Annotated in this window: 54 protein-coding genes; 31 read left to right on the plus strand and 23 right to left on the minus strand. The window is 66.0% G+C overall.

What is annotated here, in order from left to right; translation table 11 throughout:
• The first annotated feature begins 121 nt into the window (after positions 1-121).
• Together hemN and M2320_RS18715 are read left to right on the plus strand one after the other, a co-directional pair.
• Positions 122-1,468, plus strand: coding sequence for an oxygen-independent coproporphyrinogen III oxidase (hemN, locus tag M2320_RS18710; protein WP_264598577.1), 1,347 nt, complete (start codon positions 122-124; stop codon positions 1,466-1,468).
• Between the two features lie 80 nt (positions 1,469-1,548).
• Positions 1,549-1,785: a GDCCVxC domain-containing (seleno)protein gene (locus tag M2320_RS18715; protein ID WP_264598578.1), complete on the plus strand. Its 237-nt coding sequence runs from the start codon at positions 1,549-1,551 to the stop codon at positions 1,783-1,785.
• A gap of 9 nt (positions 1,786-1,794) precedes the next feature.
• Here M2320_RS18715 and M2320_RS23390 read toward each other — a convergent pair whose 3' ends face one another.
• Complete coding sequence (locus M2320_RS23390) at positions 1,795-2,100, minus strand: helix-turn-helix domain-containing protein (RefSeq protein WP_425540693.1); 306 nt, start codon at positions 2,098-2,100, stop codon at positions 1,795-1,797.
• A 65-nt stretch (positions 2,101-2,165) separates the two neighbouring features.
• Between M2320_RS23390 and M2320_RS18725 the strand changes: the two genes are divergently transcribed.
• Positions 2,166-2,540, plus strand: a complete 375-nt coding sequence (locus tag M2320_RS18725) for a hypothetical protein (protein WP_264598580.1) — start codon at positions 2,166-2,168, stop codon at positions 2,538-2,540.
• A gap of 19 nt (positions 2,541-2,559) precedes the next feature.
• On the opposite strand, the gene M2320_RS18730 is transcribed toward M2320_RS18725, so the two are convergent.
• Positions 2,560-2,994 (minus strand): thiol-disulfide oxidoreductase DCC family protein, encoded by a 435-nt coding sequence (locus M2320_RS18730; protein WP_264598581.1) that lies wholly within the window; start codon positions 2,992-2,994, stop codon positions 2,560-2,562.
• A gap of 265 nt (positions 2,995-3,259) precedes the next feature.
• On the opposite strand from M2320_RS18730, the gene M2320_RS18735 reads away from it, so the two are divergent.
• The gene (locus M2320_RS18735) at positions 3,260-4,333 is read left to right on the plus strand and encodes an extracellular catalytic domain type 2 short-chain-length polyhydroxyalkanoate depolymerase (RefSeq protein ID WP_264598582.1); all 1,074 of its coding nucleotides are present in this window, start codon (positions 3,260-3,262) and stop codon (positions 4,331-4,333) included.
• Positions 4,334-4,468: 135 nt separating this feature from the next.
• Positions 4,469-5,029: a flavin reductase family protein gene (locus tag M2320_RS18740; protein WP_264598583.1), complete on the plus strand. Its 561-nt coding sequence runs from the start codon at positions 4,469-4,471 to the stop codon at positions 5,027-5,029.
• On the opposite strand, the gene M2320_RS18745 is transcribed toward M2320_RS18740, so the two are convergent.
• Positions 5,030-7,228: an ATP-binding protein gene (locus M2320_RS18745; protein WP_264598584.1), complete on the minus strand. Its 2,199-nt coding sequence runs from the start codon at positions 7,226-7,228 to the stop codon at positions 5,030-5,032. It lies immediately after the preceding gene.
• 255 nt (positions 7,229-7,483) lie between these two features.
• On the opposite strand from M2320_RS18745, the gene M2320_RS18750 reads away from it, so the two are divergent.
• Positions 7,484-9,118 (plus strand): putative bifunctional diguanylate cyclase/phosphodiesterase, encoded by a 1,635-nt coding sequence (locus M2320_RS18750; RefSeq protein ID WP_264598585.1) that lies wholly within the window; start codon positions 7,484-7,486, stop codon positions 9,116-9,118.
• A gap of 3 nt (positions 9,119-9,121) precedes the next feature.
• Here M2320_RS18750 and M2320_RS18755 read toward each other — a convergent pair whose 3' ends face one another.
• From M2320_RS18755 to M2320_RS18770, 4 genes are all read right to left on the minus strand, one after another.
• On the minus strand, positions 9,122-10,807 hold the full coding sequence (locus M2320_RS18755; protein ID WP_264598586.1) for an ATP-binding protein: 1,686 nt from the start codon (positions 10,805-10,807) through the stop codon (positions 9,122-9,124).
• A gap of 105 nt (positions 10,808-10,912) precedes the next feature.
• Positions 10,913-11,683: an FAD:protein FMN transferase gene (locus M2320_RS18760; RefSeq protein ID WP_264598587.1), complete on the minus strand. Its 771-nt coding sequence runs from the start codon at positions 11,681-11,683 to the stop codon at positions 10,913-10,915.
• 134 nt (positions 11,684-11,817) lie between these two features.
• Positions 11,818-13,971, minus strand: a complete 2,154-nt coding sequence (locus M2320_RS18765; protein WP_264598588.1) for a PepSY domain-containing protein — start codon at positions 13,969-13,971, stop codon at positions 11,818-11,820.
• Entirely contained in the window at positions 13,971-14,441 is a 471-nt protein-coding gene (locus M2320_RS18770; protein WP_264598589.1) for a DUF2271 domain-containing protein, read from the minus strand. Before M2320_RS18770 ends, M2320_RS18765 begins: the two co-directional genes overlap by 1 nt.
• A 101-nt stretch (positions 14,442-14,542) precedes the next feature.
• On the opposite strand from M2320_RS18770, the gene M2320_RS18775 reads away from it, so the two are divergent.
• The gene (locus M2320_RS18775) at positions 14,543-14,854 is read left to right on the plus strand and encodes a hypothetical protein (protein ID WP_264598590.1); all 312 of its coding nucleotides are present in this window, start codon (positions 14,543-14,545) and stop codon (positions 14,852-14,854) included.
• A 30-nt stretch (positions 14,855-14,884) separates the two neighbouring features.
• Here M2320_RS18775 and M2320_RS18780 read toward each other — a convergent pair whose 3' ends face one another.
• Positions 14,885-16,198: a histidine kinase dimerization/phospho-acceptor domain-containing protein gene (locus M2320_RS18780; protein WP_264598591.1), complete on the minus strand. Its 1,314-nt coding sequence runs from the start codon at positions 16,196-16,198 to the stop codon at positions 14,885-14,887.
• Complete coding sequence (locus tag M2320_RS18785) at positions 16,195-16,863, minus strand: response regulator transcription factor (RefSeq protein WP_264598592.1); 669 nt, start codon at positions 16,861-16,863, stop codon at positions 16,195-16,197. Before M2320_RS18785 ends, M2320_RS18780 begins: the two co-directional genes overlap by 4 nt.
• Before the next feature lie 115 nt (positions 16,864-16,978).
• Between M2320_RS18785 and M2320_RS18790 the strand changes: the two genes are divergently transcribed.
• Positions 16,979-17,296: a PepSY domain-containing protein gene (locus M2320_RS18790; RefSeq protein ID WP_264598593.1), complete on the plus strand. Its 318-nt coding sequence runs from the start codon at positions 16,979-16,981 to the stop codon at positions 17,294-17,296.
• A gap of 367 nt (positions 17,297-17,663) precedes the next feature.
• Positions 17,664-18,095 carry a response regulator gene (locus M2320_RS18795; protein ID WP_264598594.1) on the plus strand — a complete coding sequence of 144 codons (432 nt, stop codon included), beginning with the start codon at positions 17,664-17,666 and terminating at the stop codon, positions 18,093-18,095.
• A 10-nt stretch (positions 18,096-18,105) separates the two neighbouring features.
• Here M2320_RS18795 and M2320_RS18800 read toward each other — a convergent pair whose 3' ends face one another.
• Together M2320_RS18800 and M2320_RS18805 are read right to left on the minus strand one after the other, a co-directional pair.
• A complete protein-coding gene (locus tag M2320_RS18800) occupies positions 18,106-18,549 on the minus strand; it encodes an EamA family transporter (protein ID WP_264598595.1) in 444 nt (147 codons plus the stop codon).
• Between the two features lie 4 nt (positions 18,550-18,553).
• Positions 18,554-18,946, minus strand: coding sequence for a DUF6165 family protein (locus M2320_RS18805; protein ID WP_264598596.1), 393 nt, complete (start codon positions 18,944-18,946; stop codon positions 18,554-18,556).
• 133 nt (positions 18,947-19,079) lie between these two features.
• On the opposite strand from M2320_RS18805, the gene uvrA reads away from it, so the two are divergent.
• Positions 19,080-22,013 carry an excinuclease ABC subunit UvrA gene (gene uvrA, locus M2320_RS18810; protein WP_264598597.1) on the plus strand — a complete coding sequence of 978 codons (2,934 nt, stop codon included), beginning with the start codon at positions 19,080-19,082 and terminating at the stop codon, positions 22,011-22,013.
• 408 nt (positions 22,014-22,421) lie between these two features.
• On the opposite strand, the gene M2320_RS18815 is transcribed toward uvrA, so the two are convergent.
• Genes M2320_RS18815 through M2320_RS18830 form a run of 4 tightly spaced genes read right to left on the minus strand, consistent with a single transcriptional unit; the run spans position 22,422 to position 25,809 of the window.
• On the minus strand, positions 22,422-22,952 hold the full coding sequence (locus tag M2320_RS18815) for an ABC-type transport auxiliary lipoprotein family protein (RefSeq protein ID WP_264598598.1): 531 nt from the start codon (positions 22,950-22,952) through the stop codon (positions 22,422-22,424).
• Complete coding sequence (locus M2320_RS18820; RefSeq protein ID WP_264598599.1) at positions 22,942-23,838, minus strand: MlaD family protein; 897 nt, start codon at positions 23,836-23,838, stop codon at positions 22,942-22,944. The genes M2320_RS18815 and M2320_RS18820 overlap by 11 nt, the downstream gene beginning before the upstream one ends.
• Before the next feature lie 5 nt (positions 23,839-23,843).
• Positions 23,844-24,707 carry an ABC transporter ATP-binding protein gene (locus M2320_RS18825; protein WP_264598600.1) on the minus strand — a complete coding sequence of 288 codons (864 nt, stop codon included), beginning with the start codon at positions 24,705-24,707 and terminating at the stop codon, positions 23,844-23,846.
• Complete coding sequence (locus tag M2320_RS18830) at positions 24,667-25,809, minus strand: MlaE family ABC transporter permease (protein ID WP_264598601.1); 1,143 nt, start codon at positions 25,807-25,809, stop codon at positions 24,667-24,669. Before M2320_RS18830 ends, M2320_RS18825 begins: the two co-directional genes overlap by 41 nt.
• 79 nt (positions 25,810-25,888) lie before the next feature.
• Between M2320_RS18830 and dgcA the strand changes: the two genes are divergently transcribed.
• Positions 25,889-26,875 carry an N-acetyl-D-Glu racemase DgcA gene (gene dgcA / locus M2320_RS18835; RefSeq protein WP_264598602.1) on the plus strand — a complete coding sequence of 329 codons (987 nt, stop codon included), beginning with the start codon at positions 25,889-25,891 and terminating at the stop codon, positions 26,873-26,875.
• 23 nt (positions 26,876-26,898) lie between these two features.
• Positions 26,899-27,378, plus strand: a complete 480-nt coding sequence (locus M2320_RS18840; protein ID WP_264598603.1) for a DUF3280 domain-containing protein — start codon at positions 26,899-26,901, stop codon at positions 27,376-27,378.
• A gap of 2 nt (positions 27,379-27,380) precedes the next feature.
• Here the strand turns inward: M2320_RS18840 and M2320_RS18845 are convergent, their stop codons facing one another.
• From M2320_RS18845 to M2320_RS18855, 3 genes are all read right to left on the minus strand, one after another.
• A complete protein-coding gene (locus tag M2320_RS18845; RefSeq protein ID WP_264598604.1) occupies positions 27,381-28,253 on the minus strand; it encodes a M48 family metalloprotease in 873 nt (290 codons plus the stop codon).
• 118 nt (positions 28,254-28,371) lie between these two features.
• On the minus strand, positions 28,372-28,857 hold the full coding sequence (locus M2320_RS18850) for a hypothetical protein (RefSeq protein WP_264598605.1): 486 nt from the start codon (positions 28,855-28,857) through the stop codon (positions 28,372-28,374).
• A 66-nt stretch (positions 28,858-28,923) separates the two neighbouring features.
• On the minus strand, positions 28,924-29,412 hold the full coding sequence (locus M2320_RS18855; RefSeq protein ID WP_264598606.1) for a hypothetical protein: 489 nt from the start codon (positions 29,410-29,412) through the stop codon (positions 28,924-28,926).
• Between the two features lie 18 nt (positions 29,413-29,430).
• Between M2320_RS18855 and M2320_RS18860 the strand changes: the two genes are divergently transcribed.
• Positions 29,431-29,745, plus strand: coding sequence for a hypothetical protein (locus M2320_RS18860; protein WP_264598607.1), 315 nt, complete (start codon positions 29,431-29,433; stop codon positions 29,743-29,745).
• 16 nt (positions 29,746-29,761) lie between these two features.
• Here M2320_RS18860 and M2320_RS18865 read toward each other — a convergent pair whose 3' ends face one another.
• Entirely contained in the window at positions 29,762-30,517 is a 756-nt protein-coding gene (locus tag M2320_RS18865; RefSeq protein ID WP_264598608.1) for a pentapeptide repeat-containing protein, read from the minus strand.
• A gap of 12 nt (positions 30,518-30,529) precedes the next feature.
• Positions 30,530-31,186 (minus strand): peroxiredoxin, encoded by a 657-nt coding sequence (locus tag M2320_RS18870; protein WP_264598609.1) that lies wholly within the window; start codon positions 31,184-31,186, stop codon positions 30,530-30,532.
• A 310-nt stretch (positions 31,187-31,496) separates the two neighbouring features.
• Here M2320_RS18870 and M2320_RS18875 point away from each other — a divergent pair, with 310 nt between their 5' ends.
• Entirely contained in the window at positions 31,497-35,501 is a 4,005-nt protein-coding gene (locus tag M2320_RS18875; RefSeq protein WP_264598610.1) for a beta strand repeat-containing protein, read from the plus strand.
• Here M2320_RS18875 and M2320_RS18880 read toward each other — a convergent pair.
• Positions 35,486-36,292 (minus strand): DUF1194 domain-containing protein, encoded by an 807-nt coding sequence (locus tag M2320_RS18880; RefSeq protein ID WP_264598611.1) that lies wholly within the window; start codon positions 36,290-36,292, stop codon positions 35,486-35,488. The two genes, M2320_RS18875 and M2320_RS18880, sit on opposite strands and share 16 nt — an antisense overlap.
• Positions 36,293-36,441: 149 nt before the next feature.
• Between M2320_RS18880 and M2320_RS18885 the strand changes: the two genes are divergently transcribed.
• The 3 genes from M2320_RS18885 (at position 36,442) to M2320_RS18895 (ending at position 39,583) form a co-directional block, all read left to right on the plus strand.
• Positions 36,442-37,776 carry a TolC family protein gene (locus tag M2320_RS18885; RefSeq protein ID WP_264598612.1) on the plus strand — a complete coding sequence of 445 codons (1,335 nt, stop codon included), beginning with the start codon at positions 36,442-36,444 and terminating at the stop codon, positions 37,774-37,776.
• 23 nt (positions 37,777-37,799) lie between these two features.
• Positions 37,800-38,840 carry a hypothetical protein gene (locus tag M2320_RS18890; RefSeq protein WP_264598613.1) on the plus strand — a complete coding sequence of 347 codons (1,041 nt, stop codon included), beginning with the start codon at positions 37,800-37,802 and terminating at the stop codon, positions 38,838-38,840.
• Positions 38,841-39,016: 176 nt separating this feature from the next.
• The gene (locus M2320_RS18895) at positions 39,017-39,583 is read left to right on the plus strand and encodes a hypothetical protein (protein WP_264598614.1); all 567 of its coding nucleotides are present in this window, start codon (positions 39,017-39,019) and stop codon (positions 39,581-39,583) included.
• A 252-nt stretch (positions 39,584-39,835) separates the two neighbouring features.
• On the opposite strand, the gene M2320_RS18900 is transcribed toward M2320_RS18895, so the two are convergent.
• Entirely contained in the window at positions 39,836-40,060 is a 225-nt protein-coding gene (locus M2320_RS18900; RefSeq protein ID WP_264598615.1) for a hypothetical protein, read from the minus strand.
• 265 nt (positions 40,061-40,325) lie between these two features.
• Here M2320_RS18900 and M2320_RS18905 point away from each other — a divergent pair, with 265 nt between their 5' ends.
• The 9 genes from M2320_RS18905 (at position 40,326) to M2320_RS18945 (ending at position 48,201) form a co-directional block, all read left to right on the plus strand.
• Positions 40,326-40,886, plus strand: a complete 561-nt coding sequence (locus tag M2320_RS18905; RefSeq protein WP_264598616.1) for a thioredoxin family protein — start codon at positions 40,326-40,328, stop codon at positions 40,884-40,886.
• Positions 40,887-41,137: 251 nt separating this feature from the next.
• Positions 41,138-42,952: an NAD(P)H-dependent oxidoreductase subunit E gene (locus M2320_RS18910; RefSeq protein WP_264598617.1), complete on the plus strand. Its 1,815-nt coding sequence runs from the start codon at positions 41,138-41,140 to the stop codon at positions 42,950-42,952.
• Positions 42,949-43,665 carry a 2Fe-2S iron-sulfur cluster-binding protein gene (locus tag M2320_RS18915; RefSeq protein WP_210304243.1) on the plus strand — a complete coding sequence of 239 codons (717 nt, stop codon included), beginning with the start codon at positions 42,949-42,951 and terminating at the stop codon, positions 43,663-43,665. The genes M2320_RS18910 and M2320_RS18915 overlap by 4 nt, the downstream gene beginning before the upstream one ends.
• A gap of 1 nt (position 43,666) precedes the next feature.
• Positions 43,667-44,218 (plus strand): NADP oxidoreductase, encoded by a 552-nt coding sequence (locus tag M2320_RS18920; protein ID WP_264598618.1) that lies wholly within the window; start codon positions 43,667-43,669, stop codon positions 44,216-44,218.
• A 7-nt stretch (positions 44,219-44,225) separates the two neighbouring features.
• Positions 44,226-45,695: a Ni/Fe hydrogenase subunit alpha gene (locus M2320_RS18925; RefSeq protein WP_264598619.1), complete on the plus strand. Its 1,470-nt coding sequence runs from the start codon at positions 44,226-44,228 to the stop codon at positions 45,693-45,695.
• Between the two features lie 179 nt (positions 45,696-45,874).
• Positions 45,875-46,342, plus strand: coding sequence for a hydrogenase maturation protease (locus M2320_RS18930; protein WP_264598620.1), 468 nt, complete (start codon positions 45,875-45,877; stop codon positions 46,340-46,342).
• A gap of 166 nt (positions 46,343-46,508) precedes the next feature.
• A complete protein-coding gene (locus M2320_RS18935) occupies positions 46,509-47,036 on the plus strand; it encodes a DUF2478 domain-containing protein (protein WP_264598621.1) in 528 nt (175 codons plus the stop codon).
• A gap of 9 nt (positions 47,037-47,045) precedes the next feature.
• Complete coding sequence (locus tag M2320_RS18940; RefSeq protein ID WP_264598622.1) at positions 47,046-47,888, plus strand: xanthine dehydrogenase; 843 nt, start codon at positions 47,046-47,048, stop codon at positions 47,886-47,888.
• Between the two features lie 121 nt (positions 47,889-48,009).
• On the plus strand, positions 48,010-48,201 hold the full coding sequence (locus M2320_RS18945; protein ID WP_184425226.1) for a hypothetical protein: 192 nt from the start codon (positions 48,010-48,012) through the stop codon (positions 48,199-48,201).
• A gap of 128 nt (positions 48,202-48,329) precedes the next feature.
• Here M2320_RS18945 and M2320_RS18950 read toward each other — a convergent pair whose 3' ends face one another.
• On the minus strand, positions 48,330-48,599 hold the full coding sequence (locus M2320_RS18950) for a hypothetical protein (RefSeq protein WP_264598623.1): 270 nt from the start codon (positions 48,597-48,599) through the stop codon (positions 48,330-48,332).
• Between M2320_RS18950 and kdpA the strand changes: the two genes are divergently transcribed.
• From kdpA to M2320_RS18975, 5 genes are read left to right on the plus strand one after another with little or no spacing between them, the layout of a single operon-like run.
• On the plus strand, positions 48,598-50,307 hold the full coding sequence (gene kdpA, locus M2320_RS18955) for a potassium-transporting ATPase subunit KdpA (protein ID WP_264598624.1): 1,710 nt from the start codon (positions 48,598-48,600) through the stop codon (positions 50,305-50,307). The two genes, M2320_RS18950 and kdpA, sit on opposite strands and share 2 nt — an antisense overlap.
• Positions 50,308-50,316: 9 nt before the next feature.
• Complete coding sequence (gene kdpB, locus M2320_RS18960) at positions 50,317-52,431, plus strand: potassium-transporting ATPase subunit KdpB (RefSeq protein WP_264598625.1); 2,115 nt, start codon at positions 50,317-50,319, stop codon at positions 52,429-52,431.
• 50 nt (positions 52,432-52,481) lie between these two features.
• The gene (gene kdpC / locus M2320_RS18965) at positions 52,482-53,081 is read left to right on the plus strand and encodes a potassium-transporting ATPase subunit KdpC (protein WP_264598626.1); all 600 of its coding nucleotides are present in this window, start codon (positions 52,482-52,484) and stop codon (positions 53,079-53,081) included.
• Positions 53,082-53,084: 3 nt separating this feature from the next.
• Positions 53,085-55,760, plus strand: a complete 2,676-nt coding sequence (locus tag M2320_RS18970; RefSeq protein WP_264598627.1) for a sensor histidine kinase — start codon at positions 53,085-53,087, stop codon at positions 55,758-55,760.
• Complete coding sequence (locus M2320_RS18975) at positions 55,757-56,443, plus strand: response regulator (protein ID WP_264598628.1); 687 nt, start codon at positions 55,757-55,759, stop codon at positions 56,441-56,443. Before M2320_RS18970 ends, M2320_RS18975 begins: the two co-directional genes overlap by 4 nt.
• Positions 56,444-56,476 lie beyond the last annotated feature (33 nt).

Raw genomic sequence — 56,476 nt, forward strand, 5'->3', positions numbered from 1 at the left:
TTGCCCATGGACGGCGCCTCATCTGACGGGAGTTTCACCGACGACCATCATGGCACATCGATGCCGCTTCGGGGCGCCGTCCACCCCATCACCGGATTCCCCCAGGCAACGGGAGGTTTCCATGAACATGCGCTTGAGCGATCACTACGAGGAGCGGCTGCCGCGCTACACCAGCTATCCCACCGCGCCCAATTTCACCGAAATCCCCGCCGCCCGCCATGCCGCATGGCTGTCCTCCATCGCCCCCGACGCGACGGCCTCGCTCTACCTTCACGTCCCCTTCTGCCGGTCGATGTGCTGGTATTGCGGCTGCCACACCACGGTCGCCCAGCGCGACCAGCCGATCGCCGATTATCTCACCGTCCTGCGCGAGGAAATCGGACTGGTCCGGCAAAAGCTCGCCCAAAACCTCGCGATCAAACACGTGCATTTCGGCGGGGGGACGCCGACCATCATCACGCCGGAAGAATTCAGCGGCCTCATCGCGCTGCTGCGGCAAAAATTCGACATCGGCGCCGACGCCGAAATCGCCGTCGAGATCGACCCCAGGCGCTTGTCTCCCGCCATGATCGCGGCGCTGGGCGGCTGCGGCGTCACCCGCGCCAGCCTCGGCGTGCAGAGTTTCGACGCCAAAGTGCAGAAGGCGATCAACCGCGTCCAGACCGTGGAGCAAACGGCGGCGGCGACCGAAGGCCTGCGCGCCGCGGGCGTGCGCGGCGTCAATTTCGACCTGATCTACGGCCTCCCCCACCAGACCCTGGACTCCTGCATCGAGACGGTCGAACGCTGCGTCGCCCTGCGCCCCGACCGATTCGCGGTGTTCGGCTATGCGCATCTGCCATCGTTCAAGAAGCACCAGCGCAAAATCGACGAAGCCGCCCTCCCCGACGCCGCCGCGCGCCTGGAGCAAGCCGAAGCCATCGCCAGCGCCCTGGTCGCCGCCGGCTATGCGCGGATCGGCCTCGATCATTTCGCCCTGCCCGAGGACGAGCTGGTTCGCGCGCAAAGGGACGGCGCGCTGCACCGCAATTTTCAGGGCTACACCACCGATCCCTGCGACATCCTGCTTGGCTTCGGCGCCTCCGCCATCAGCCGACTGCCCCAAGGTTTTGTCCAAAACGAAGTGGTGCTGGGCCGTCACGCGCAACGCGTGCTCGGCGGCGAACTCCCGACCGCCAAGGGCTATGAAATGACGGCGGACGACCGCATGCGCGCCGAGCTGATCGAGCGGCTGATGTGCGATTTCGAGGTCGACCTCTCGCAAATCGGCGCGCGCCACAAGACCCGGCCGGACGTTTTGATGCGCGCCGCCCCACGCTTGCAAACCCTGGTCGCCGACGGCGTGGTCCGCCTGGACGGCGATGTCGTCCGCGTCGCGGAGGATTCGCGCGTGCTGGTGCGCGCGGTCGCCTCGGCCTTCGACGCGCATCTGGGCTCGAGCGAACGGACGTTCAGCCGCTCCGTCTGATCGACGGCAGTTTGCGCGCCCACAACGTCAAGCCGCGGCAACAGGCTAGAAAAGCGCAACGAATTCAAAAGGCGAACATCATGGACACGCTGTCGACCCTCAAATGCCCGACCTGTTATTATCAGGCGATCGAACTCATGCCGACGGACCGGATCGTCGATTCCTATCAATGCAAGGGCTGCGGGACCGTGCTTCGCGCCAAACCGGGGCAGGATTGCGTGTTCTGCTCCTATGGCGACGTTCCCTGCCCGCCGGTTCAGGCGCGGCGCACGAGCAGCGCCGAGCAAGGAACCTGCTGCGGCGCCTGCGGCGGCTGAAATGCGCGGTCAAAAACGGCGGCGAGATCCCGAGGAATGCAGGCGCAGCGGTTCGCAACCGCCGCGCGGACTGGTCTCATCCATCGCCGCCCATTCGAAAAAATAGGCCGGCTGAATATCGAGGACGCGACAAAAGGCGAGCATGACTTTGGCCGGGATCCGCTCCCGCCCTTCCTCGAAACACAGGAGGCGCATGGCGGTGACATCTGTCCGAGCCGCCAGGGCGTTGAGGGGAAGCCCGCGCTGCATGCGCCGTTCTCGCAAACGGGCGCCGACGAAAGTATCGACCGGATTCGCATCGGACATCGTCGACATTCCCTTCGCTGATCGCCAGCGCAGCCTGGATGAAACGCCATTTAGCGTTACGGCGCCTCGCGCCTATGGACAAGCCAGCGCTTTTACTTGGGCAAAATCCGCACCTATCGGCCCTCGCCTCGTACTTTGGTGGTCTTTCCAGCTTTTGCGCAAATGCATTCCGCAAATTATGGCATTCAAATTGCACGATTTTTGGTGAAAAGCTGAAATTTGCGGCAATGCCTCAACTTCAGGAGTCGGAGATGAAAACCGGGGGAAACACAATCGAGTTGATCGAAATCAACTTGATGTTTGCTCAATTAGACCTGACGCTTGGAAAAAGCCAGCCGGGCGCGGCGACGCGAGCTTTCAAACACATCCAGGAAGCGCTGCGGCAGATCCGCGCGGAGAGGGCCGGCGCGAAAGGCGGCGCGCCGACGGACGAGCGAACCGCCGGCTGACCTCCGCGCCGCCCTTGGATCAGGCTTGCGGGGGCACGACGCGGGCGCGCCACTCCGGCGGCGGCGTCATGCAGAAGGCGCGCTGTCCCGTCAGCAGATGACGGTTGCGCGCCACCAGATCATAGCCCCAGTCGCGCAGGGCGCGGGGCAGCACGGCGATCAGCGCCGCGTAAGACCAGGGCCGGCGCAGGCGCGCGCATACCGCCGCGACCCCATCGGATTTTTCCAAAGCCTTGCCGTCGACGACGAAAAGGAACGAATCGGTCGCATCGGGATCGATCCCATGGCGCGCGGCGAGCGCCCGCCCCTCCTCCGACTGGAAGGCGACGAAGCGAATGAGCGGCGCCTCCTCCCGGCGCAGGACAAACAAAACCCAGCGCGAACAGAACACGCAAAGCCCATCATAAAGCCAAACCGGCGCGGCCGGCTCCGGCGCGATGGCGTCTTGGTTCATGGCGGCGCTCCCTTCCTGTTCGGCGTGTCGGCGGGTTTAGCATCTCGGCGCAACGCCGTCGCCTCCCCGCAAAAATACGAATGTTCAGCACCGACAAAGACCTCCAACATGCCGTTTGCATTACGGCGTCTCGGCGCGTCCCCTCGCCCCGCTTGAGCGGGGAGAGGGACAGGGCGCCTTGCCGCTTCATCACCGGGCGCGCGGGCGGCGGCGCCCCCACGCCCGGTTCGGCGTTGAAGGCGGGCGACACCAGGAGGAGACGCACATGCCGGTCACGCAAAGACGCCTGCCTCTCATTGCAACGTTTCTGCTTTCAGTGCTTCCGGCAGCGGCGCAGGCGCAATACGCCCGCCTGCCCCAATACCGGATCGACCCCGCGCAGATTTCCATCTCCGGCCTGTCCTCCGGCGCGGAAATGACCGTCCAGTTCGGCGTCGCCTACGCCTCCCTGATCCGGGGCGTCGGGGTGATCGCCGGCGGCCCCTATGATTGCGCCGAGGGCGGCGCGACCAGGGCGACCCGCGTCTGCACCTGCATCTTCGGCTGCGCGACCGAGCAGATCGACGTTGGCAAACTCGTCGAGAAGACCCGGGCCAACGCCGCGAAAGACGAAATCGACGACCCCGGCCAGATGAAGCGCCATCGCGTCTGGATGTTTTCGGGAACGCAGGACAAACTGGTTCCGCAGGCGAAAATGGACGCACTGGCGGCCTATTACGGCGCCTTCGTCGAACCCGCGCAGATCGCCTACACCAAGGACCTCAAGGCCGGGCACGGCATGCCGACTCGGTCCTATGGCAATCCCTGCGACACCGAAATCGACCCGTTTCTAAACTCTTGCAACTATGACGCCGCGGGCGAACTGCTCCAATGGATCCACGGCGAACTGAAGCCGCCGAGCGGGCAAAAGCTGGGCGGGAGCTTCCTCCAGTTCGACCAGTCCGAATTCCTCAAAAACCCCGGCGACCACAGCCTGTCCGAGGACGGCTGGGCTTACGTGCCCGCGTCCTGCGCCGATGGCGGCCGCGCCTGCAAGCTGCATGTGAGCTTTCATGGCTGCAATCAGTTCCAGAGCCACAGCTATTGGAATTTCAGCTATCCTTTCTATCACAATTTCGGTCGGCGCTACGTCGATCACGCCGGGTTCAACGGCTGGGCCGACGCCAATGACATGATCGTGCTCTACCCGCAGGCGACCTCCTCGACGCTGCTCGGCAACCCGCTCGGCTGCTGGGACTGGTGGGGCTATGACGACGCCAATTATGCGCTGAAGAAGGGCCGGCAAATGCTGGCGGTCAAGAGGATGATCGACCGCGTCTCGGGCGACGCCAAGAGGTGACATACCGATGCATCTCGCGCGCACAAAAATGCGGGCGGCGCCGGAACGGCTGCGGCCGCAGGGGCTTCATAGGGACCGCCCGCAGCCGTCCCAGGGCGCCGCAGGCGCCTTCGCGCCAAACGCGAGAGAGCGGCGATGACAGCCAAGCAAGATTTTCCGGTGCACAGGGTCAGGCGCTATCTGGAGCCCGGGCCGATCGTCCTGGTCACCTCGCGCTGGCGCGACAAGACCAACATCATGACCCTGGGCTGGCACACAATGATGGAATTCGCCCCCTCGCTGATCGGTTGCGTCATCTCGGTCGGCAATCACAGCTTTCACATGATCCGCAAGAGCGGCGAATGCGTCATCAACCTGCCGACCTCGAAACTCGTCGACGCCGTGGTCGGCATCGGCAATTGCTCGGGCGCGGAGGTGGACAAATTCGCGCATTTCGGCCTGACGCCGGAGGCGGCGGCGCAGGTCGGCGCGCCCCTGATCAAGGAATGCCACGCGAGCTTCGAATGTCGCCTGCACGACGACGCGCTGGTCGACAAATATAATTTCTTCATTTTCGAGGTGGTGAAAGCGCATGTGGCGCGCGCGCCGAAACATCCGGAGACGCTGCATTACACGGGCGACGGCGTGTTCGTCCTCGCCGGAAACGTCGTCGACAAGCGCGAGCTGTTCCGTCCGGAAATGCTGATGCTCGACTGATCAGGAGGTCCCCGGCTGTTCCAGAATGGCCGCGACGCGATCCGCGAGTTCGGAGCCGGTGATCGGCTTGCGCAGCAGGCAGACGGATCCGCGCGCCTGGCTGCCGATCGCCAAAGCGGCGGCGTCGCCGACATAGCCGGTGAGCAGGATGGTGGGCAGGCGCTTGCGCCTCTCCTGCGCGGCGCGAATGAGCGTCATGCCGTCCATGCCAGGCATGGACAGATCCGACACCAGCAGGTCCACCTGTTCGCCGGCGTCGAGCGCAGCCAGCGCCATGGCCGCGCCGGAGGCTTCCGCCACCTGGTAGCCGGCATGCTCGAGTTCGCCCTTGAGCACTTCGCGCACGGCGTCCTCATCATCGACCAGCAGAACGCGCCGCGTCCCATCCTTTTTCACGACGCCCTCGCCCGGTTTCGACGCGACCGGCGCGCTCTGGGCGACGGGCAGCCAGATCGACACGGTCGCGCCATCCCCGGGGGCGCTCTGCACCTGCAGCGCGCCCCCGGACTGCTCGGCGAAACCGCGCGCCATGGGCAGGCCGAGCCCCGTGCCCTTGCCATGCGGCTTGGTGGTGAAGAACGGCTCCATCGCCCGGTCGAGCGTGGCGGCGTCCATCCCCACGCCGGTGTCCGCGACCGTGACCATCACATAATCGCCCGAAGCCAGTCCCATATCCGGCCCCGGCGACCGCCGCGCGGCGAAAGCGATCACGCCGGCGCCCGCAATGGCGTCGCGCGCATTGGTGGCGAGATTGACCAGAGCGGTCTCCAATTGCCCCTTGTCGACAAACACCGGCGGCAAGTCCGGTTCGACCTCGACCTGAAGCGCGAGATTGGCGCCGAGCGTCTGCGCGAGCAGGTCGCGCAAGCTTTCGAGCAGCGGCTTCAGCGCGACGGCGTTTGGCCTCAAGTCGCCGCGCCGGGCGAAAGACAGCAGCCGGCGTGTGATCGACCCGGCGCGCGCGCCGGCCTCGGCGATCATCTCGGCGAAATGGCGCACGCGCTCCGGGTTTTCGGCGTAGCGTCCGATCATGCTGGCGCCGCCGGTGATCGCCTGGGCGATATTGTTGAAGTCATGGGCGACGCCGCCGGCGAGTTCGCCGAGCGCGGTGAGTTTTTGCGCCTGGGCCAGCCGAGTCAGCGCCGCCTCGCGCTCGCCAACGGCCGCGCGAATGCGCTGCTCGAGCGTGGCGTTAAGGCTCATCAGCGCCGCCTCCGCCTGCTTCCGGCCGGAAATGTCGACGCAGAACTCGACGCAACAAGCCCCGCCGAGCGAGCTGCCGGCGATCAGCAGCCACAGCCGTCCGCCATCCTTGCGCAAATATTCTTTCTCATAGGGACCGATATGGCCGGTCGCCTCGAAATTCCTCAGTTCGGCGAAGCTCGTTTCGTAAAATTCCGGCGGCGTGAGATTCTGCCAGGTCAGTTCGCCCCGCGCGATATCGTCGCGGCTATAGCCCATCATGGTCAGAAAGGTGTCGTTCGCGTCGGTCAGCCGGCCGGTGGCGACGTCCCAGAACATCACGCCGACGGTCTCGACATCGAGCGCCTTCTCCAGACGGGAATTGCTTTCGCGCAGCGCGACGGCGGTCTCTTCGGCCTGCCGGCGCGCCTGGGCCGCATCCCGCATGGCCAGGCGCAGCTCGACATTGCTGCGCCGCAGCTCCTCCTCGCTTTGCCGCAAGGCCCCATTGGTCATCTGCCGCACCGCGATCTCATGCATCACGGAATCCGCGAGGTCGCGCATGATGGCGATCTCGTCGGGCGTCCAGACCTTTGGCTTGGTGTCGATGGCGCAAAAGCTGCCCACACGCTGACCGTCCGGCGTCAGCAGCGGAATGCCGAGATAGGCGATCACATGCAGGTCGCGGATCGCCAGATTTTGCCGCAGCGCCGGATGTTCGCGCGCATCCTCGACCGCCAGGGCTTCGCCGGAGGCGACGACATGCTGGCAAAAGGAGTGGGACAGGGGCGTCTCGCGGCGCGACGCCCAGGGCTCCGGGAGGCCCGAACTGCTCTTGAAGAACTGGCGCTCCGCGTCGACCAGCGACACGAGCACGGCGGGCGCGCCCAGCGCCCGCCGCGCGAGATCGGCGAGCCGGTCGAAAGCGCGTTCGCGCGGGCTGTCGAGCAGTCCGGTCGCATGCAGGGCGGCGATGCGCGCGGGATCGCGCACGACGGCGGCGAGAGACGGACACATGGGTTCAGCACGTTGTTTCACATGGTGATTAACGCCTAGGCCGCCCCGGAGGGAATGAAAACACACAAAAAATTGAGAGGCGCCCGGCCAAGGCGCCGGTTCGCCTTGGGTCACCAGTCTGCCGAGCTGCGACGGCGACGCCGCGCGCAAATTAAACATCTGTTTACGATAGCGCGCCAATGTGTCGCCACGTAAACGCCGAAACGCCCGATCGAAGTGCTTTCGACCGCCGCCGCGTTCGCCTGGGCTGGAACAATGACTGCGGGCACAAGACCAGACGATTGCGCGGAAGACGCGTCCTTGCTCGCCGAGATCATCGACCAGATGCCGGCGGGCGTCATCGTCAAGGACGAAGATGGCGCGCTGCTGTTCGCCAATGCGGCGGCCTGGCGATCGGGCCTGGAGGCGCATGTCGACGATCACGTCGCCTCGCCTCTTGGCGGCGACGAAGTCGAAGCCTCCGGCCGCACCTTCCTGACCGTGCAAAAACCGCTGGTCCGCGACGAACGCGCGCTGAGCCTCTCGGTCTTCCTCGACATCACCGAACGAAAGCGCAGCGAAGACCAGCTCGTCCGGCGCGCCCATTACGACGACCTCACGGGACTGCCGAACCGGACCCTGTTCGAGCAGCGCGTCGCGCAGGCGCTGACGCGGACTGACGCGTGCTTCGCCTTCGTCGTCCTCGACATCGACGGCTTCAAGCAGATCAACGATCATTATGGCCGCGAACTCGGCGATTCCTTCCTGGTCAAGGCGAGCGAACGGATTCGGCGCGTTGTCGGCGAGGGCGACGTGCTCGCCCGCGCCGGCGCCGACGAGTTCCTGCTGATGCTGCGCGAGGCGGATCTCGATCGGATCGACGCCCTGGCCGAGGCCCTGAGAGACCCGTTCATCCTCGACGGCTTCGAAATCTTCTCCTCCGCCTCGATCGGGGTCGCGCTTTTCCCCGAGCATGGGGCGGACTTCGAGACGCTGCGGCGCAACGCCGACCGCGCCATGGGCCAGATCAAGCGCGCCGGCGCAGGCGGCGCGGCTTTGTTCCGCCAGGAATGGCACGAGACGGAGACCGAGCGGGTCCTTGCCGAGCAGCGCCTGCGCCTCGCCATCAAGGACCGCCTGTTTCGCTGCGCCTTCCAGCCCAAGGTCGACATCGCCACCGAGGAGGTTTACGGCGTCGAGGCTTTGGTGCGCCTGATCGACGAGGACGGCGAGGCGCACGGGCCCGGCGCCTTCATCCCGCTCGCCACCGAACTGGGCCTGATGGACGAGGTCACCCATCTGATCCTCGAGGAGGCCACGGCCTCGATCGACGCGATCACCGAAGCTTTTGGCGCGCGGGCGACGATCAGCGTCAACATCCCGGCCAAACAGGCGGCCGATCTCGATTTCATGGGCTCGGTCGCCGATCTGCTCGAGCGCAGCGGCAGCCCCGAACGTTTCGTCGTCGAGGTCACCGAAGACGCCTTTGTCGCGAAAAACCGCTTCCAGTCGCAGATCGTGCCGATGCTGCGCCAGATCGGCGTGCGCGTGTCGATCGACGATTTCGGCACGGGCTATTCCTCGCTGTCGGCGCTCGCCGACATCACCGCCGACGAGCTGAAGGTCGACCGCTCCTTCATCACCAAGATCCACGAGCGGCCGCGCAGCCAGATCGTGTTGCGCGCCATTGAATCGCTCGGCGCCGCGCTGGGCATGACGGTGATCGCCGAAGGCGTCGAAAGTTTCGAAGAGCTGCTCTATCTCAAGAGCTCGACGCGCATCCGCTATGTTCAGGGTTTTTACTACGCGCGGCCGCTGATGTTCGACGAGCCCGCGCCGAAGCGGCGCACGGAAGGCCGGACCGCCGGCCGCGCGCCGCAAAGGCGCGTCGCCAGCCGGCGCTCCCGCTGACGCTCAGCCGTGCGCGGCGCCCGAAAGCGGCGCAAAGCCATCGGACAAAGTTTGGGACGCGCCGCCCCTGGCGCTGACGCCGCGCCAACGGTCGACCACCGCGGCCAGGGCGCCTTGGCCAAGATCGGCCTCGCCCGCCTCGGCGCTCAAGGTCTCGTTCCGCGGCAACAGATTCGCCGGCAATTCCTTAAACCTGAGCCGCGTCGGCAGGGCGACGCCCTCGCCGAAGGCGAAGACTTCGCCGGCGCCGAGCGACGGCAGGAAATTGAGGAAATCGACGGCGGTGTCGGCGACCGCCGAGCGCAGCAGCGCATGGTCGCGCTCATTGGTCATGCGCATCGCAAACAAGGTGTTGCACTGCGACAGGATGGTCGGGTCGAGCTCCGCCGGCCGCTGCGAGATCAGACCAAGATGCACGCCATATTTGCGGCCTTCCTTGGCGATGCGCGAAATCGCCCGCCGCGTCGGACCGAAGCCGACGGAATCGTCGCAGGACATGTAGCGATGCGCTTCCTCGCAGACGAGCAGCAGCGGGCTCGCGCCATCGCTCCACAATCCCAGATCGAAGGCCATGCGCGCCACGACCGAGACAACGGCGTCGACCACTTCGGAAGGGAAGCCGGCGAGCTGGAAAATCGTGATCGGCACGCCATTGTGCGGCTGGCGGAAAATGGTCCCCAATATCTCCGCCATCGTGTCGCCGCCGACATTGGCGCGCTCGAAAATGAAGGCGTAGCGCGGATCGCTGCTCACGGTCTCGATGCGCGTGATCAGCTTTTGATAGAGCATCCGCGACGAGCGGTTTTCCAGCTTGCCCATGCGGGCGTCGAGCAAAGCGATCAGATCGGCGATCCGGTAGGGCAGCGGAATGTCGACGGTGTAGCGCACATCGGGCGCGTCGGACCGCTTGAGCGCCAGCCGGCCCGGCGAGGCCGTGAGTTTCGTATAGGCGGCCTTCGCCTGCGGGATGATTTCCGCGAGCAGGTCGACCTCGTCTTCGAGGCCCGGACGGGCGCCGAAAAAAATGTCGACGATTTCCTCGAAATTGAACAGCCAGAACGGCAGCTTCATATTGCGCGGGCTCAAAGCCTGCGCCTTGTCGCCGAAACACTGGCGATATTCGTTATGCACGTCGAGGACGAGGATGCGCAGGTCGGGCCGCGCCGCCAGCGCCTGGTTGAGGATCAGGGCGACGCCGCTCGATTTGCCCACGCCGGTGGTCCCGAGCACGGCGAAATGCTTGGTCAGCATTTCATTGACGTCGATGAAGGCCGGGATCGACGCATCCTGCTGCAAATGCCCGATCTCGATCACCGTGGGCCGCGAAATGTTGAAAATCAGCCGCAATTCGTCGGCGCCAATGCCGACAACCCGGTCGCCGATCGCGGGATAATCGGTGACGCCGCGGAAAAAGCGCGGCGCGGCCGTCAAATTCTGGATTTCGCCGATCACGTCGAGCACGGCGACGGTGATGAAATTCTCATCGCGGGAGACGGGTTCGGTACGCAGCGACACATCCGCGACCACGCCGATGATCAGCGATGTTCCCGTGTGGATGCCGAGGTATTTTCCGACGGTGACGCGCGTGGCGCGGTCTGCCTGCGCCGGCGCCAGCAGGCCGACCGATGCGCGCGAGCCGCGCACCGCGATCACCGAACCCAGCGGGGTCGCCGCCTTGCAATCCCCCATTTGTCCTCTCCCCGAAACGCCATGGGCGCATTTTGCATGAAGCGCCGCAGCATCGGAGGAAAAAGTGAGATTTGTCTTTATGCCGGATAAACAACACGTCCAGCTTCAAGCCGCGCGCGCCCCCGCCGTCACCAGATCGCCTGCGCCAGTGACGAAGATCGCCTCGAGCCCCATGCGCCGCGCGAGCGTCACGCCCGCCTCGACGCCGCGCACCATCAGCGCCGTCGCCCAGGCGTCCGCGACCATGGCGCTGTCCGCGAGCACGCTGACGCTGGCGAGATCGTTAACCAAGGGCGCACCGCGCGCGGGATCAATGGTGTGGGACAGCAAGCGGCCCTCCGCCTCGACGACATGCCGGTAATTGCCCGATGTCGCGACGGCGCAATTTTTCAGTTCAATCACGCCCATCAATTCGCGCGCGGCGCGCCCGGGCCGTTCGTGGCCGACCGCCCAGGGCCGTCCATCCGCCTTTTGCCCGCACGCGCGCATCTCCCCGTCGATGCCGACCAGCCAGGAGGAAAGGCCGAACGCGCGCATCACCCGCGCAAGTTCATCGACGCCAAACCCCTTGGCGATGCCGGAGAGATCGAGCCGCTGCCGCGAAAATTTGCGCGCCCTCAACCCTCTCCTGTCGATCTGCAGGGTAGGCGCTTTATAGCCGATCGGCTTGTCCGCCTCGGGCGTGCGCGAGCCGGCCCCGAGCCCCCAGGCCTTGACGAGATCGCCGACGCCAATGTCGAAGGCGCCGTCGGACAGCGCGCCAATCTCCATCGCCGCCTCCAGCACGGTCAGCAGATTTTTGGGAAGATCACACCACACGCCAGGGGGCGCGCGGTTGAAACGCTCGATATCGGAATCCGGCCGCCACGCCGACATTTGCAATTCGACGGCTTCGACCGCTTCGTGCAGGGCCGAAGCCAGCGGACGGTCGTCAAAATTTTCCGGCGCGTAAAAAACCGCCGACCCAGCGCGCGCCCATGGCCGGGCCGTTCAGCGCGCGGCGTTGCGCGTCAAAAGACATCTTCGAGATACCTCCCGTGCGATCTGAGCGTGGCGAGATCGAGCCCCAGCGGCCGCACGATCCGATCCAGCGTCTCGCGCACCGCCTGGGCCATGTCGCGCCCGCCACACACCAGAATTTGCGCTTCTTCGGCGATCAGCGCGCGCAGACTGTGCGCATCGGCGGCGACGCGGTCCTGCACATAGGCGGGCGCGCCCTCGCATCGCGAAAAAGCGGGGCGAAAACAGGTCAGCCGCCGTTCCGCGAGGCTTTGCGCCAATTCATGCTCATATAAAAAATCTGAGGCGGGCGAGCGGCCGCCCCAATAGAGATGCACGGGGCGACCGTCACGGTTGGCCCGGACAAAACCGGCGAGCGGCGCGATCCCGGCGCCGGCGCCGATCAGGATCAGCGGCGCAACACCCTGCGCCGGCCGGAACGCCGGATTGTGCCGGACGAAAGCCGCGATGCGGTCGCCTGGCGCGAGGCCATGCAAAAAGGTCGAGCACAAGCCGCCGTGTTGCAGGCGCACGCAGATTTCCGCCATGCCGTCGCGCGTCGACGAGGCCAGCGAATAGAACCGCGGCATGTCGCCGTCCGGCGGCTGCACGGCGAGGAGATCGCCGGCCTCGAAGTCCGGAAGGTCCGGCGCGGCGAAGCGCAGGATCGCCACGGGCGCGCCGACCGCCTCGCCGTAGAGGTCGCGGCCGATCAGCTCCAGCTCCTGCGTCCCCGGACGCTCGGCGATGTGCTCGACGACCAGCGCGCATCCGAGCGCGTCGCCGAGGCCGCGCGCCCATTGTGCGAATTCCTGCGGCGAGCGCCGGTCGATCCGCTTCATCGGCAACAGCGATGCCCAGCCCCGTTCGTCAAACATCTCGGCGACGCGCTGCGCATAGCCACAAAACTGCGGGAAATTGCGATCGCCAAAGCCAAGCACCGCGACGGGAATTCGCCCCTCGAGCCGCGCCAGCCGCTCCAGGAATTTTTGCGCGGAAGCCGGCGCGGCGCCATCGCCATAGGTCGAGGTCAGCACCAGCCAGCGCTTTGCGCGCACATGGCATGGCCCCACCTCGTTCATCGCGGCGACATGGACGCGAAAATTTTCGCCCGCAAGCGCGCGCGCCAGCGCCCTGGCAAAACCCCAAGTCGCGTTGTTTTCGCTGCCGACAAAAACAATCGTGTCGGCGTCTTCCGCAGGCGCATTCTCCTGCACGCCGACGCCATGGCCGCGCCGGCGCCGCCACAGCAGGAAGCCGGTGGCGCCAAGCACCGGCGCGCCCGCCGAGCAGAGGCCGAGCATCAGGGCGAAGGCCCAGAGCCCATGGGCGCCGTGCAGCGCCAAAGCCCATTGCTCCATCCGCCCCTCGGGCGCCGTCTCGACGAAAGACAGCACGGCGCCATTCGCGGCGTCGACGGTCGCCTCGCCCGCGTCGGAGCGCATCTGAAACACGCCGGAAGCGCCAGCGAATTTTAGAGCCTTCAGATCGACGACATCGACCGCAGCCAAACCGCTCAAGGCGCGGATCGGCGCAGGCTTTCCGCCGCTGGCGGAAACATCGGGAGCCGCGCGGTCCGACGACGGAATGAGATCGAATGTGATCGCCGCGAGAAGCGCCCCGGTCAATGACGAGACCAGCAGTCCGGTCAGCGCGAAACGGCCGATCTCGCCATGCAGCCGACGCGTCCGGTCGCCGCGGATCGGCCGAAACATTTTTGCAGCGCCCCCCAAACTGCGCGCCAGCAGCGCGAAGCCGCTGAGGCACAGAGCCAACAGCCCGAGCGCCGTGAGCGCCACCGCCACCCGGCCGCCCTCGCCCATCAGCAACGAGCGGTGCAGATCGGCGACAAAGCGGAAGAAAGCCGACGGCGTGTAGGCCCCAAGCCCAGCGCCGCTGCGCGGATCGATCACCTCGGTCTCGCGGCCCGCCCCATCATTGAACGTCGCCGTCGCCGCGCCGTCGCGACCGATGCGGATCGCGTCCACGCGGACGTGGCGCGCCGCCACCGCATCGGCGAGCTGGGCGACGCTCACCCCGGGTGTAACAGCGGGATAAGCGACGCGATTGAGCGCCGGCTGGAGCGACAGCAGCGCGCCGGTCGACGCGACGACAATCAGCAGCAGCGCGACCGCAGCCGCCGCGACGGCGTGGAGCCTGCGCATCAGAACGTCACCTTGAAAGATTTGACATAGCCGTCGCCGGCTAAAATTTTACCCGACGAAGCAGTGTCGAGCGGCGCGACCACTTCGGACGGATTGTCCATGCCGTCCTCCACAGAGGTGTCGACATGAATTTTGTAACCGGCGTCGATCAGCGCATCGGCGAGATCGACGCTGATTTTCAGAGTCTTGCCGGAGCCGACGCTGGCGCCGGTGATACCGTCGATCTCGGCCGGCCGGGCGCCCGAGGCGCGCGCCCAATCCGAGAGATGGCGGTAATATTTGGACTTTTCGCCCGCCATCCACAGCGTGCCCTTATATTTGCCTGCGGCGTCGGTGAGGTAGAGCGCGACATAGGCGCCATTGCCGCCATAGGGTTTCAGGGTGGTTTCCAGCGTGACGTTTCGCGCCTGCGCCAGGGTGGGAACAACGAAAACCGCCGTCGCGGCGAGTGCGGGGAGCGCGCGTTTCATGAGACGTCTCCTTGTCACTGCACGTCGACCTTGGGCCGGGATTTGAAAACGCCATTGTCCGGAACCGGCGCATTGGCCGCATTGGGGTTCGCCGGACCTTTTTGTCCGCCGCGCTCGGCATGATGTTCGCCATGGTGACGGCCGTGGTGCTCGCCCTCGTCATCGTCATCATCGTCATCATGGTGGTGGCGATGACGGCGATGCTCGCCGCCCCAATCGTCAAAAAAAGCCAGGCGAACAGCGGACGGCCTGTCGGCTGCGGCAACGGCCGGCGCCGCGACGGAGGCGGCGAAGCTCGGAAGGCAAGCCGTCGTCATCAGCAGCGCGGCGACGGCAAAAATTCTTTTCGTCATAGTTTGGGCTCTCGATTTGCGATGAGAGCAAAATCGCGGCCTCGCCTGACGGCGACCTGAAACCGGCTCAAAAACCCGTTCAGCTTGCCGTCAGCCGGGAAAGCGCACGCAAGCGGAAAAACCGTCCTCGGCCCCCGGCGCCGGCGAGGCCAATTCGAGCCGCAACCCAGCGCCCCGGCAGATCGAGGCGGCGATGGCGAGCCCCAGTCCCGAACCTTCCGCGCGCGTCGGTCCGCGCTCGAAAGGCCGCATCAACAGTTTGAGTTTTTCCGGCGGCACGACGGCGCCGCGATTGACGACGTCCAGCCGGTCAGGCGTCAGCCGGATGGCGATGGCCGCTTCGGGATCGCCATGCTTGATGGCGTTCTCGATCAGGTTGCGGGCGAGCACGGCGAAAGCGTCGGGATCGAGATCGGAAACCGGGCCGGCGTCCTCCACATCGAGCGCCAAATCCCGATCATGGTCGGCCATCTCGTCGATCACCAGACGCAACACAGGGGCCAGCGGTTTGGCCGAGGGCGCGACCAGGCCGCCGCCTTCGGCCTTGGCCAGTTGCAGCAGTTTTTCCGACAGCCGCGCCAGCCGGCGCAACGCCGCGGCAATGGCGCGCGCCCGTTCGCGCGGGGCCTCGTCGGAAAGTTCGGCCGTCAGCCTTTGCGCCTGGGCGAGCGCGGCGGCGATGGGCGTGCGCAATTCATGAGCGCTGTTGGCGGCGAAACTGCGCTCCGCCTGCAGCGCGTCGCTCAGCCGCGACATCAGCGCGTTCACGGCGCCGGCGACCGGCGCGACCTCGCGCGGCAGATTGGCGTCGCCAAGCGGCGCGAGATTGCCGCGCCCCCGGCTTTCCAGCTCGGCGCGGAACCGTTCGATCGGTTTCAGCGCGAGGGTGACGAAAATCCAGACGGCGGCGAGAACGGCCGGGGCGACGGCGAGCAGCGGCCCCATCAGCGCCGCGAGCGAGCGCCGCACCGCGCTGCGGCGATGGTCAAGCGCTTCGGCCGCGGTGACGGAAATCGTCCCCTTGACCCCCGACACGGAATAGCCGCGCAAGCTTTGCGTGGAGAAAAACCCGGACGGCGGATGCTCCGGAAATTTGGACAGATCGGCGTCGGTCGAGTGCAACAGCACTTTTCCGGCGCCGTCGCGCACGACATAGGCGATATATTCGGCCTTTTTCCCGACCGGCGCGACTCTCTGCGCTTCCGTGGTCTCGCGCGCCAAAAGTTCGGCATAGGCGAGCGGCAGCACGCGCTCGGCGACCTCGCGCAAGGCGCCGTCGAACAGGTCGTCGGTCTCGCGCTGGAGCACGAACCCCGCCGCCGCCGCGCCGGCGAGCCAAAGCAGCGTCACCGCGCCGGTGAGCGCCAGAGCGAGGCGCCGCCGCAGGCTCCATCCCTCCCTCACCGCGCCTCCGCCTTGCCCAGGCGATATCCCAGGCCGCGCACGGTCTCGACCACCTGCGCCCCGAGCTTGCGCCGGAGCCGGCCGATATAGACCTCGATCGTGTTGCTCTCGACCTCGGAGTCGAAGGAATAGAGCCGATCCTCCAATTGCGCTTTCGACATCAGCTGGTTCGGACGCTGGACAAAAGTTTCGAACAAAGACCATTCGCGCCGGGTCAGCTGGATCGATTTTCCGCCGCGGCGGATCGAGCAATTGGCGAGATCGATTTCGAGGTCGCCGAGCACGACCAGCGGATTGGGATTGCCGGAATAGCGGCGCGACACCGCGCGGATGCGCGCGGAGAGTTCGTAGAGGTCGAAGGGTTTGATCAGATAATCGTCGGCGCCGGCGTCGAGCGCGTCGATGCGGTCGGAAATCTGGTCGAGGGCGGTCAGCACGACCACCGGGGTCACGTCTCCGGCCTGCCGCCGACTTTTGAGAAAATCGAGGCCGCGCCCGTCGGGCAGCATCAGGTCGAGCAGCACGAGATCATAGGGCGCGGACAGAAGCGCCTCGCGCGCGTCGGAGAGCCGCAGCGCCCAGTCGACGGAATGGCCGTCGGCGACCGCCTGGTCGCGCACCGCCGCGCCCAGCACGCCATCGTCTTCGACCAGCAAGATACGCATGTCCCCCTCCAATCCAGGCGCAAATCTACTATAAAGCGGAGGCGGTTTCGCGCGCGCCCGTTCAGGTCAATGTCAGATCGCGGGGCTAGCCTGCCGCGGCAGAAAGGATTTTTTGATGCGCGTCCCCCTGGCGGCAGTTCTGGTCGTGGTCGCAGGTCTCGACGTCGCAGGTTTTCGCGTCGCCTTGGCCGACACCTGGTGTTCGGCGCCGCTGTCGGACTGGCAGCCGCGCGAAACCTTTCAGAAAAAGCTGGAAGCCGAGGGCTGGCGCGAGATCGCCATCCGCGTCGAGGACGGCTGCTATCTGGTGCACGCCGCCAACGAGCGCGGCGAGCGCCTGCACGGCAAGTTCGATCCCGTCACCCTCGCCGCCATGCCGCATGACCATGACCGCCACCATCACCACCACCACGGCGACGAGGACCACGAGTGATCGCGCGGCGCGACGCCTGCGACAATCCGCGCAGCCCCGTCCAGCCGCCGATTGCGATGGATCAATCAGCCGAGTCCGCCGCCCTGCTATAAGGAGAACGTGACTTCACGTCGCAGATGCCCATTTCCATGGGCGTTTCCTCCCAGACTTGGACCGCTCCGCCCGGGCGGTCCCTTTCTTTTTCAAGGCCTGTTTCGCCCCGGCCCAGCGGCTTCGCCGCCCCTTGCAAGCTTGCAATTTGGTTTACAGGCCATCCCCATCTCGCGCACAACTCTGCATTTGCGCTTTTCCCTAAGGTCAGGCACAAAACACAGGTTGCAAATCGGCCGCGACCACGTTCGACTTTTTTCAATCGAAGGCTAACCCAATGTTCGATTGCGCAATTGAAGAAAAGTCACCGTTTATTCTCATCGTGGATGACGACGACGACGACGTGTTCCTGATGATGAGCGTCCTTCGGCGGGTGAGCTGGGAGACCGGCGCGGAGATCGAATGCGGCAGCGTCGACAATGGCGCGGACGCCCTGGCCCTGGTGTCGCTGAAACGCATGCTCGCGGACCTGCCCGTCGCCGTGATCCTTGATCTGAACATGCCGAAACTCGACGGCATGAGCGCCCTCAAGGCCCTGCGGCAATCGCTCGGCTTCGGCGAACTGCCGGTCTTCGTGCTGACGACCACGGCGAACCAGGCCGTCCATTCCGCCGCTATGGCGCTCGGGGCGACAAAGACTTTTGTCAAACCCAACAGCAAGAGCGAACTGACCGACATCGCCCGCGAGATCCTGCAGACGCTGCACTAAATCGCGTGAATTACCCGCCCGCCGGCCACGCCAGGACGAGCACGCCAGCGACCACCAACGCGCCGCCGATCGCGAGTCGCGGCGTCAGCGGCTCCCCCAAAAAAACCAGCGCCAGCACGATGGCGAAGACGACGCTGAGCTTATCGATGGGCGCGACCAGCGAGGCCGGCGCCATTTGCAGCGCGCGATAGTAGAACAGCCACGACAGACCGGTCGCGATTCCGGACAGCAGCAGGAAGGCGACCGGGCGCAGCCTCGCCCCCGCAGGCCACAGCCATTCCTGCCGCCAGGTGACGATGGCGGCGGTGACGAAGAAAATCACCACGGTCCGAATCAGCGTGGCGAGATTGGAATTGAGGCCCTCGACGCCGAGCTTGCCGAAAATGGCGGTGAGGCCGGCGAAAAACGCCGAAGCGACGGCGAAAGCCTGCCAAGAGGCCAGGGTCACGGCCATGGTCTCAATAGGCCGCGTAGCTTTTTTGCTCGACGATGTGCGAGCCCGTGACCTCGTTGATCCGCTTTTTCAGTCTCGCCCGCTCGTCGTTGCGCTGATAGACCGACCGGGCGAGGTCGATGAAGGCGCCGTCAAAACTCTTGGCGCGCTCCTTGTCGCGAATGTCATCCTCGATCCGCCACAGAGCCAGATTCACCGCTTTCAAGGCGCTTTTCAGCTCCGCCAGCTCGCCCGTAGCCGCCTGCGCCTCCGCTTCGATCTCGCGCAGCAGCCGCAATTCCTCGCGCACATGGGCGACGGCGACGGAATCGTCGATTTCGTCCGCCTTGATTTCCAGAATGGTGATTTTGTCGATCAGTTCCCCCCAGGAAACTGGCGCTCTCGGCGTGGAAAGCATGTTGGCGTCCCCTCGAATCCCTCAGGGTTTATACCACCAGGATTCACGCGCCGCCACGAGGCGGGCCGTTGAGAGCGGGTGGAAAAAACCCGCGCTCGGGTTAAATAGGCGAGCACAGCCGCCGGAAGGAACAATGGACCAGACGTCGAAGAAGAAAGCCCCCGCCCGCAAGCCCAAGCCGGCCGCCGCAGCCGCCGAAACGCCGGAGCAAGTGGCGCTGCGCATCGGCGAGGGCCGGGTGATCTCGTTGCGCGGCGCGCGCGAGCACAATCTCAAAAACGTCGACCTGACCATTCCGCGCGACAAACTGGTGGTGTTCACCGGCCTGTCCGGCTCGGGCAAGTCGTCGCTCGCCTTCGACACCATCTATGCCGAGGGCCAGCGCCGCTATGTCGAGAGCCTCTCGGCCTATGCCCGGCAATTCCTGGAAATGATGCAGAAGCCGGACATCGACCATATCGACGGCCTTTCGCCAGCCATTTCCATCGAGCAGAAGACCACGTCGAAAAACCCGCGCTCCACGGTGGGCACGGTCACAGAAATCCACGATTACATGCGCCTGCTCTGGGCGCGCGCCGGCATTCCCTATTCGCCGGCCACCGGCCTGCCCATCGAGAGCCAGACGGTCAGCCAGATGGTCGACCGCGTGCTCGCCTTGCCCGAGCGCAGCCGCCTGTACCTGCTGGCGCCGGTGGTGCGCGGCCGAAAAGGCGAATATCGCAAGGAAATCGCCGAGTTCCAGAAACGCGGTTTTCAGCGCGTAAAAATCGACGGCCAGTTCTACGACATCGCCGACGCCCCGGCGCTCGACAAAAAACTCAAGCACGACATTGACGTGGTCGTGGACCGCATCGTGGTGCGCGCCGATATTTCCGCCCGCCTCGCCGAAAGTTTTGAAACCGCGCTGGAATTGGCCGACGGCATTGCGGTCGTCGAATTCGCCGAGGAAGGCAAGGGCGCAATTGTCTTCTCCTCCAAATTCTCCTGCCCGGTCTCCGGCTTTTCCATCCCCGAGATCGAACCGCGGCTGTTTTCCTTCAACAATCCGTTCGGCGCCTGCCCGAAATGCGGCGGCATTGGCTTTGAGCAGAAGGTGGACGCCGACCTGATCGTTCCCAATCCCGAACTGACGCTGAAAAAGGGCGCCATCGCCCCCTGGGCCAAATCCCCCTCGCCCTATTATGGCCAGACGCTGGAAGCCCTGGGCCGCGCCTTCAAGTTCCGGGTGGAGGACCGCTGGTCGAAACTCTCCCCCATCGCCCAAAAAATGATTCTCTACGGCACCGGCGACCAGGAGATTCTGTTCCAATATTCGGACGGCAACCGCGCCTATGAGGTGAAAAAACCGTTCGAAGGCGTGATCCGCAACCTCGAGCGCCGCTTTCTCGAGACCGAAAGCGACTGGGCGCGCGAGGAAATCGGCCGCTACATGACGGCCAAGCCCTGCAACGCCTGTTCCGGCTTCCGCCTCAAGCCCGAAGCGCTGGCGGTCAAGGTCGACCACAGGCATATCGGCGAAATCTCGGAACTTTCGGTCCGCGACGCGCAAAAATTCTTTTCGAACCTTCCCGAAAAACTCGACAGCAAGCGCAACGAAATCGCCGCCCGCATCCTGCGCGAGATCGACGAACGCCTGAGATTTTTGGTGGATGTCGGGCTCGACTACCTGACCCTGTCGCGCAATTCCGGCACCCTGTCGGGCGGCGAGAGCCAGCGCATCCGTCTGGCCTCGCAGATCGGCTCGGGGCTCACCGGCGTGCTCTATGTGCTCGACGAGCCCTCCATCGGCCTGCACCAGCGCGACAACGCCCGGCTGCTGGAAACGCTGAAACGGCTGCGCGACCTCGGCAATTCCGTGATCGTGGTCGAACATGACGAGGACGCCATCCTGCTCGCCGATTATGTGGTGGACGTGGGGCCGGGCGCGGGCGTGCATGGCGGCAAGATCGTGTCGCAGGGCACGCCCGACCAGATCATGGCCGACCCAAACTCCCTCACCGGCGATTATTTGACCGGCCGCAAGCAGGTCGCCACCCCCAAGAAACGCCGCAAGCCCGACCCGGAGCGGGTGCTGAAACTGTTTGGCGCGCGCGGCAACAACCTTCGCAATGTGGATGTCGAAATCCCGCTCGGAATGTTCACCTGCATCACCGGGGTGTCCGGCGGCGGCAAGTCCACCCTGATCATCGACACGCTCTACAAGGCGGTGGCGCGGCGGCTCAACGGCGCGCTGGAGCACCCCGCCCCCTTCGACAAATTGGAGGGGCTGGAGCATATCGACAAGGTCATCGACATCGACCAGTCGCCGATCGGCCGCACGCCGCGCTCCAACCCGGCCACCTATATCGGCGCCTTCACCCCCATCCGCGACTGGTTCGCCAACCTGCCCGAGGCCAAGACCAGGGGCTACGGGCCCGGCCGCTTCTCCTTCAATGTCAAGGGCGGCCGCTGCGAGGCCTGCCAGGGCGACGGCGTGATCAAGATCGAAATGCACTTCTTGCCGGACGTCTACGTCACCTGCGACGTCTGCAAGGGCAAGCGCTACGACCGCGAAACCCTGGAAGTCCGCTACAAGGACAAGAGCATCGCCGATGTGCTCGACATGACCGTCGAGGAAGCCGGCGAATTGTTCAAGGCGGTGCCGTCGATCCGCGACAAGATGAAAACGCTGTCGCGCGTCGGCCTCGACTATGTGAAGGTCGGCCAGCAGGCCACCACCCTGTCCGGCGGCGAGGCCCAGCGCGTCAAATTGTCGAAGGAGCTGTCGCGGCGCTCCACGGGGCGCACGCTCTACATTCTCGACGAGCCGACCACCGGCCTGCATTTCCACGATGTCCGGAAACTTCTGGAAGTGCTGCACGAACTGGTCGAGCAGGGCAATAGCGTGGTCGTGATCGAGCACAATCTCGACGTGGTGAAGACGGCCGATTGGGTGATCGACATGGGCCCGGAAGGCGGAGACGGCGGCGGGACCATTGTCGCGGAGGGCCCGCCCGAGGCGATCATGAAGGCCAAGGCGTCGCACACCGGCCGTTTCTTGAAAGAAGCCCAGCAAAGACGCGCCTGAACCGGGGACTGGATCGCATTGCGCAAGCTGGATTTTTCCAGCTTCTGCTCATTCAGGGGGCGCAATGCGTTCCGTCCCAACGCACGTACGCTCATGCAAACAACGCAATGCTGCAATGCAAAAAATAGGGGTTTGCAAATGGTTCATGTGCAATCAATATCGCGTGACCAAACGAGATGACGTTTGGATAAGTTCTCCCAGCGATCGGGAGTGGGGCATCCCCCCGTATCGCAGATGCGCCCGCCGGCTCCTCCCCCCGGCGGGCGTTTTCTTTTCGCATCGAAGGTTTTGGGCCGCCGAAGCGCGCACAAGTTCAGCAAGCGGATTCGCGGCCTGCTCGATCAACACATCACCCTGAGGATCCCGCGTGAGCGGGCGTCTCGAAGGGCCGGAGCGGTCCACAAATTTTTAGCGCGCCGCCACGCTCCAACGCGCGAGTTCGCCGAGCACGCGAGCAAAAGCGCGGTCGAGCGCCGCGGCGGGCTGCGCGCCGGAAATTTCGGCCACGGGTTCGCTCGCCGCAAACACGCGCGCGCCGCCCCCGGCGAATTGCGCCGCCAGTTCGACCCGCGCCTCGCGCGTCAAAGAATCGATCTCGAAGCGCCGGATTTCCACGCGCAGACGGACGCCGCCGAGGTCGCCGACCCGCCATCCGACATTTTCCAGGCTTTCGACCACGCGGCTGCGGGCGAGGCGCGGCAGGCCGTCCGCCCATTGCGCGTCGGGAAGGCGCTCCAGCCCGTCGGCGGTGCGGATCACGATGGCGTCGCCGTCGAACGGCGGCTCGACGCGCACGATGTCCAGCCCCAACGTTCCCCGCGCCAGGGCGCGGCCGGGCGCTGCGCTCAGGTCATAGGTTTTGGGCGTGCCGGCGCAGCCCGCGACCGCGAGCGCCAGGATCAGAAAGAGAAGTCGCGCGCGCAAAAATTCACCGTCCACGATATTCCGGAAGCGGCTCCTTGGGGCCGAACAGCAGGCTTTGCGGGTCCTTTTCCAGCCGCCGCGCCGCCCGGTCCACGCTTTCCAGCGTGCGGCGGCCGTCGATGGCCAGGCTCTCATATTGCTTCAGGCCGTTCCTCGAGAAATCGGCCAGGGAATCCGCCAGCTTGCGCATGCTCTTGGCGGCGTCGGAAATGTCGGTGAGCACGGTCTTGCCGCCGCCCGAGCCGAGCAGGCCGTTGAGCTTGGCGATGGCGCTGTCGGCATTGCTGAGCATGGAGTTCAGTTTTGCCGTGTCGACCGCCTTGACGACGTTGCGAATGCCGTCGGAGGCCTCGGAGAGCGAGGCGGTCATCGCCTGCACGTTCTTGACGGTCGCGGTGAGATTGTCGGAATTCGCGTCGACGAGCTGGTTCGCCTTTTCGACGAACAGGTCGATCCTGCCGGCGAGGCGCTGCGCCGCGGACATCAGATCCTGCATTTGCGAGGGCGCCCCGTCGATCACGGAGTTCGGCGCCAGCGGCTTCGCGTCCGCGGCGCCGCCGAGCAGCGCCACCGAGGCGACGCCGGTGAGGCCGGTATATTCGAGCTGGGCCCTGGTGTCGGCCTTCACCGGCGTGCGCGCGTCCACCTCGATGACCGCATAGACCTTGCTGGGATCGTCGGGCCGCAGGCCGAGATCGCGCACCTCGCCGACGCGCAAGCCGTTGAACAGGACATAGGCGCCGGTGGACAGGCCGGAGACCGAGCCGGTGAAATAGACCTGGTAGCTCCGCATGGCCGTGGTCTTGCCGGAGCTGGCGAACCACCAGGCGAAGCCGAAGCCGCCGAGGATCACCGCCAGCGTGAACAGCCCCATCAGGGCGTAATTGGCGCGCGTCTCCATGCGCGTCAGCTCCTGTCGCCGGTCAAGGCTGGCTCATCCAGGCCGCTCTCACCCGAAAGTTCATCCGCAGTCACGACCGCTCGCGCCCTCTTGCCATGGAAATAAGCCCGCAACCACGGGTGGTCGGAGGCGATCATGGCGGAAAGCGGCCCGTGAGCGATCACCCGGCCATCGGCCAAGGCTGCGATTGTGTCGCATATCGAAGTGAGGCTGTCGAGATCATGGGTGACCATGAACACGGTCAGGCCCAATGTTTTCTGGAGTGTGGCAATCAGGTCATCAAAGTCGGCGGCGCCGATCGGATCGAGCCCGGAGGTCGGCTCGTCCAGGAACAGCAGTTCGGGATCGAGCGCCAGCGCCCGCGCCAGGGCCGCGCGCTTGATCATGCCGCCCGACAATTGCGAGGGAAATTTGTCGGCGGCGTCCTGGGGCAGCCCGACAAGCTTGAGTTTCAGCGACGCCAGTTCGTCCATCAGGCCTTGCGAGAGTTTCAGATACTCCCGCATCGGCGCCTGAATGTTTTGCCGGACCGTGAGGCTGGAAAACAGCGCGCCGCCCTGGAACATCACGCCCCAGCGCCGCTCCAGCGCGCGATGGCCGCGCGGCGACAGGCGATCGAGATTTTCGCCAAACACCTCGATGGTCCCGGCCTGCTTGCGGTTGAGGCCGAGAATGGTGCGGGTGAGCACCGACTTGCCCTGGCCGGAGCCGCCGACAAACCCCAGGACTTCGCCGGGCGCGACATCGAGATCGAGGCCCTTCAAGACCTGTTTTGCGCCAAAGGCCACGTCCAGCCCGCGCACGCGGATGATCGGCGCGCCGCCCGCTTTAGTAGCGGATGGCGGCGAAGAAAATGGCGAAGAGTCCATCGAGGAAGATTACCATGAAAATCGAATTGACCACGGACGCCGTCACCCTGCGCCCCAAGGATTCCGCGGAGCCCTCGACTTTAAACCCTTCGATTGTGGCGATCATGCCGATCACCAGCGCCATGAACGGCGCCTTGATCAGGCCGGCGAGATAAGTGTGCATGCCGATGGCGTATTGCAGGCGCTCGGCGAACACCTGCGGGCTCACGCCATTGTAGAGATAGGAGGTGATCATGCCGCCGAACAGAGCGGAGAGATCGCCGATCACGGTGAGCAGCGGCAGGGCGATGATCAGCGCCATCATGCGCGGCATCACCAGCACTTCCATGGGCGAAACGCCCATCACCTTGAGCGCGTCGACCTCCTCGCGCATTTTCATCGAGCCGAGTTCGGCGGTGATCGCCGAGCCCGTGCGGCCCGCGATCATGATCGAGGTCAGCAGCACGCCCATTTCGCGCAGCACCAGAATGCCCAGCATGTCGGTGGCGTAGGTCGAGGCGCCGAAGCGGCGCAATTGGAAAATCCCCTGCTGCGCCACGATGCAGCCGACGAGAAAATTCATGGTGGCGATGATCGGCACCGCGCGCAGGGCGAAATTTTCGAGGTGGAACACCATCGAGGTCGGCCGCATGGCGGAGGGCCGCACCAGAACTTTCAGCGCCGTCAGCGCCAATTCGCCGAGAAAGGAGACGAAGCCCATGATCTGGCCGCCCATCCAGGCGGTCCACACGCCCAGCGCCACCAGCATGTCCATCAGCGGATTGGAGCGGGGCGGCTTGTCCGCCTCGAACCGCCGGAACGCCGCCTCGCGCAGCAGGATGGCGTCTTCCGGCCCGACCGCCTCGAACTCCGCCGCCACGCCGGCGGCGACCATTTGCTGGCGCGCCTTGTCGATCAGCCAGGCGCCGGCGGTGTCGAGACGGCTCAATCCGGAAAAATCGATTCGGGCGCTGCGCGCTTGTCCCGCCGCGGCCGCGAGGTTGAGCGCCGCCTGCTCCAGAGCGCGCGAGGCAGAGATGGTCCAAGCCCCGCGCAAAAACACGCGGGCCTCGGTCCCATCGGTTTCCACCGAAAATTCGGGCGGATTAGGCGGCTTTGACATTTCCCGCGACTCTGGTTTGCTGAGCGCTCCCATACATCAAGCCGCCGCCTGTTGGCAAAGCGGTCGACCGAAAGCGCGCATGACCCCCACCCGCCGACTTTACGCCGCCCCGCAAAATTTTACGTTAACAAAGCCTTTTGTGATCTCGCGCGGCGCCAAGACGGAAGCGCGCGTGGTGGTCGCCGAGATCACTCAGGGGATTTTTCGCGGGCGCGGCGAATGCACGCCCTATGCCCGCTATGGCGAGAGCGTCGACAGCGTGCTGGCGCAAATCGAGGGCGCCCGGGCGGCGCTGGAGGCGGGCGCCGACCGGTTCGCCCTGCAAAATCTGCTGCCGCCCGGCGCCGCCCGCAATGCGCTGGATTGCGCTTTGTGGGACCTCGAGGCCAAGCTCACCGGGGTCCCCGCCTGGCAAATGGCTGGTTTGTCGCGCCTCTCGCCTTGCGTCACCGCCTACACCCTCTCGGTGGGAACGCCGGAGGAGATGGCGCGCGCGGCGCGCGAAGCGTCGGAACGCCCGGTATTAAAAGTGAAGCTAGCGGGCGCCGGCGATCCCGCGCGGCTGCGCGCCGTGCGCGCGGCGGCGCCGGAGTCCGAACTGATCGCTGACGCCAACGAGGCCTGGCGCCCCGAGGACTTGCCTGAATTTTTCGCCGCTTGCGAAGAAACAGGCGTCGCGCTGATCGAACAGCCCCTGCCCGCCGGCGCGGACGCAGCCTTGGCGAGCAGGCGCCCGGTCCCGGTCTGCGCCGACGAGAGCGTCCACGACCGCGCCGGTCTTGCCGCGCTGCGCGACCGCTACGACCTCATCAACATCAAGCTCGACAAGACCGGCGGCCTCACCGAGGCGCTGGCTTTGGCCGACGAAGCGGAAAGATTGGGGTTCGGGCTGTTCGTCGGCTGCATGGTGGCCTCGTCGCTGGCGATGGCGCCCGCCCTGCTGCTTTCTTCGCGCGCGCGATTCGTCGACCTCGACGGGCCGCTGCTGCTGGCGCAGGATCGGCCGGAAGGTTTGAAAGTGGACGGCTCCGTCCTCTATCCGCCGGAGGCGAAACTCTGGGGATGAGCGTTTAGGCCTTGGGAGAACACATGCGCATCAGCCACGCGGTCCTGGCGATCGTCGCCGCCCTGCCCCTGTCCGCCCAGGCGGCGCCGACAGCCGTGTTTCCCGCCGTCTTCATCAATTCCTCACCCGAACCCACCTCCCCGGCGGAAACCGAGCGCTTGAAAACCATGGACGCGGCGCTGACCAAGGCGCTGGCGGAGTCGGGCCAATACCAGCCGGTCGACCTCGCCCCCATCGCCGCCGATTTTTCCGCGGTGCGCGACATCCACGATTGCAACGGCTGCGAGCTTGATCTGGCGAAAAAGGCCGGCGCCAAATATGCCGTGGTCGCCTGGGCGCAAAAGGTGAGTAATTTGATCCTCAACCTCAACATCCGCATCGAGGATGTCGAGACGGGCCAAGTGGTGAAGGCCGGCAGCGCCGACATTCGCGGCAATACGGACGAAAGCTGGAGCCGCGGCTTAAGATACCTGTTGAAGGAATATGTTTTGCGCGCCCGCTGAATTTACGACAGATGCGCGATCCGCTCCCAGGTTTCGGGGTGGCTGTTGAGCGCTGTTGATCCGTAGGCCCCCATCGGCGGCGGGGCCGGCGCGCGTCCCGTGTGAAAAACCTCCAGCTTGCACAAGGCGTCCACCAGAGCGCCGCGGTCCTCGATCAGGTCGAGCGCGCGCAGATCGGCGGCGTGTTCGCGCACCCGCGACAGCGCCGAGGTCAAAAGCCGCGCCAGCAGCGGCGCATGGGCGAGCAGGCGTGAGCCCGAACGCGACGCCAGTTCGATAATGGCCTGCTGCACCATGGCCGCCCAGTTCATGGCGTCGCCGTCGCAGTGCAGGATATGCGCGACCTCATGCGCGAAAATGCCGGCGATCTCCTGCCGCGACAGGCCGCGCAACAGGTCGCCGGTCACAGAAATGCAGGCGGTCTCGGCATCGCCGAGCGCATAGGCGTTCATGCCGGAAAAAGGCAACAGGTAGAGTTCGGGAACCCGGCGCAGCCCGGCGCGCCGGCAAATGACCAGCAGGATCGCGTAAAGAGCCGGCGCCTCGACGACTTGCAGCGGTCGCGCGCCAAAGCCGCGCAACGCCTCGCGCGGCTGCAGCGACGCCGTCCGCATGGCCCGCCAGATGTCTTCCGCCGCCCGACCGCCGCCGCGCGACTGGCTGGCGCACAGCAGCAGCAGCCCGGCCAGGCCGGCCTTGATCTGATCGCTTTGGCGCGAATGGGCGACATGCAGCAGCGCGCGCCGCAATGCGTCGGCGTGGCGACGGTCGCTGCGGCCGGCGCTCTGCGGACCGGACGCGTGCGTCACGCCGCGCGCCGCGCAGAGCGGCGCGAAAAAGCCGGGACCAACCGGAATTCCCGCTAATGGAAGCACTCAAAACCTCCAGTCACTGTATTGTTATACAGCAACCAGAGATTGAGCAAGCGCCATGCCAAATATCGCCATGACGCGAAGACAAAGAATCAACTTAGCGTGTGCCCGATGCAACAGGTCAATGCGGCGGCGCGCCGTCGCCCTGCGACCGCCGCTCGCTCGACAGGCGCGGCGTGACGGATCCCGGGGCTGGCAGCGCATTGTCTTCCAGACGCATCATTGTGATGGTCCGATAGGCGTCGAACACCAAGGTGAAGGCTTGCGCATAATCCCGCGCCGCCAGCGCGCGCGCCGCGGCGGCGACCACGGGCGCACATTGTTCGAGACCGGGGCAGTCTTCCGCGTGGGCGTCGAGATAAGCGGTGAGCCGCCGCAAACTGTCCGCGCCGAGGTCGCTGACCAGCGCCACCGCCGCCAGCGTCTCCACCGAGGCGTGGCCGAACAGCCCGAGGGCGCCGACCTGCGGCGAGCGGGTCTGGATGCGATCGAGAATCGGCACAATGTCCTGCAGCACCGCCGTCAATTCGCGCAAATCCTCGTGCGGACGCTCCATCTGACGCGGCGGCTGCTGTTGTGCGCCGGACTCGGTATTTGGACGAGGCATTTTGATGCTCCTTTCGACAGGGGACGCAACGGATGGGACGGGGCCTCAAGGCCCCGCCCCCGCCGGTCAGAACGGACGTTGTTGTCCGGTTGACTGCGAAACCGCCTCGGCGACCTGCCGCGCAATCTCCTGAATGTCCTGCTGCGACACTTGAGCCCCTTGGCGCTGCTGATGCGCGTTCTGCTGCCAGCCCGTCTGCTGGAAGGGATTTTGCTGCCCGGCGCCATAGGCGCCGAGACCGAACGTTCCCTGGCCGCCCCAGCCCTGCTGGCCCCACCCCTGCTGTCCGGAGAAACCGCCTTGTTGCGTGGATTGCAGGACGGCCGGGAGGATCTGCCGCACGATCTCGTTCACCTCATGGTGCGACAAGGTGCGCTGCTGGCCGCCGAATCCGCCGCCAAACGCCGCCATCGGCTGGAACTGACTCTGTTGCGCCTGGGCGATGAGCTGCGGCAGAACCGGCGCGATCTGTTGCAGGATGGCGCTGACGTCCATCGGGCTGAGCTGACGCTGTTGCCCCCATCCGCTTTGGCCGAACCCGCTCTGGCCGTACATGCCCTGTCCGTAACCGCCTTGGCCGAAGCCGCCATAAGCGCCCTGCCCAAGGCCGGGCTGCCCAAGATTTCCCTGCCCGAATGTCCCCTGCCCGAAACCCTGCGGGCTCTGCTGCTGCGCCAAGGCCTGCACGAGGCTCTGCAGAATTTGGGGGTTTTGGAACAGGGGATTTTGCTGCGAGTGTTCGGAATGCATCATGACGATCTTTCCTCTTTCTCTCGACGCCGCGAGGGCGGGGCGATTGAACTAGGGGCGGAAAGTGTTCGAAACTTGATTGCCACGCTTGATGCGGAATCACGTTTTTTTGTGAGTTTCCAACGCGTTTTTGCTTGATGAACGCGTGACGCGCTCACTCCCGCCGCGCCCGGTCGGCGTTGACAGCGCCGCCAATCTCCGCATCGACCCGCGCGCCCGAAATGTCCATTTCGTCGGTTCGGGCGCCGGCGAAAACGGCGCCGCGCAGATCGGCGCCCGAGGCGTCGGCGCGAAACAGATCGGCGCCGGAAAAATCGGCGTGGCTCAGAGTGGCGAATTGCAGGTCGACGCGGGAAAAATCGGCGCGGATCGCCTTGGCGCCGGAGAGATCGGCCGAGCGCATCACCGCATGCATCAGCCCCATGGATTGGTTGCGCATATCGGCCGAGGCGTCGGCGCCGGAGAAATCGGCGCCCCGAAAACTGGCGTTGGAAAAATCCCCGGCAAGCCGTGCGCGCAAAAAATCGGCGCGGTCAAAAATGGCCCCCATCGCCTGGGTCGCGAACATTTTGGCGCCGCTCAAATCGGCGCCGGTCAAATCGGCCTTCAGCAGCCAGGCTTGATCGAGCGTCGCGCCCGCGAGTTTTGTCCCGCGCAGCCGGGCGTGATTGAGCCGCGCCGCCCGCAGATTGGCGCCGGACAGGTCAAGGCCGGAGAGATCGAGCCCGTTCAAACTGGTGTCGGAGAGATCAACGGGGCCCCCTTGCGCAATTTTCGCCTCAACCTGGGCGCGAGAAAATTCGGCGGCGGTGAAGGCGGGGGTCGAAAGGTCCACGCCCGACATCATGCCCTGCGCCGCCGCGACGCCGGGAAGCAGCAGGCTCAGCGCGACCAGCCGGACAAAGCGCAAGACCGCCTCCCCTCAGGGCTGGGGCGTCATCCGCAGATATGGCTTGATCTTGTCAAAACCCCGGGGAAAGCGGCTGCGCGCCTCTTCGTCCGAAATGCTGTTCTGGATGATCACGTCGTCGCCGGGCTTCCAGTCGGCCGGCGTCGCCACCTTATGCGCGTCGCTGAGCTGCAAGGCGTCGATGGCGCGCAAAATCTCGGGAAAATTGCGGCCGACCGCCATCGGATAGATCATCACCAGTCGAATCTTCTTGTCGGGATCGATGACAAAGACATTTCGAACCGTCTGGTTGTCGGCGGGCGAGCGTTTTGAGGGATCGCCGGAAATTGCCGCGGGCAGCATGTCGTAGAGCTTGGCGACGGAAAAATCGGCGTCGGCGAGGATGGGAAAATCGGGCCGGACCCCTTGGGTCTCCTCGATGTCGCGCGCCCAGCGCTCGTGATCGCCGAGCGGATCGACGGACAGCCCGATCACCTTGACGCCGCGCCGGGCGAATTCTTGCGAAAATTTGCCGACGGCCCCGAGTTCGGTCGTGCAGACGGGAGTAAAATCCTTGGGATGCGAGAACAGCACGACCCAGGACGCGCCGGCCCATTGATGAAAATGAATCGGCCCTTGGGTGGAGTTTTGGCGAAAATCCGGCGCGATCTCGTTGATGTGCAGAGCCATGGACGCCTCCTCGCCTCCATCTGGCGGCGGAAAAAGCGTTTTTCCATGCCGGCGCATCCAGGCGGCGATCAAGATTTGGTGAGGCCCGCCGGGCCGCCGACGCCAGAAAAACCAAACCCTGAACAAGCATAAGCGTCCGCTTAACCCTTTATTAAGACTTCAGAACAATACAATCATGGGTTGCATGTTCGGACGCCGCCCGGGGCGCCCCGGAATCGCCGGCGCGGCGGGCGCCGACCCGGGGCTGGACGATGAGCATCGCGCCCGCCGCGCTTCGGTGAATTGCGCGCCCGACGAGCACAGCGCGACAATGACTCTTGTTTCTAACCTTTCGAACGCCAGGATCGCGGCGCTTTCCACCGCAACCATCGCCAGCCTGACCACCGACGATGTCGCGAGCCTGACGACCAGCCAGGCCTCCGCCCTGACGCGCGCGCAGATGGCGGCTTTCGGAACCCAGCAGATCGCGGCTTTCTCCGCGCCGCAGATCAGCGCCGTCTCGATCGCGGCGATCACCGGACTGACGGCCGCGCAGACCAAGGCCCTGACCACCGATGAGGTCGCGGGCCTGAAAAGCGCGCAGATCGCGGCGCTGTCCATCGCCGAGATCGGCGCCTTGAGCACGGAACAGACCGCCGCGCTCGGAACCTCCCAGATTCAAGCGCTTTCGATCGGTCAGATCCGCGCGATGAGCACGGACGACATCGCCGCGCTCTCCACCGCCCAGGTCGCGGCGCTCGGCGCCAGCGTGGTGTCCGCGCTGACCTCGGCGCAGGTCGTCGCGCTTGGCTCCGCGGGCGTCGCCGCCTTGAGCACGCGGCAGACAGCTGCGCTCAACATGGCCCAAACCTCCGCCATGACCTCGGATCAGGTCCACGCGCTGGGAGCCGCCCAGCTCGCCGCCATGGGCGCCGCGCAGATCGCCTATCTGGGCTCCGCCAATATCGCCCAGCTGTCGACCGACCAGATCGCCGCCCTGTCGACGGCGGCCATCGCCCGTCTGAGCGCGGACGAAATCGCCGGGCTGAGCACCGACCAGACGAGCGCGCTCGGCGCCGCGCAATGGACGGCGCTGACGCCGACGCAATTGCGCTCGCTGTCCACCGCCTCGGTCGCGCTGCTGTCGACGGCCAGCGTCGCCAGCTTTTCGGTCGCCAAGATCGCCGCGATGACCACCGCGCAGATCGTCGCCCTGACCACCGCACAGGCGGCGGCCTTGGGCTCCGCGCAGGTCGCGGCGCTCTCGGCGGCGCAGGTCCGGGCCCTGTCCACAGCCGATATCTCGCTGCTGTCGTCCTCGGATGTCGCCGGCCTCGCCGCGGTCAAATTTTCCGCCATGAGCACGGCGCAGATCGCCGCGCTCTCCACCGATGTCATCGCCGCCCTGAGCAACAGCCAGATCGCCGGGCTCACCGCGGCGCAGATGGCCGCGCTGAGCACCGACCAGGCCGCCGCCTTCACCTCCTCGCAGGCGCAAGCGCTTTCGGCCTTCCAGATGCGGGCGATGAACACCGCCGACCTCGCGACCTTCTCGACCGCGGAGATCGCGGCCTTGAGCGCGAGCGCCGTCGCGGCGCTCAATTCCGCCCAGATCGCCAGCCTCGGCTCGGACGATGTCGCGGCCCTGACCACGCGCCAGGCGGCGGCGCTCACCGCCGCCCAGCTCGCGGCCATGACCACGAGCGAGGCGCAGGCGCTCGGGACCGCGCAGCTTCACGCCCTCAGCGGCGCCCAGGTCGCCGCGCTCGGCTCGGCGAACATCGCCGTGCTGCAGACCGCGCAGATCGCCGCGCTGTCCACCGCCGCCATTCCCCGACTGAGCGCAGCGGAAATCGCCGCGCTCAGCACCGATCAGGCGATGGCGCTCGGCTCGGCGCAATTTGCGGCGCTCACGCCGGCGCAGATCGGCGCGCTGCGCACGGAGACCGTGGCGCTGCTTTCGACCGCGCAGATCGCCGGCCTGTCCGCCGCCAAAGTCGCGGCGCTGACCACGGCCCAGGTCGTCGCCTTGACCACGGATCAGACGGTGGCGCTCAGCTCCGCGCAGGTCGGGTCGCTCTCGGCGGCGCAAGTCCGCGCCCTCGAGACCGCCGATGTCGCGCTGCTGTCCTCCGCGCAATTCGCAGGCCTCGCCGCCTCGAGAATGACCGCCCTGTCGACCGCGCAGATCGTGGCGCTGACCACGGATGTGATCGCCGCGCTCAGCACCCGCCAGGCGGCCGCCCTCGGCACGACGCAGATCGCCGCGCTGACCACGGGCGAGACGCAAGCGCTGGGCACGGCGCAGCTGAATGCGTTCGGCGGCGCGCAGGCCGCGGCGCTGGGCACGGCGCAAATCTCCGTGCTGCTCGCCGGTCAGGTCGCCGCCCTGTCCAACGCCGCCATCGCCGGGCTGACCACCGCCCAGGTCGACGCGCTGAACCCGGACCAGACCCTGGCGCTCGGAACCTCCCAGATTCATGCGCTGAGCGCGGCCCAGGCCGCGGCGCTGGGCTCGGATTCGCTTGCGCTGCTGCAAACCGCCCAGATCGCCGCCCTGTCCAATACGGCCATGGTCGGGCTGACCACCAGCCAGGTCGCCGCGCTGACCCTCGATCAGGCCATGGCGCTCGGCTCCACCCAGCTGGCGGCGCTGACGACGACGCAGATCGGCGCCATCGGCACGGAAGCCGTCGCCTTCCTGTCGAGCGGGCAGGTCGCCGGCCTGTCCGCCGCCAAGGTCGCGGCGCTGACCACGGCCCAGGTCGCCGCCCTCAACCTCGATGTCGTCGCCTCGCTCAACAACGGCCAGACGGCGGCGCTCACCACCGACCAGATCGCCGCGCTGACCCTGAACGAGGCGCAGGCTTTGGGCACCAGCCAGGTCCATGCGCTGAGCTCGGCGCAAGCCGGCGCCCTCAGCTCCGGCGCCCTCGCCGCGCTCCAGCCCGACCGGATCGCCGCTCTGTCCAATGCGGCGATCTCCGGCCTGACCACGGCGCAAATCGCCGCCTTGACCGCGGACCAAACCGCCGCGCTCGCCGCGACGCAGGTCGCCGCGCTGGCGACGGCGCAAGTCGCCGCGCTCGGCGCCGCCGACATCGCCAGCCTGTCCTCCGCGCAATTCTCGGCGCTCGCGACCGCCACCATCGCCCTCCTCTCCACCACGCAGGTCGCCGCGCTGAACCTGGAGGTGGTCGCCGCTTTGACCAGCGCGCAGACCGCCGCCCTCACCGCAACGCAAATCGCGGCGATGACCGCCGACCAGAACGCGGCGCTCAACGACAGCCAGCGCTCCGCGCTGCTGGCGACGCAAATCAACGGCATGTCGACCGCCGAGGTCGCCGCGCTCTCCAATGCGCAGATCGCGCTGCTGAGCACGAGCAGCATCGCCGCGCTCGGAACCGACCAGATCGCCGCGCTGGGCGCGAGCAATATCGCCGCGCTGAGCGCCGATCAGGTCGCGGCGCTCACCACGCGCCAGCTCGCCGCGCTGACCACGGACGAGGCGCATGCGCTCAGCGCCGAACAGATTGGCGTCCTCAACGCGGCCCAGGCCGCGGCCCTCGGCTCGGCCGCCATCGCCGTCATGGGCACGGTTCAGATCGCGGCGCTGTCGACCGCGGCCGTCTCCGGCCTGACCAATGCTCAGGTCGCGGCGCTGACCACCGACCAGACCGCCGCCCTCACCTTCGACCAGCTTCAGGCGCTGTCGCCGTCGGCGATCGGCGCGATGAGCACGGCCGACATCGCGACGCTGTCGTCGTGGCAGATCCAGTCGCTGTCCTCCGCCGATGTCGGGGCGCTGGCCGCGGGGCAGATCGGCGTGCTGAACAGCGACCAGGCCGCCGCGCTGAGCACCAGCCAGGTTTCGGCGTTGGGCTGGTGGCAATTGCCGCATTTCTCAGCCTCGGCGCTGGGCGCGCTGTCAGACACGCAGGTCAGCGCGCTGTCGCTGAGCGCCATTGTCGGCCTGAAGAGCAGTCAGGTCGCCGCGCTGACGACGCTTCAGGTTTCAGGCCTTGGCGCCGGCCAGATCGGCGCCATGTCCTCCGCCGAGATCGCGGCGCTGACCACGGCGCAGGCGGCCGTGCTCACGCCCGATCAGGCGGCGGCGCTGACCTCGAGCCAGATCGGCGCGATGTCGACGGCGAGTTTCGACGCCTTGAGCGCGTCCGACCTCGCGGCGATTTCGGCCCAGGCGGTCCCCGGCCTGACCACGGCCGAACTCGCGGGCCTCAGCACCGAACAGGCCTTGGCCTTCACCGCCACCCAGCTGCAAGCGATGAGCAGCGCGCAAGCGGCGATCGTGATGGCGGCTTACGGCGACGTCTGATTTGTCGACCGCTCCGCAAATCGCGCGGGCGCGAAGCGCCGGTCGCTGATCTCGGCGATGAATTTCAGCCGGATCGCCCGGCTGAAATCCTCATAACCCTTCGCCGGGAGAATGAAGGCGCCGGGTCCGCCGATGACATTCTTGCGGTACCAGGAGTCGAGCGTCACCGGATCGGTGGGCAGTTCGCGCGGCTGAAACGGCCGGCCAGGGGCGCGATAGGCCCCCGCCCCGACCGGCGCGGCGGGATCGCCCTCGTTCACCGGCAAGCCATTGATGGTCATGCCGGTCGCGAGCAGGGCGTTGCGCATCTCGGCCGTGGCGGCGTCGCCGTCGCAATTGTCAACGCCGTCGCCGGACACATCCATGACCAGTTTTCCCGCGCGCAGCGGCAGGTCGGGAAGCGTCTCCTCCAAAACATGTTTCATCATTTCGGCGACACAGGTGAATTCGCCCGCCGGCCTCTGCAGCCGTCGGATTCGCGCGGCGACCTCCGCCGCATCGGCCCGCGAACCGATCACAATCCAGGGAACGCCCTCCCGCGCCCGATCCGACCATTGCACGAGGGTGAAGGCGATTCGCTTGTGCGGGCCGCCGAGAATCGCGGCGAGCACGCCGGAATCCTCGAGCGCCTTGGCCACGCCGTCCATCTGAAGGGCGAAGCGCCTGTCGTCCACGGAGCCCGAGACATCCACGGACACGATCAGCGCGACGTCGACCGCCTCGGCGGCGCGCGCGGGACCGGCCGCGAACAGCATGAACAGCAGACGAATTATGATTGGCCATGCGCGCAAAGGCGGCTCCCCTCGAGACGCGCGCAGTCTTGAACGCCGCGCCAGGCCTCGCAATTGTGCTAAGGAACACGCGCCGCAGATGCGGCGTCTTGCCTTGTCCTGCGCGTTCGGGTTAACGCTTTGTTCATCACCCTGAACCGGCCGGGCGGATGACGAGACCTGTTTTCATCGCGGCGCTGGCCGGTCTCTGCCTTGGCGGCCTCGCCGGGTGCGAGTCCTATAGTGCGCGCCCGCTGACCCTCACCGCCGTCGCGCCAAGCCCGGCGGAGCTGCAAAAAGGCGGCCGCCTCAGTTTTGCCGACCTCGACCGGCTGGTTCTGGAGCACAATCCCGATCTGCGCGCCGCCCGCGCAAGACTGGGCGTCGCCCACGCGCAGCTTGCGCAGGCGGGCGCGCTGCCCAATCCGCAGCTCAGCGTGTCCGCGCCCTTTTTCGTCGGCGGCGGCGATGGCGTGAACGGTTACGGCCTCGGCCTGTCGCAAGACCTCAAATCCCTGGTGCTGCGTCCCGCGAAAATCGAGGCCGCTGCCAATGCGGCGGCGGAGCTCGACGCCGCCCTGTGCTGGCGGGAATGGCAGACGATCGGCGCCGCGCGCCGTCTCTTCGTCGACCTCGCGCTGGGCGAACGCGCGCAAGCCCTGATTTCGCGCACGCGCAAACTTGTGGAGGCGCGTTTCGCCCGCGCCAGCGCGGCGATGAACCAGGGCAACGCCCCCTCCGCCCTGCTCTCACCTGACCTGAGGGCGGCGGCGGAAGCGCAAAAACTCGAAAACGAACTTTTGCGCGCGCAACTTGCCCGCCGCCACCAGCTGAACGCGCTGCTGGGCCGCGCCCCCGACGCGCCGCTGTCGCCGGCGGGCGCCGCCGCGCCGCCGCTGAACGCCGCGCGCGTGCGCGACGCCTTGCAAAATCTGGCGGAGCGGCGGCCCGACCTGATCGCGCTGCGCTACGGCTACCAATCGCAGGATGCGCGCCTGCGCCAGGCCGTGCTCGCGCAATTCCCGAATGTGACCTTTGGACTCGCGGGCGGGCGCGACAATAACGGCCTGTTCACCATCGGCCCGCAAGCGACGCTGGAGCTGCCGATTTTCGATCGCAACGAGGCGGCGATCGCCCGGGAAAGCGCGACGCGCGACGCGCTGCGGCAGGAATTCGAGGCGCGGCTGGCCGCGACCACGAACGAAATCACCGCCCTGCTGTCGGAGCAGGCGCTGGCCGAACGCCAGCTCGCCGGCCTCAAGGGCCGACTGCGCGCAGCGCGGGCCTTCGCCGCGCAAGCCGAGGCCGCCCACGGCAAAAATCTGCTCGACGATCGCTCCTGGCAGGAAACGCAGCTCACCTTGTTCACATTGGAGCGCGAAGCGCTGGAGCTGGAGCAGACCCTGCTGGACGGGCAGGCCGCGCTGGCGACGCTTGTCGGCGACGGCCTGCCGCGGATCTCCATCGACCCCGCTGTTGAAGCGCCACGCGACAGCGCGCTATAGGTTCGAAAACTCAGGGAGCGGATTTGCAGACGCAGGCGAAGACGAAGGGACGCATCGTCGTCATTGTCCTGTGCGTCGCGGGGCTCGCCGCCGCCTATCTGTTCACGCGGGAGCGCACGCCCCCCGCGCCAAAAGCCGAAGCGAAAGTTGAAGCGCCCCCCGCCCCGCCAGCCGGCGTCGCCGCCGTGGTCATCGTCGATGACGACGACCAGGAGCGCGGCGGCATTGTCGCGGAGCCGCCCGCCGAGACGACCGACCAGCCGCAGGCGCGCGCCTACGGCCTGATCAAGCCGCTGGACGGGTTCACGAGCCTGTTCAACGCCATCGGCGCGGCGCAACAGCAGGTCAGAACGGCGGAGATCAAGTTTGACGCGGCGCGCGCCGCCGCGACGCGCGCCCGCGACCTGCAAAAGGTCATGCCATCGGCGGCCTCCCAGGCCGAGATTGCCGAAGCCGCGCTCAGGATCGAAGGCGCCGCGGTCGAGACGGCAAGGGAGCAGCTCCGAGCGTTGCGAACCCAAGCCATTCAGGATTGGGGCGCCCAATTGGGCGAGGCTTTGGCGACGCAATCCACGCTGGCCGAAGAGCTCGCCCTGCGCAAGTCCATGCTCGTGCAGCTCACCCTTCCCGCCGACCTGCCGCCGCCGCCGCGCGCGACCCTGAGTCTTTCCGGCGGCGAACCTGTCGAGGCGCGCCTGCTCTCGCCGGCGACCCAGGCGGAGTCTCGGCTCGCCGGCCCCAGCTTTTTCTACCTCATGCCGACGCAACCCGCCGCCCTGACCGGCGCCTCCGTGGTCGCCGCGATGCCGAAAGGCCCGCCGCGCCAAGCCGTCGCGATCAAAGCCGCCTCCGTGGTCTGGCAGGCGGGAAAACCGTGGATTTACGTCAAAGCCGGCGCCGACCGCTTCGAGCGACGAGGTCTGGGCGACGAGGCGACGCCCACCGCCGACGGCGGCTACGCGGTCCCTTCCTGGCCCAAGGGCCAGGCGCTGGTGGTCGTGGGCGCGCAAGCGCTGCTGACCGAGGAGACCAAAGCCAAACGCGCCGACGAGGACGACGACTGAGCGGCCTCACCACATCGTGACCGCGACGCGGCCGATTCCGCCTTGTCTCGAGGACCCGCGCGGGCAAGATTTCGTTCAGGCCCGGGCGGGGCCTTGATTCAGCCCCATCGCGGATGAGGTGGAACATGGGCGGTCTGTCAAAAAGCGTGGTCTCGATTGCTGGCGCGTTTTTTTCCATGAGCGCGCTTGTCGTCATGAGCGCGCCGGCCAGCGCGACGAATTTCTGGGAAGATTTGTTCGGCTTTCCGCCGTCGCGAACCGACGGGGCCGGGGCGAGCGCGCCCTATCGCGCGGCCCCGCCGCGCCGCGCCAAGGCGGCCAAGGCGTCATCAGGCTTCACCATCCGCAACCACGTCAGAGTCGTCGTCAGTCACGGCGACGCGATCGCCACGGATTATCTGAAAAGCGCTGAATTCACGCAGCTTTTCAACTCGACAGCGCCGGGCGCCACCAAGGAGGCGCTCACCTATCTGCTGAAGCACGACCCCACCCTGCAACCGGGTGACGCGGTGGTGACCCGCGCGGGCGTGGTGGTGCTCGACGCCGACCAGCGGAAATTCGCGCCGGCGTCCAAGACCTTCGACAAGAGCCTGCGCGAACGCTTGCTCGCCTTCAGCGCGCCGAAGGCGTCGCCGCTGGAGCGGACGGCGGTTCAGACCGCCTCGGACGAGACGCAGGCGCCGCTGGCCTTCAGCATCAGGGTCTCGGACGGCCAGCCCATTCGCTATGTCGGCGGCCTCTAGAACAGGCTGCTAAACGAGTCCCTTCCGATGGCCAGGGTTCGATGCTTCGACAGGCTCGGCCGCTTGCGCGCCATGAGGGATTTTCTTCATATAAAATAATCGAGTAGCCCTCGCCCTGAGGAGCCCGCCATGGCGGTCGTCTCGAAGAGCGGGGGCGGGCCACGGGTTTTCAGCAGTCTGCCGTGGAACGTCCGCCCTGCGCAAAGTTTGAGCCCGTGTCACGAACGGGCTCATAATCTATCCGACTCACTGTCACGCGAAGTCGGGCTGCTCGCCGCTTTCCGCGCGCTCCGGCAAGACGCCGGGCATTTCGTCGCGCAAGAGTTTCAGCGCTTCCATGATGTGATCGAGCGCGCGCAGGGTCGCGACTTCATCGCCGGCGCCGAGCGAAAGCTCCATCTGAGCAAACAAGAGATTGATTTCGATCAATTCAGTCACGTTAGGGTCATCGCTGTTGCTCACCGGCAGCCCCTTCAATCTCGTGAAGCTTAAGTTTGCCACGAAACCAAGGCCTGCCCAAGTGAAATGCGCGCAAGAGGTTCATCCGCAAGAACAAATCCACGAGAATTGCGGATCAAACCATTGGTCCTTCGACCTTAATTGATCCACATCAAATAGACGCGCCGCCAAGGCGCGCGGACTCTCGCCGCGGTCTCGCAGAGTTTTTCCTTTGATTCTGATTCGGCAAAGACCCACTCTTAGCGGAACGCCGCCAGGGGGCGGTGAAAACGGAATGTCCAGAATGGCCGCCAGCCCCGAAAACATCGCCTTCGATCTCCCCGCGCCGGATTTTTGCCTGCCCGGCGTCGATGGCCGCACTTACACCTTCGCCGATGTCGCGGGCGAAAAGGGAACGGTGATCGTTTTCATCTGCAACCATTGCCCCTATGTGCTCGCCATCATCGACCGCCTCGCCGCCGACGCGCGCACGCTGAGGGCGGAAGGCGTCGGCTTCGCCGCGATCTGCGCCAATGATGCGGCGACCTATCCCGACGATTCCTTCCCCAACATGAAACGCTTCGCGGAAAGGCACGCCCTGCCCTTCCCCTATCTCCATGACGAAACGCAAGCCGTGGCGCGCGCCTATGACGCGGTCTGCACCCCGGATTTTTTCGGCTATGGCGCGGACCGGAAACTCAAATACCGCGGCCGCCTCGACGAGGGCCGCACCAGCCCGCCGCCCGCTGGCGCGCGGCGCGAGCTGGTCGAGGCGATGCGGGCGATCTCTGGAAACAACAAGGTCCCGCCGGATCAGACGCCGTCCATCGGCTGTTCGATAAAATGGAAGCCAAACAAAGGCTAAACGCCTCCCATCGCCATGATGTGGAAACATGGCTTCCCTCAGCGGAAGCTATGTTTCCACACAAGGCCACAAACCGCGCCGCCGCGGGTAAAATATGGAAATCAGGCTTCTAGTCCCAACATATGACACGCGCGGCGCGCCGATTTGATCCTCATCAAGTCTTGGAATTGTCACAGCCGCTTATCTTCCGTCATCTGCGGCGCGTCGCCGCAAGTCCTGCGACCAATCCGCGCGGAAAACAGGGTGCGCCCATGACGGAAGCCATTGTTGAACCCGAAATTCTTGAGCCGATCATCGCGCGATTCAACGGCGACCCCGGCAATCTCCTGCAAATCCTGATCGAGGCGCAAAACGCGCTCGACTGGCTCTCGCCGGCGACCCAGGGTTTTATCGCCAGAAGCCTCGACCTCCCGGTCACCCGCGTCGCCAAGGTGGTGCAGTTCTACACCCACCTCTACGACACGCCGCGCGGCAAATATCGCGTGCTGTTCTCGCACAACATCACCGACCGCATGGCCGGCTCCCCCGCGCTGATGGCGCATATGCTCAAGCGCCTGAAGCTGAAGCGCGGCGTGGTCTCCGAGGACGGCCTGGTCAGCGTCGGCAAGACCTCATGCACCGGCATGTGCGACCAGGGCCCGGCGATTCTCGTCAACAACCGCGCCATCACCAAGCTGACGCTGCGCCGCATCGACGAAATCTGCGACTTGATCCGCGCCAAAGCGCCCCTCGCCAACTGGCCGGCCCATTATTTCCGCGTCGAGGACAATATCGAGCGCGCCGACATGCTGCTCGGCTCGGCCTATGCCCCCGGCGAGGCCTTGCGCGCCGCGATCGCCTGCGGGCCCACCGGCATGATGGCGGAAATGCGCAAGTCCAACCTGCGCGGCCGCGGCGGCGCCGGTTTCACCACCGCCGTGAAATGGGAAGCCTGCCGCGACGCCCCCGGCGACGAACGCTATATCGTCTGCAACGCCGACGAGGGCGAGCCCGGCACGTTCAAGGACCGCGTGCTGCTGCAAAGTTTTTCGGAACGCGTGTTCGAAGGCATGGCCATCGCCGGCTATGTCACCGGCGCCCGCAAAGGCCTCGTCTATCTGCGCGGCGAATACACCTATTTGCGCGCCCCGCTCGAGGCCAAGCTCAGCGAAATGCGCCGCAACCGCCTGCTCGGCATGAGCATTTGCGGCGTGCCCGGTTTTGACTTCGACATTGTCATCCACATGGGCGCCGGCGCCTATGTCTGCGGCGAGGAAACCGCGCTGATCGAATCGCTCGAGGGCAAGCCGGGCCACCCGCGCATCAGACCGCCCTTCCCGGTCACCTGCGGCTATAAGAACAAGCCGACCGTGGTCAACAATGTCGAGACCCTGTGCAAGGTCACGGAAGTGGCGCTGCACGGCGGCCTCGCCTATGCCGGCACCGGCACGCGCCAATCCGCGGGCACCAAAATCATTTCGGTCTCGGGCGATGTCGAGCGCCCCGGCCTCTACGAATATCCGTTCGGCGTGCGCGTTTCCCAGGTTCTGGAGGACGCCGGCGCCTATGACGCCATTGCGGTGCAGATTTCTGGCGCGGCGGGCCAGTGCCTGACGCCGCAGGAATTCGGCCGCCGCATCGCGTTTGAAGACGTGCCGACCTCCGGCTCGTTCATGGTGTTCGGCAACAATCGCGACCTCTTCGAAGCCGCGCTCAATTACGCGCATTTCTTCGAACACGAATCCTGCGGCTTCTGCACCCCCTGCCGCGTCGGCTCGGCGCTGGTCGCGCGCATCATGGAGAAAATCCACTCAGGCCATGGCGCCCGCTACGAGTTCAACGAACTCACCCGCATTTCGCAGCTGATGAGCACGTCGAGCCATTGCGGCCTGGGCAGCGCCGCGACCAATGCGCTCCAGGACATTATGAAGAAATTCCCGACCGCCTTCGACCGCCGCCTGATCAAGCGCGACTTCGAGCCGGGCTTCGACCTTGACGCGGCCCTCGCCCGGGCGCGCGAAGTCTCCGCGCGCGACGACGCCAACGCCCATCTGGACGCCCATCTCGCCGAAGGAGCTGACGCGTGACCGACATTCCCAACACCTTCAATCTGGACGGCGAGCCGATCCGCTTCGAGCCCGGCGAGACCATCCTGCAGGCGGCGCTGAAGGCGGGCCATTTCATTCCGCATCTGTGCTTCAGCCCGGAATTCAAGCCGCACGGCTCCTGCAAATTGTGCATTGTCGTGGTCAACAACCGCACCGGCTCGTCCTGCGCGATGAAAGCCCTGCCGGGACTCGAAGTGCAGTCCGACACGCCCGACCTCAACCATCGCCGGCGCACGCTGCTGCAAATGCTGTTCGTCGAGGGCAACCATTTTTGCCCGGGCTGCGAGAAGAGCGGCAATTGCAAATTGCAGGCGCTCGCCTACGACCTCGAAATGTTCAACGACCATTTCACGCACTTTTTTCAGCCGCGTGAAGTCGACGCCTCGCATCCCGATTTCTTCCTCGACCGCAACCGCTGCATCAATTGCGAGCTGTGCGTGCGCGCCAGCCGCGATGTTGACGGCAAGGACGTGTTCGGCCTCGCCGGCCGCGGCCGCAATTCGCATCTGGTGGTGAATTCGCCGAGCGGAAAGCTGGGCGACAGCACGTTCGCCAAGGGCGACAAGGCGGCGGAGGTGTGCCCCGTGGGCGCGCTGCTGCCCAAGGGCCAAGGGTTCAAAAAGCCGATCGGCGCGCGGCTCTACGACAACGCCCCGATCAGCCAGAGTTTTGGCGTGAAGGAGGAAGTGTGACATGAACATGCGTCCTCCCATGAAAAAGCTGAAAGTCGCGACAGCATCATTGTCGGGCTGTTTTGGCTGCCACATGTCGCTGCTCGACATTGACGAGCGCCTGCTGGAGCTGGCGAAACTCGTCGATTTCGACAAATCGCCGATCACCGACATCAAGGAGTGCGGCCCCTGCGACATCGCGCTGATCGAGGGCGCGGTGTGCAATTCCGAAAACGTCCACGTCCTCCGGGAATTGCGCAAGAACTGCAAGATGCTGGTGGCGGTCGGCGCCTGCGCCATCACCGGCGGCCTGCCGGCCCAGCGCAACCGCTTCGACGTCGGCGACATTCTGGAGCGCTGCTATTGCGACATGCCGGGCGCGCAGACCCGCGTCCCCGATGATCCCGAACTGCCGCTGCTGCTGGACAAGGTCTATCCGCTCAACGAAATCGTCCGCGTCGACTATTTCATTCCGGGCTGCCCGCCCTCGGGCGACGCCCTTTGGAAATATCTGACCGATCTGATCAGCGGGCGCATGCCCCGTCTGGACTATCAATCCTTCCGTTTCGATTGAGGCTCAAATGTCCGCTCTGGAAACCGCCGAAAGGCCGGAAACGTTGCGCCGCATCGCCATCGATCCCGTCACCCGGGTCGAGGGCCATGGCAAGGTCACGCTGCTGCTCGACGCCGACAACAGGATCCATCAGGTCCGCCTGCACATTGTCGAGTTCCGCGGCTTCGAAATCTTCATCGAGGGCCGCCCCTATTGGGAGGTTCCCGTCGCGGTGCAGCGCCTCTGCGGCATCTGCCCGGTCAGCCACCATCTCGCCGCCGTCAAGGCGATGGACCTGATCGCCGGCTATTCCACGCTGACGCCGACGGCGGAAAAACTGCGCCGGCTCATGCATTACGGGCAGATGGTGCAATCGCACGCCGTGCATTTCTTCCATCTCGCCTCGCCCGACCTGCTGCTCGGCTTTGATTCCGAACCGACCCGCCGCAATATTGTCGGCGTCGCTACGGATCATCCTGAGATCGCCACTCAGGGCGTGCTGCTGCGCAAATTCGGCCAGGAGGTCATCCGCATGACCGCCGGCAAGCGCGTGCACGGCACCGGCGCCATTCCCGGCGGCGTCAACAAGACCTTGACGGTCGAGGAGCGCGACACCTTGCGCCGCGACATTCCCAAAATGACCGAATGGGCGCGCGGCGCGGTCAAGATGCTGGAGAAACTGCATCTGACCAATCCCAATTTTTACAATCGTTTCGGCGAGTTCCCATCGAACATGATGGGTTTTGTCAATTCCGCCGGCGAAATGGACCTTTATCATGGCGGTCTGCGCGCCCGCGACGCCAAAGGCGCGGAGATCTTCGATCACGTCGACTATTCGAAGTACAACGAGGTCTTGCAGGAAGAGGTCAAGTCCTGGTCCTACATGAAGTTCCCGCACATCAAATCGCTGGGGGCTGAAAACGGCTGGTACAAGGTGGGACCATTGGCCCGCGTGCAGGTCTGCGACCGCATTCCCAGCGAATTGGCCGAGGCCGAGCGCCAGAACCTGATCGCGATGGGCGAAGGCAAGCCGGTCCACGGAACCCTGTTCTTCCATTGGGCGCGCATGATCGAGGCGCTGCATGCGGTGGAAGTGGTGGGTCAATTGCTCGACGACCCCGATATCATCGGAACCGACCTGATGTCGGACAAGGGGGATCGGCGCGAAGAGGCGGTCGGCGTGATCGAGGCGCCGCGTGGAACCCTGTTCCACCATTACCGCGTCGGCGAGGACGATCTCGTCAAATATTGCAACCTGATCGTCTCGACCACCAACAACAACCAGGCGATGAATGAGGCGATCCGCACCGTGGCGACGCAGTATCTGACCGGCCGCGAGATCACCGAAGGTCTTCTCAACCACATCGAAGTGGCGATCCGCGCCTACGATCCCTGCCTGTCCTGCGCCACCCACGCCATCGGCCAGATGCCGCTGCAAGTGGAATTGCTGGACGCCGACGGCGCGCTGGTGCATCGCGCCAGCAAGAATATGGGGTAACAAGACCACCGTCATGCCCGGGCTTGTCCCGGGCATCCACGCCGCCCCGCATGTCGGTTGATGAGCGAAGACACGCACCTTTATGCGGTCGCCCATCACTCCAGACAGATTATCGTCTCAGGGCCCGGCGTGGATGGCCGGGACAAGCCCGGCCATGACGGCCAATTTGCTGGTCTCACATGCATCTCGTCATTTTCGGTTGGGGCAATGAATCGCGCGGCGACGACGCCTTTGGCCCGCTGCTGCTGCGCCGCCTGGAACAGGCCGCCTGGCCCGGCACGACCTGCATCGAGGATTTCCAGCTCCAGATCGAACACGCCCTGGACCTGCGCGGCGCCGAGCTCGCGCTGTTCCTCGACGCCGGCCGCGACACGCCGGCCCCGTTCCAATTCAAGGAAATCTTTCCCAGCGGCGGCCTGACCCACACCAGCCACGCCCTGCCGCCACAATCCGTGCTCGACGTTTTTCGCCAGGTCGAAAAGGCCGAACCGCCGCCGAGCTTTTTGTTGTGCGTGCGCGGCGAAAGTTTTGGACTCGGCGAAGCCCTGTCGCCGCAAGGCGCGGAGCGTCTGGAACAAGCCGGCGCCTTCCTCGAAAAACTGGGCGCGCAGCGGACAGCCGACGCTTGGCGCGCGCTGCTGACCTGACATCATCTGGTCGGACGATTACAGACATTTTGTGCGACACATGACACAGCATCACGCCAAAAGGCCTAATCACACTTGAATATGAACTTCGAGTAAATAACGCTTTTCGCCTCCTTTCCCCTCTGGCCCGCTTCTTGCGCCGCACATCGGCGACAAGGAGTTTTCGATGACGTCCAGAGCCACCATTGTCGCGATCGCCGCCGCGGACAGCGCGGAAAAGCGCCTGTTGCTGCGCGATTTCATCCAGCGCCGCCGGCGCGAGGGCCTTCGCCTCGCCGGCGTGATCGAGGCGCGCGACCCCGGCGCGGGCGCCTGCGGGGCGCTGGCTCTCATCGATCTCGCCACGGGCGCGCGCACAAACATCTCCCAAAATCTCGGGCCGGGCTCCACCGCCTGCAATCTCGATCCCGGCGGTGTGGCGCTGGCCTGCGCCAAAGCCCAGCGCGCGATCGCGGGCGGCGCGGACCTCGTCGCGCTCAGCAAGTTCGGCAAGCTCGAGGCCGGCGGCGGCGGCCTGCGCGACGCCTTCATCAGCGCGCTGGAAGGCGGCATTCCCATCGTCACCACGCTGCACCCAATCCTGCGCGAAGATTTTTTCCGCTTCGCCGGCGATCTCGCCGAGGAGATCGCGCCTGAGCCAGAGGCGCTCGAAGCCTGGTGGAACGACATGTTCGCGCAACCCCGCGCCGCCTGAGAGGACCCCATGAACACCCACGCTCTCTACGGTTTCCAAACCCTGCGGCTCGCGGTCGTGATGGGGACCAGCGAAATCGCCTCGGCGGTCGCCGTCGCCCTCACCGGCGCCGGCTATGGCGTGGCCATGGTCCACGACCCATTCCCTCCCGTGATCCGGCGCGGCATGGCGTTCCATGACGCGCTCTATGACGATCCCGTCACCGTCGGCGGCGTCGTCGGGGAACGGGCGGAACATCTCATGGAAATCGCCGGCGTGCTGGCGCGCCGGGCGCGCGTGGCGGTCACGCCTTTGTCCCTGGGCGAATTGCTCGCCTATCGCGGCGCCGACATTCTGGTCGACGCGCGCCTGCAAAAGGACCGGATCACGCCGGACTTCCGCCGCCTCGCGCGGCTCACCATCGGCATGGGGCCGAAATTCGCTGTCGGCGTGAATTGCGACATCGCCATAGAAACCCGACCGGCCCACGCCGGCACCGTCCTGACCTCCGGCGAAACGGAGCCCGCCGACGGCAAGGCGCGCGAACTCGGCGGGGTCGGGCGCGAGCGCTTCGTCTATTCCGACCGCGACGGCGTCTGGCGCACGCCGATGGATGTCGGCATGTGGGTTCCGAAAAACTTCGTCATCGGCCGCCACGACGGCTTTCCCATCCGCGCTCCGTTCGACGGCCATTTGCGCGGCGTCGCCCGCGACGGCGCCGTCGCGCCGGCGGGGGTCAAGCTGGTCGAGATCGACCCGCGCGGCCGCGAGGCCTGCTGGACCGGCATGGACGCGCGCGGACGCGAGCTCGCCAACGCCTGCGTCCGCGCCATCGAACTCCAGCCGGCGCGCGCGCAAAAAACCGTGGCTTGAGCGGGCGCGCCTCGGCGCTCACCAAAGCCCGGAAAGGAATTGTTTACGAATTTCAACCGCTTGGTTGGTTGAAGCCGGACGCGCATCCGACTCTATAGTCCTTCGGATCCACGGAGGCGCCATGCGTGAGAAGCTTCAGGCGGCGATCGAACGCGCGTTCATCGACTTGCATTATGCCCAGGCCGAACTGCGGCACAACCACACGTCCGAAGGCGGCGTCTCCCCGGAGATCGAGCACATCAGGCTGGCGATCCGCGAACTTCAGTCCGCCATCGCGCTCTGGGACGCGCCCTGCAAAACACCCGACGCCTGACCCTCAGAAAAAACGCCCGCCCGTACATCCGGGGCGAGCGTCAAATCCGTCCAATCGTCGGGGAGAGAAACAGGACAGAGCCTCAAGCTAACCGGCCAAGCTTGCGCCAAGCCGCCTTTACCATTCCTTTATTCGCAGCCCCGCCTTCGGCATCGAAGTCTTACGTCGTTCAGCGCCACCCTCGCTCCATCATCAGGAGCGACCCCATGTCTGACCTTCTCTTCTCCCTCCTCGGCCTCGGCCTGATCGGCGCCATGGCGGTTTACGCCCATGCGCTGACGCGCGCGTGAGGCGAAGCCATGTTCGAACCCCTCGCCGGTCTCCTCGTCGCCCTCGGGCTTGGCGTCTATCTCGTCATAGCGCTGCTCAAGCCCGAACGTTTTTAGGAGCATCGCCATGACCATCAACGGATGGCTGCAAATCGCCCTCGTCATCGGCCTCGTCCTCATCGCCGCGCGGCCGCTCGGCCTCTATATGGCAGCCGTGTTCGACGGCCGGCGCACCCTCGCCTCGGTGGCGCTCGGCCCGGTGGAGCGCGGTTTTTACTGGCTCGCCGGCGTTTCGCCCGAGAAGGAGCAGGGCTGGCTGGCCTATACGGGGGCCATGCTGATGTTTTCCGCGCTGGGTTTCGCCTCGCTCTACGCGATCCTGCGCCTGCAAGCCTGGCTGCCGCTAAACCCGCAAGGTTTTGAAGGCGTCCCGCCCGACCTCGCCTTCAACACGGCGATCAGCTTCCTCACCAACACCAACTGGCAGGCCTATGGCGGCGAAACCACCATGAGCCATTTCTCGCAAATGGCCGGCCTCGCCGTGCATAATTTCCTGTCGGCCGCGACGGGCATCGCCCTCGCTTTGGCCGTCACCCGCGCCTTTTCGCGCGGCGCGGCGGCGACGCTCGGCAATTTCTGGGTCGATCTCACCCGCGCCACGCTCTACGTGCTGCTGCCGCTGTCGCTCCTGGTCGCGCTCGCTTTCGTCGCGACCGGCGCGCCGCAAACCTTCGCCGGCGCGGTGGACGCCGCCACGCTGGAAGGCGCGAAGCAAACCATCGCGCTGGGCCCGGTGGCGAGCCAGGAGGCGATCAAGCAATTGGGGACCAATGGCGGCGGCTTCTTCAACGCCAATGCCGCGCACCCCTTTGAAAACCCCAACGCCTTCGCCAACATTTTGCAGATCTGGTCGATGCTGACAGTTTCGGCGGCGCTGCTGGTGATGTTCGGCAAGGCGGTTGGCGCGGAACGTCAGGGCTGGGCGCTTCTCGGCGCGGTCGGCGTGATCCTGCTGTCGGGCGTCGCGCTGGTCTATGCCGCCGAAACCGCCGGCAATCCGCTGCTCGCGGCGCTCGGCCTCGATCCCGCGCAAGGCAATCTCGAAGGCAAGGAGCTGCGCTTCGGCCAGGCCCTTACCGCCCTCTATGTTGCGGTCACCACCGGCCTGTCCTGCGGCGCGGTCAACGCCATGCATGATTCCCTGACGCCGCTGGGCGGCTTCGTCCCGCTGTTCCTGATCCAGCTCGGCGAAGTGCTGCCGGGCGGCGTCGGCTCCGGCCTTTACGGGCTCGTCGTCTTCGCCGTGCTCGCCGTGTTCATCGCCGGCCTGATGGTGGGCCGCACCCCGGAATTTCTAGGGAAAAAAATCGAGGCGCGCGAGATCAAGCTGGCCATGCTCGCGGTGCTGATCCTGCCGCTGGCGATCCTCGGATTTTCCGCGGTCGCCGCCGTGCTGCCCAGCGCCCTGGCGAGCCTCGCCAACGCCGGCCCGCACGGCCTTTCCGAAATCCTCTACACCTATACGTCAGCGGCCGGCAACAACGGCTCCGCTTTCGCCGGCCTCAACGCCAACACGCCCTGGTGGAACGTCACCACCGCCATCTCAATGATTTTGGGGCGCTTCGGCTATGTCATCCCGGTGATGGCGATGGCCGGCTCGCTCGCCGCCAAGAAGAAGGCCGCGCCCAGCGCCGGGACCTTTCCGACCGACGGCCCGCTGTTCGTCGGCCTGCTGGTCGGCGTCATCTTCATCGTCGGCGGCCTGCAATTCTTCCCCGCCCTCGCCCTCGGCCCGATCGTCGAGCACGTCCTGATGCTCGCCGGAAAAACCTTCTAGGAGCCGTCCATGTCCGCCAAATTTAAAACCCGCCGCACGCTGCTGTTCGATCCCGCTTTGCTGATCGAGGCGGCCGCCGATTCCGTGCGGAAATTGAACCCCAAAACCCTCATGCGCAATCCGGTGATCTTCGTCACCGAAGTGGTCGCGGCGCTGGTGACGCTCCTGTGGCTGCGCGACTATTTCAGCGCAACAGGCTCGCCGTTCTTCTCCGGCCAGATCGCCGCCTGGCTGTGGTTCACAGTGCTGTTCGCCACTTTCGCCGAGGCCATCGCCGAAGGGCGCGGCAAGGCGCAAGCGGCGGCGCTGCGCGCCTCCCGCAGCGACACGATGGCGAAGCGGCTGATCGACCCGCAGGGACGCGACCACCTCGACGGCGTCATCGAAAACGTCAACGCGCTCAGCCTGAACCCCGGCGATGTGGTGCTGGTGGAAGCCGGCGACATCATCCCCTCCGACGGCGAGATCGTCGAAGGCGTGGCCTCCGTCAACGAAAGCGCGATCACCGGCGAATCCGCCGCGGTGATCCGCGAAGCCGGCGGCGACCGCTCGGCCGTGACCGGCGGCACCACCGTGCTGTCCGACTGGATCAAGGTGCGCGTCACCGCCCAACCCGGCGAAACATTTGTCGACCGCATGATCGCCTTGGTGGAGGGCGCCGAGCGACAGAAGACGCCGAACGAACTCGCTTTGTCCGTTCTGCTCGCCGGCCTCACCCTGATTTTTCTCATCGCGGTGGTCACGCTCTACGGGCTCGCCGCCTATTCCGGCGCCGTTCCCTCCGTGGTGGTGCTGGTGGCGCTGCTGGTCACGCTGATCCCCACCACCATCGGCGGCCTGCTCTCGGCGATCGGCATAGCCGGGATGAACCGCCTGGTGCGCTTCAACGTGCTGGCGACCTCGGGCCGCGCCGTCGAGGCGGCCGGCGACGTCGACACGCTGCTGCTCGACAAGACCGGCACCATCACCTTTGGCAATCGCATGGCCAGCGAATTCGTCGCCCTGCCCGGCGTCGACTCCCGCCGTCTCGCCGAAGCGGCGCTGCTCGCCAGCCTCGCCGACGAGACGCCCGAAGGCCGCTCGATCGTCGCGCTGGCGAAGGGCGATTTCGGTCTGGCGGAACCCGAGGTTTTTGACGCGCGCGCCATCCCTTTCGCCGCCCAGACCCGCCTCTCCGGCCTCGACCTCTCAACGAAAAGCCTGCGCAAGGGCGCGGTGGATTCCGTGCTGAAATTCGCCGGCCTGTCGTCCGAGCAGGCGCCGCCGGAGTTCCGCGCCGCCGTGGATCGCATCAGCCGGTCCGGCGGCACGCCGCTCGCTGTGGTCGAAACCCGCAACGTGCAGGCGCATGCCGTCGGCGCCGACGCGGTGGCGTTCACAGAAAGCGAATTGCTCGGCCTGATCCACCTCAAGGACGTGGTCAAGCCCGGCATCAAGGCGCGTTTCGCCGCCTTGCGCGCCATGGGCATCAAGACGGTGATGATCACCGGCGACAATCCGCTCACCGCAGCGGCCATCGCCACCGAGGCCGGCGTCGACGATTTTCTGGCGGAGGCCACGCCCGAGGACAAGCTGAACTTCATCAGAAAAGAGCAGACCGGCGGCCGCCTCGTCGCCATGTGCGGCGACGGCACCAATGACGCGCCGGCGCTGGCCCAGGCCGATGTCGGCGTCGCCATGCAGTCGGGGACGCAGGCCGCGCGCGAGGCCGGCAATATGGTCGACCTCGACAGCGACCCCACGAAACTCATCGAGGTCGTGGAGATCGGCAAACAATTGCTGATGACGCGCGGCGCGCTCACCACCTTCTCCATCGCCAATGATGTGGCGAAATATTTCGCCATCCTTCCCGCCCTGTTCGTCGCCGCCTATCCCGAATTGGGCGCGCTGAACGTGATGCATCTGGCCTCGCCGCAATCGGCGATCCTGTCCGCTGTGATCTTCAACGCCATCATCATCATCGCGCTGATCCCGCTGGCGCTGAAGGGCGTGTCCTACCGGGCGGTGGGCGCGGCGTCGCTGCTGCGGCGCAATCTGCTGGTCTACGGCCTCGGCGGCCTGGCGGCGCCCTTCGTCGGGATCAAACTGATCGACGTCGCGGTGACGGCGCTCAACCTCGCCTGACGGCCGCCCTCCTTAGGAGGGCCTCACGCCTAACATTCGAGAGAGAACCCATGACCCAACATCTTCGCCCCGCCCTGGTCCTGCTGCTGCTGTTCACGGCGCTGACCGGGCTCGCCTATCCCTACGCCGTCACCGGTCTCGCCGCGCTGCTGTTTCCCAACCAGGCCAATGGCAGCCTCGTGATCCGCGACAACACAATCGTCGGCTCCTCCCTGATCGGCCAGAATTTCGCCTCCGACCGCTATTTCCAGCCGCGCCCCTCCGCGACCAGCACGCCGGACCCGGCGGATTCCAGCAAGACCGTGGACGCGCCCTATAACGCCGCCAATTCCTCGGGCTCCAACCTTGGCCCGACCTCCAAAACCCTGATCGAAAGGGTGAGCGCGGCCGCGCAAGCCAAGCGCGCCGAAGGCTGGCAAGCCCCGCTTCCCGCCGACGCGCTCACCACCTCCGCTTCGGGCCTCGACCCCGACATGTCCCCAAAAAATGCGCTCGCGCAGGTCGAGCGCGTCGCCAGGGCGCGGGGCGTCGCCCCCCAAAAGCTCCGCGCCCTGGTCGAGACGCAGATCAGCCGGCCCTGGCTCGGCTTCATCGGCGAACCCCGCGTAAATGTTCTGGCGCTGAATCTGGCGCTCGATGCGCTACACTAAGGCATGAGCGAAACCACACGAGACCGCCGCCCCGATCCGGACGCGCTGCTGGCGCTGACGGCAGAGGAGCGGCGCGGGCGCCTCAAAGTTTTTCTCGGGGCGGCGCCTGGCGTGGGAAAAACCTACGCCATGTTGCAGAACGCCCGCCGTCTCAAGGACGAGGGGCGCGACGTCGTCATCGGTCTCGTCGAAACCCACGGCCGCGTCGAGACGGCGGCGCTGGCGGAAGGGTTAGAAACCCTGCCGCGCAAAAAAATCGACTATCGCGGCCGCGTCATCGAGGAATTCGACCTCGACGCCGCGCTCGCCCGCAAGCCGGCCCTGATCGTGGTCGACGAACTCGCCCATTCCAACCCGCCCGACAGCCGCCATCCCAAGCGCTGGCAGGATGTCGAGGATTTGCTGGACGCGCGCATCAACGTCTGGACGGCGCTCAACATCCAGCATCTCGAAAGCCTCGCCGATGTGGTCAGCCGCGTCACCGGCGTCACCGTGCGCGAGACCGTGCCCGACAGCGTGCTGCAACGGGCGCATGATGTCGTGCTGGTCGACATCACGCCGGCCGAACTGATCCAGCGCCTGCACGACGGCAAGGTCTATCTGCCCGAAACGGCGAAGCGCGCCACGCAGAAATTTTTTACGCCCGGCAATCTCACCGCCTTGCGCGAAATCGCCCTGCGGCGCACCGCCGACCGGGTCGACGACCAGATGGTCGCCTGGCTGCGCCAGAACGCCATCGAAGGGCCGTGGGAAACCTCGGAACATCTGCTCGTCTGCATCGGCGACGACGAAACCGCGGAGAATGTGGTGGGCGCCGCCGCGCGGCTCGCCACCCAGCTCAACGCCGCCTGGATCGCGGTCCATGTCGAAGCGCCCGACGGGGCCTCCGAGGACCCCGCCCGGCTCACCCGGCTCGATGCGGCGCTGCGGCTCGCGGAGCGTCTCGGCGGCGAAACCCGGCGGATGATCGCGCGCGACGGCGTCGCCGAGGTCTTGCGCTTCGCCCGCCGCGAGAACGTCACGCAGATTGTCGTCGGGCGGCCGCGCACAACCCTGTGGCGACGCCTGACGGGATCGGGCTTCGTCGCCGCGCTGGCCGCGCAAGCGCCCGACATTGCGCTGCACGTGGTCAACACCCCCGAAGCGCCGCGGGCGAAACCCAGCGTCGCCCTGGGCTCACATAAAAACATCTGGCCCGGATTCGTCGCCGCCTTGGCCGCCGTGGCTGTGGCCGTGGGCCTCGGCGCCGGCCTGGAGGCCGCGCTCGACCTGTCCGACGTCTATATGGTGTTCCTGCTGGCGGTGCTCGCCTGCGCCGCGAGCTTCGGCCCGTCCTCGGCGGTCATCGCCTCCTTGGTTTCCTTCTTCGCTTACAATTTCTTCTTCATTCCGCCGCTGCACACCTTCACCATCGCCAAGCCGCAGGAAGTGCTGTCGCTGCTGGTGTTTCTGGTGGTGGCCGTGCTCACGGGCTCGCTGGCGGGCCGCGCCCGCGAACAGGCGACGGCGGCCGGGCGACGCGCCCATGACCTCGCCGCGCTCTACGATTTTTCACGAAAGCTCGCCGGCGCGGCGCGACTCGACGACGTGCTCTGGGCCTCCGCCACCCATCTGCAAAAGGTTTTTGGCGCGGCCGCCGTGCTGTTGCCGAGGGATGGCGAACTTCAGTTGCGCACGACATGGCCGCCCGACCGCGAACTCTCCCCCGGCGAGACCAGCGCCGCGCAATGGGCGTTCGACAAGCAGGAGATTTCCGGCTGGCGCACCGGCACGCTGCCCAATCTCCCCATGCAGTTCCGGCCGCTGTCGAGCCCGCGCGGCGCGGTCGGGGTGTGCGGCTTCACCCCGCAAGACCCCGACCATCCGCTCGCCCCGGAACAGGAGCGCGAACTGGCCGCGCTGCTCGACCAGATCGCTCTGGCCATTGACCGCTCGCTGCTGATCGGCGAGGCGGTGCGCGCCGCCGCTCTCGAGGACAATGACAAGCTGCGGTCGACGCTGCTGTCGTCGCTGTCGCACGACCTGCGCACGCCGCTCGCCTCGATCACCGGCGCCGTCACCACCTTGCGCCAGTTCGGCGCACAAATGCCGGAAAACGACCGCGACGACCTGCTTGCTTCAATCGAGGAGGAGTCGGCGCGGCTCTCGCGCTTCGTCGCCAATCTGCTGGACATGTCGCGCATCGAATCCGGCGCGTTAAAGCTGCGCCACGACTTTGTCGAACCCGCCGAAATCGTGCGCGCCGCCGCCGAGCGCGCTAAAAAGGTCTTTGCCAATTTCCGCATCGGCGCCAGCGTCGCCCCCGATCTGCCGTTCATCCGCGCCGACGCGCAGATGCTGCAACAGGTCCTGTTCAACCTGCTCGACAACGCGCATAAATATGGCGGCGAGGCCGGCGCGGTTCTTCACGCGCGACAGGAGGGAGAAACGGTGGTGATCAGCGTCACCGACGATGGGCCAGGCATAAAGCCCGCCGATCTCCAGCGCATTTTCGAAAAATTCTATCGCGGCGGCCGCCCCGACGGACGCAAGGCCGGCACCGGCCTGGGTCTGTCGATCTGCAAGGGACTGGTGGACTCCATGGGCGGAACGATCGAGGCGCAAAGCCCGGCGGCGCGCCGGCGCGGAACCCGCATCCTGCTGCGCTTCCCCGCCGTCCGGATGAAGGCGGAGCCATGAACAAGCGCATTCTGGTGGTCGACGACGAGGCCCCCATCCAAAGGTTTTTGAAACCCGCGCTCGCCGCCAGCGGCTATGACGTGCTCACGGCGGAAAACGGCCGGCAGGCGCTGCATCTGATCGCCACGGGCGCGCCCGACCTGATCGTGCTCGACCTCGGCCTCCCCGACATGGACGGCAAGGAGGTTTTGGAGCAGGCCCGCCAGTTTTCGCAGGCGCCGGTGATCGTGCTGTCGGCGCGGGACCGCGAAGCCGAAAAGATCGCGGCTCTCGACCTGGGCGCGGACGATTACGTGGAAAAACCGTTCGCCATTGGCGAGTTCATGGCGCGGCTGCGCGCGGCGCTGCGCCACGCCGCACGCAACGAAAAGGAAATTTTGCGCTTCGACGCGGGCGGTCTCAGCGTCGATCTCGAGCGCCGGCTGGTCAGCCGCGAGGGGGCGAGCGTCAAGCTGACTCCAAAAGAGTTCGACCTGCTGGCGGTGTTGGTGCGCCATGCCGGAAAAGTGGTCACGCACCGGCAAATCCTGGCGCAGGTCTGGGGTCCCGCCCATGTCGAGGACACGCAATATTTGCGCGTGTTCGTCGGCCAATTGCGCGCCAAGATCGAACCCTCGCCGGATGCGCCGCGCCTGATCCAGACCGAGGCCGGCGTCGGCTATCGCCTGTGCGGGGGAGAATGAAGGGAACTGGATCGAATTGCGCGCCTCGACTTT

The sequence above is a fragment of the Rhodoblastus acidophilus genome, from assembly GCF_025961575.1.
GTDB lineage: Bacteria > Pseudomonadota > Alphaproteobacteria > Rhizobiales > Beijerinckiaceae > Rhodoblastus > Rhodoblastus acidophilus_C.

Coding starts and splice junctions, on each gene's coding strand:
- M2320_RS18975 (WP_264598628.1), top strand. CDS start 55,757: ATGAACAAGCGCATTCTGGTGGTCGACGACGAGGCCCCCATCCAAAGG.
- uvrA (WP_264598597.1), top strand. CDS start 19,080: ATGGACCAGACGTCGAAGAAGAAAGCCCCCGCCCGCAAGCCCAAGCCG.
- M2320_RS18730 (WP_264598581.1), bottom strand. CDS start 2,994: ATGAACCAAGACGCCATCGCGCCGGAGCCGGCCGCGCCGGTTTGGCTT.
- M2320_RS18855 (WP_264598606.1), bottom strand. CDS start 29,412: ATGTACGGCCAGAGCGGGTTCGGCCAAAGCGGATGGGGGCAACAGCGT.
- hemN (WP_264598577.1), top strand. CDS start 122: ATGAACATGCGCTTGAGCGATCACTACGAGGAGCGGCTGCCGCGCTAC.
- M2320_RS18885 (WP_264598612.1), top strand. CDS start 36,442: ATGACGAGACCTGTTTTCATCGCGGCGCTGGCCGGTCTCTGCCTTGGC.
- M2320_RS18830 (WP_264598601.1), bottom strand. CDS start 25,809: ATGTCAAAGCCGCCTAATCCGCCCGAATTTTCGGTGGAAACCGATGGG.
- M2320_RS18825 (WP_264598600.1), bottom strand. CDS start 24,707: ATGGACTCTTCGCCATTTTCTTCGCCGCCATCCGCTACTAAAGCGGGC.
- M2320_RS18800 (WP_264598595.1), bottom strand. CDS start 18,549: ATGGCCGTGACCCTGGCCTCTTGGCAGGCTTTCGCCGTCGCTTCGGCG.
- dgcA (WP_264598602.1), top strand. CDS start 25,889: ATGACCCCCACCCGCCGACTTTACGCCGCCCCGCAAAATTTTACGTTA.
- M2320_RS18820 (WP_264598599.1), bottom strand. CDS start 23,838: ATGGAGACGCGCGCCAATTACGCCCTGATGGGGCTGTTCACGCTGGCG.
- M2320_RS18870 (WP_264598609.1), bottom strand. CDS start 31,186: ATGGCTCTGCACATCAACGAGATCGCGCCGGATTTTCGCCAAAACTCC.
- M2320_RS18850 (WP_264598605.1), bottom strand. CDS start 28,857: ATGCCTCGTCCAAATACCGAGTCCGGCGCACAACAGCAGCCGCCGCGT.
- M2320_RS18930 (WP_264598620.1), top strand. CDS start 45,875: ATGCATCTCGTCATTTTCGGTTGGGGCAATGAATCGCGCGGCGACGAC.
- M2320_RS18950 (WP_264598623.1), bottom strand. CDS start 48,599: ATGGCGATGCTCCTAAAAACGTTCGGGCTTGAGCAGCGCTATGACGAG.
- M2320_RS18935 (WP_264598621.1), top strand. CDS start 46,509: ATGACGTCCAGAGCCACCATTGTCGCGATCGCCGCCGCGGACAGCGCG.
- M2320_RS18925 (WP_264598619.1), top strand. CDS start 44,226: ATGTCCGCTCTGGAAACCGCCGAAAGGCCGGAAACGTTGCGCCGCATC.
- kdpC (WP_264598626.1), top strand. CDS start 52,482: ATGACCCAACATCTTCGCCCCGCCCTGGTCCTGCTGCTGCTGTTCACG.
- M2320_RS18765 (WP_264598588.1), bottom strand. CDS start 13,971: ATGCGCAGGCTCCACGCCGTCGCGGCGGCTGCGGTCGCGCTGCTGCTG.
- M2320_RS18790 (WP_264598593.1), top strand. CDS start 16,979: ATGCGCGTCCCCCTGGCGGCAGTTCTGGTCGTGGTCGCAGGTCTCGAC.
- M2320_RS18805 (WP_264598596.1), bottom strand. CDS start 18,946: ATGCTTTCCACGCCGAGAGCGCCAGTTTCCTGGGGGGAACTGATCGAC.
- M2320_RS18945 (WP_184425226.1), top strand. CDS start 48,010: ATGCGTGAGAAGCTTCAGGCGGCGATCGAACGCGCGTTCATCGACTTG.
- M2320_RS18970 (WP_264598627.1), top strand. CDS start 53,085: ATGAGCGAAACCACACGAGACCGCCGCCCCGATCCGGACGCGCTGCTG.
- kdpA (WP_264598624.1), top strand. CDS start 48,598: ATGACCATCAACGGATGGCTGCAAATCGCCCTCGTCATCGGCCTCGTC.
- M2320_RS18745 (WP_264598584.1), bottom strand. CDS start 7,228: ATGTGTCCGTCTCTCGCCGCCGTCGTGCGCGATCCCGCGCGCATCGCC.
- M2320_RS18910 (WP_264598617.1), top strand. CDS start 41,138: ATGACGGAAGCCATTGTTGAACCCGAAATTCTTGAGCCGATCATCGCG.
- M2320_RS18725 (WP_264598580.1), top strand. CDS start 2,166: ATGGACAAGCCAGCGCTTTTACTTGGGCAAAATCCGCACCTATCGGCC.
- M2320_RS18740 (WP_264598583.1), top strand. CDS start 4,469: ATGACAGCCAAGCAAGATTTTCCGGTGCACAGGGTCAGGCGCTATCTG.
- M2320_RS18895 (WP_264598614.1), top strand. CDS start 39,017: ATGAGCGCGCTTGTCGTCATGAGCGCGCCGGCCAGCGCGACGAATTTC.
- M2320_RS18770 (WP_264598589.1), bottom strand. CDS start 14,441: ATGAAACGCGCGCTCCCCGCACTCGCCGCGACGGCGGTTTTCGTTGTT.
- M2320_RS23390 (WP_425540693.1), bottom strand. CDS start 2,100: ATGTCGACGATGTCCGATGCGAATCCGGTCGATACTTTCGTCGGCGCC.
- M2320_RS18840 (WP_264598603.1), top strand. CDS start 26,899: ATGCGCATCAGCCACGCGGTCCTGGCGATCGTCGCCGCCCTGCCCCTG.
- M2320_RS18795 (WP_264598594.1), top strand. CDS start 17,664: ATGTTCGATTGCGCAATTGAAGAAAAGTCACCGTTTATTCTCATCGTG.
- M2320_RS18785 (WP_264598592.1), bottom strand. CDS start 16,863: ATGCGTATCTTGCTGGTCGAAGACGATGGCGTGCTGGGCGCGGCGGTG.
- M2320_RS18715 (WP_264598578.1), top strand. CDS start 1,549: ATGGACACGCTGTCGACCCTCAAATGCCCGACCTGTTATTATCAGGCG.
- kdpB (WP_264598625.1), top strand. CDS start 50,317: ATGTCCGCCAAATTTAAAACCCGCCGCACGCTGCTGTTCGATCCCGCT.
- M2320_RS18920 (WP_264598618.1), top strand. CDS start 43,667: ATGAACATGCGTCCTCCCATGAAAAAGCTGAAAGTCGCGACAGCATCA.
- M2320_RS18755 (WP_264598586.1), bottom strand. CDS start 10,807: ATGGGGGATTGCAAGGCGGCGACCCCGCTGGGTTCGGTGATCGCGGTG.
- M2320_RS18905 (WP_264598616.1), top strand. CDS start 40,326: ATGGCCGCCAGCCCCGAAAACATCGCCTTCGATCTCCCCGCGCCGGAT.
- M2320_RS18875 (WP_264598610.1), top strand. CDS start 31,497: ATGACTCTTGTTTCTAACCTTTCGAACGCCAGGATCGCGGCGCTTTCC.
- M2320_RS18735 (WP_264598582.1), top strand. CDS start 3,260: ATGCCGGTCACGCAAAGACGCCTGCCTCTCATTGCAACGTTTCTGCTT.
- M2320_RS18760 (WP_264598587.1), bottom strand. CDS start 11,683: ATGTCGGCGTGGCGGCCGGATTCCGATATCGAGCGTTTCAACCGCGCG.
- M2320_RS18940 (WP_264598622.1), top strand. CDS start 47,046: ATGAACACCCACGCTCTCTACGGTTTCCAAACCCTGCGGCTCGCGGTC.
- M2320_RS18750 (WP_264598585.1), top strand. CDS start 7,484: ATGACTGCGGGCACAAGACCAGACGATTGCGCGGAAGACGCGTCCTTG.